Here is a 51,139-nt window from a genome sequence, read left to right as displayed (position 1 = left end):
GTACCCCCCCCCCCCCCCCCCCCCCCCCCCCCCCCCCCCCCCCCCCCCCCCCCCCCCCGGGGCCCCCCCCCCCCCCCCCCCCCCCCCCCCCCCCCCCCCGTCTCCACCGCCTGACTAGGCCTGCGGGAGGCCGTCCAGCTGCGTCTGGAGTCGGGTGATGTCGGCGTCCGCCTTGGTGAGACGGCCCCGGATCTTGTCGACCACGTTGTCCGGCGCCTTCGCGAGGAACGCTTCGTTGCCGAGCTTCGCCGTGGCCTGCGCCTTCTCCTTCTCGGCCGACGCGAGGTCCTTGGCGAGGCGCTTGCGCTCCGCCGCGACGTCGATCGTGCCGGAGAGGTCGAGCGCGACCGTGGCGCCCGAGACCGGCAGGGTCGCCGTGGCCGTGAAGGCGTCGCCCTCCGGCTGGAGGCGGAGCAGTTGGCGGATGGCCGCCTCGTGCGGGGCCAGCGCCGTGCCGTCCAGGGAGAGTCGGGCCGGGACCTTCTGGCCCGGCTGGAGGCCCTGGTCGGCGCGGAAGCGGCGGACCTCCGTGATGACCTGCTGGAGCGTCTCGATCTCCTGCTCGGCGGTGGCGTCGCGGAAGCCGCTGTCCTTCGGCCACTCGGCGATCACGAGGGACTCGCGGCCGGTGAGGGTCGTCCAGAGCGTCTCCGTGACGAACGGGACGATCGGGTGCAGGAGACGGAGGGTGACGTCCAGGACCTCGCCCAGGACGCGGCCCGAGACCTTCGCCGCGTCTCCGCCGCCCATGAACGTCGTCTTGGACAGCTCGACGTACCAGTCGAAGACCTCGTCCCACGCGAAGTGGAACAGCGCGTCCGACAGCTTGGCGAACTGGTAGTCGTCGTAGAGCGCGTCGACCTCGGCGACCGTCGCGTTCAGCCGGGACAGGATCCAGCGGTCCGTTGCCGACTGCTGTTCCACGGGCGGGAGTTCGCCCTCGATCGTGGCGCCGTTCATCAGCGCGAAGCGCGTGGCGTTCCAGATCTTGTTGGCGAAGTTCCGCGAGCCCTGGACCCAGTCCTCGCCGATCGGCACGTCCGTGCCGGGGTTGGCGCCGCGGGCGAGGGTGAAGCGGACGGCGTCCGAGCCGTACTTGTCCATCCAGTCGAGCGGGTTGACCGCGTTGCCGAAGGACTTGGACATCTTCTTGCCGAACTGGTCGCGGACCATGCCGTGCAGCACGATCGTGTGGAACGGCGGGGTGCCGTCCATCGCGTACAGGCCGAACATCATCATCCGGGCGACCCAGAAGAAGAGGATGTCGTAGCCGGTGACCAGGACTGAGTTCGGATAGAACTTCGCCAGGCTGTCGGTCTGTTCGGGCCAGCCGAGCGTGGAGAACGGCCACAGGCCGGACGAGAACCAGGTGTCCAGGACGTCGCTGTCCTGGGTCCAGCCCTCGCCCGTGGGTGCCTCGTCGTCAGGGCCGACGCAGACGACCTCGCCGTTCGGGCCGTACCAGACCGGGATGCGATGGCCCCACCACAGCTGACGCGAGATGCACCAGTCGTGGAGGTTGTCGACCCAGTCGAAGTAGCGCTTCTCCATCTCCTGGGGGTGGATCTTGACCTTGCCGTCGCGGACCGCGTCACCCGCGGCCTTCGCGAGCGGGCCGACCTTGACCCACCACTGCATCGAGAGGCGCGGCTCGATGGTGGTCTTGCAGCGTGAGCAGTGGCCGACCGAGTGGGAGTACGGACGCTTCTCGGCGACGATGCGGCCCTCGGCGCGCAGCGCGCCGACGATGGCGCTGCGGGCCTCCAGGCGGTCGAGGCCCTGGAAGGGGCCGGGGACCGTGATCACGGCGTGCTCGTCCATGACCGCGATGTTCGGCAGGTCATGGCGCTGGCCGATCTCGAAGTCGTTCGGGTCGTGCGCCGGGGTCACCTTGACGCAGCCCGTGCCGAACTCGGGGTCGACGTGCTCGTCCGCGACGACCGGGATGGAGCGGTCGGTCAGCGGCAGCTTGATCAGCTTGCCGATGAGGTGCTTGTAGCGCTCGTCATCAGGGTGGACCGCGATGGCGGTGTCACCGAGCATCGTCTCGGCGCGGGTGGTGGCGACGACGACGGTCTCGTCCCCGTCGCCGTACTTCAGGGAGACGAGCTCGCCGTCGTCGTCCTGGTACTCGACCTCGATGTCCGAGATCGCCGTCAGACAGCGCGGGCACCAGTTGATGATGCGCTCGGCGCGGTAGATCAGCTCGTCGTCGTACAGCTTCTTGAAGATGGTCTGGACGGACTGCGAGAGGCCCTCGTCCATCGTGAAGCGCTCGCGCTCCCAGTCGACGCCGTCGCCGAGGCGGCGCATCTGGCCGGAGATCTGGCCGCCGGACTCGCCCTTCCACTGCCAGACGCGCTCGATGAACTCCTCGCGCCCCAGGTCGTGGCGGGACTTGCCCTCCTTGGCGAGCTCGCGCTCCACGACGTTCTGCGTGGCGATGCCGGCGTGGTCCATGCCCGGCTGCCACAGCGTCTCGAAGCCCTGCATACGCTTGCGGCGCGTGAGGGCGTCGATGAGCGTGTGCTCGAAGGCGTGGCCCAGGTGCAGGGATCCCGTGACGTTCGGCGGCGGGATGACGACGGTGTACGGGGGCTTCTCGCTCGCCGCGTCGGCGGTGAAGTAGCCGCGTTCCACCCAGCGCTCGTACAGCGTCCCCTCTACCTCGGCCGGCGCGTACTGGGTCGGCAGTTCGGTGGTGGGCGCTGAATTCTGCTGCTGAGAGTTCTCGGTCACGGAGTCAGTTTAGAGGTGTCACAGACCCGTCCCGAAACCGGATTCTTCAGTAACGGTTGCGGCCCGGCACCCCATGGGGCCTCGCCTTCGGTCAGGATGTCGGCATCACATAAGCGTTCGGAGGGGAACCCACGCAATGAGCTACAACCAGCCTGGCCCGTACGGCGGGCAGCAGCCCCAGCAGCCCGGTCCTTACGGGCAGCAGCCGGGCCAGCCTGGCCCCTACGGCCAGCAGCCGCAGGCGCCCCAGCCCGGCTACGGCTACCCCCAGCAGCCTCCGCAGGGCGTTCCCCCGCAGCAGGGCGGCTACAGCCAGCCGCAGCAGCCCGGTCCGTACGACCAGGGCCAGCAGCAGAGCCCGTACGGGCAGGTTCCGCCGCCCCCGCCCGCCGGTGGCGGCAGCGGCAAGAAGACCGGGCTCATCATCGGCGCGGTCGTCGCACTCGTCGCGATCGGCGGCGGCATCTGGTGGTTCACGGCGGGCAAGGACGACAGCTCGTCGGCGGGCAACTCGGCGGTGGCGGACGACGGGCCGCACAAGCTGGTCACGCCCGAGACGGTCCTCTCCGAGTACAAGAAGCAGGCCTCGGCCGACGGCGGCTTCGACGACGAGGACATGAAGAAGGCCGAGAAGGACGGCGTCAAGAACGGCAAGCCCGTCGACGGCGAGTACCAGTCGGGCGACAAGAGCAACCCGCTGGCGCAGAAGATGATCAAGTTCATGGGCGTCTACGGCGAGATCGACGACCCGTCCAAGGTGGTCGACGGCATGTTCGCCAAGATGAAGGAGAACGCCGCGAAGGAGGAGTCCGACACGGGTTCACCGGTCGGCACCCCCAAGAGCTTCGACGCGGACGGCGCGGTCGTGAAGTGCCAGGAGATGAAGGTCAAGGGCGGCGGCTCCGGGCCCAAGTCGATCCGTATGCCGCTCTGCATCTGGGGCGACCACAGCACCGTCGGTGTCGTGATCCCGGTCGACATGGCGAGCGCCATGACCGGCAAGAGCCCCGACCTCGGGGGCGCCGCGGACACGACGACGAAGCTCCGCAAGGAAGTCCGCGTCAAGTCCTGACGCCGATGCCCTGATGCCGAAGCCCTGACGGCGTCACCCCGCACTCCACGCTCAGCAGCAGCCCCGGTCACTCCGACCGGGGCTGCTTCCGTCAGGATGTCTCGAACACATAAGCACGCTTAGGGGGAACCCACGTCATGAGCTACAACCAACCAGGCCCGTACGGCCAGCAGCCCCAGCAGCCGGGCCCCTACGGGCAGCAGCCCGGCCCGTACGGCCAGCAGCCGCAGGCACCCCAGCCCGGCTACGGCTACCCCCAGCAGGCCCCGCAGGGCGTACCGCCGCAGCAGCCGGGCCCGTACGGGCAGCCGCCGCAGGCTCCGTACGGCCAGCAGCAGCCCCCGTACGGGCAGGTCCCGCCGCCGCCCGCCGGTGGTGGTGGCAAGAAGACCGGGCTCATCATCGGCGCGGTCGTCGCACTCGTGGCCATCGCGGGCGGCGTCTGGTGGTTCACGGCGGGCAAGGACGGCGGCTCCTCGGTCGCGGACGACGGCCCGCACAAGCTGGTCACGCCCCAGACGGTCCTCTCCGACTACAAGAAGTCCGACAGCGACAGCGGCGGCATGACCGAGTCCGACCTCAAGGACGCCGCGAAGTGGGGTGTGACGAATCCCAAGGACGTCAGCGCCTCCTACGAGTCGGGTGACAAGAGCAACCCGCTGGCGCAGAAAATGATCCAGTTCGGCGGCGTCTACGGCAAGATCGAGGACCCGGAGAAGGTCGTCGACGCCATGTTCGCCAACATGAAGAAGGAGTCCGGCGAGGGCGGTTCGGACGAGAAGGTCTCACTCGTCGGCAGCCCCGAGGCGTACGAGCCCGATGGCCTCGACGGCGCGGTCCTGAAGTGCCAGCAGGCCAAGGTGGACAACTCCGGTGTCGGCGCGACCGGGCCGAAAGAGATGAACGTGACGTACTGCATCTGGGGCGACTACAGCACCCTCGGTCTCGTCATGCCCATGGACATCGCGAGCATGGCGACGGGCAAGGGGTCCTCCCCCGAGGACTCCGCCGACATAACCGCCAAGTTCCGCAAGGAAGTTCGCGTCAAGCTCTGACGGCACCCCGCAGCCCGTCCCTTCCCGCGTCCACACGAAAGGGGCGCCCGGCGATCGAATCGCCGGGCGCCCCTTTCGCGTATGCCAGGTGCTATGCGGACTTCTGCTCGCCCGGCCCCGGACCCCGCGCGTCACGCGGCACCAGCGTCGGGTTCACATTCGAGTGGACGACGTCCGCCGTGATGACCACGCGGGCCACGTCCTTGCGGGACGGGACCTCGTACATCACCGACTGGAGGACCTCCTCCATGATGGCGCGCAGGCCACGCGCGCCGGTCTGGCGCAGGATCGCCTGGTCGGCGATCGCTTCCAGGGCCTCGCGCTCGAACTCCAGCTCCACGCCGTCGAGTTCGAAGAGGCGTTGGTACTGCTTGACGAGTGCGTTGCGCGGCTCCACCAGGATCTGGAGCAGGGCCTCGCGGTCCAGGTTGTGGACCGAGGTGATCACCGGGAGACGGCCGATGAACTCCGGGATCATCCCGAACTTCACCAGGTCCTCCGGCATGATGTCCTCGAACCGGTCCTTCTCCTGAAGCTCGCGCTTGGAGTGGATCGTGGCGCCGAAGCCGATGCCCTTCGCGCCCGCACGGGATTCGATGATCTTCTCCAGGCCCGCGAAGGCGCCGCCCACGATGAACAGGACGTTCGTCGTGTCGATCTGGATGAACTCCTGGTGCGGGTGCTTGCGGCCGCCCTGCGGGGGCACCGAGGCCGTCGTGCCCTCCAGGATCTTGAGCAGGGCCTGCTGGACGCCCTCGCCCGAGACGTCGCGCGTGATCGAGGGGTTCTCGCTCTTGCGAGCCACCTTGTCGATCTCGTCGATGTAGATGATGCCCGTCTCGGCCTTCTTGACGTCGTAGTCAGCGGCCTGGATGAGCTTCAGGAGGATGTTCTCGACGTCCTCGCCGACATAGCCCGCCTCCGTGAGCGCCGTCGCGTCCGCGATGGCGAACGGGACGTTCAACATGCGCGCGAGCGTCTGCGCGAGGAGGGTCTTCCCGGAGCCGGTCGGGCCGAGCAGCAGGATGTTGGACTTCGCGAGTTCGATCGCGTCGTCACGGCCCTGCGCGCTGCCCGTCTCACCGGCCTGCACTCGCTTGTAGTGGTTGTAGACCGCTACCGAGAGGGCCTTCTTCGCGGGCTCCTGGCCCACGACGTACCCCTCGAGGAATTCGTAGATCTCGCGAGGCTTGGGGAGTTCCTCCCAGCGCACCTCGCTCGTCTCCGCGAGCTCTTCCTCGATGATCTCGTTACAGAGGTCGATGCACTCATCGCAGATGTACACACCGGGACCTGCGATGAGCTTCTTGACCTGCTTCTGACTCTTCCCGCAGAACGAGCACTTGAGCAGATCGCCGCCGTCACCGATGCGTGCCACGAGGTGCTTCCCCTTCGCCTGGGAGACGCCACATTCAGCGACTCCTGGTGCCTCATATCCGACGGTACCTTGCCGAGCCCCCCGTTCGGGCCCCCCTTGGCACGGTTCACTTTGACGTGGACCGTGCCAAGGAACGGCAGATGCTACAGGCCTGCGTCAGACGACCGAGCCGTTGTTCATCTTCCGGGTGGAGATGATCTGGTCGATCAGGCCGTACGCCAGCGCGTCCTCGGCAGTGAGGATCTTGTCGCGCTCGATGTCGTCGCGGATCTTCTCGATCGGCGTCGTGGAGTGCTTGGCCAGCATCTCCTCCAGCTGCGCACGCATCCGGAGGATCTCGTTGGCGGCGATCTCCAGGTCGGAGACCTGACCGCGGCCCGTCTCGCTGTAGGGCTGGTGGATCAGGACGCGCGCGTTCGGAAGCGCCATGCGCTTGCCCGGCGTACCCGCCGAGAGGAGCACGGCGGCGGCCGAGGCGGCCTGGCCCATGCAGACGGTCGAGACGTCCGGCTTCACGAACTGCATCGTGTCGTAGATGGCCGTGAGCGCCGTGAAGGAGCCGCCGGGGCTGTTGATGTAGACCGAGATGTCACGGTCCGGGTCCATCGACTCCAGGCACAGGAGCTGCGCCATGACGTCGTTGGCGGACGCGTCGTCGATCTGCACGCCGAGGAAGATCACGCGCTCCTCGAAGAGCTTCGCGTACGGGTCGTACTCACGCACGCCCTGCGAGGTGCGCTCGACGAAGCGCGGGATGACGTAGCGGGATTCGGCGGTGGGGCCGGTGTACTCGGCCTGAGCGGCCTGGGTGCGCTCGTAGAGGCCGCTGCCGGGGTAGTTCTTCATCTCTGTAGGTCTCCTGAGGAGCGTGGGCTGAGGTCGGCTTCGAAAGGGCTGAGCGGTGAGGCTCAGGCTCCGGTGCCGCCGCCGCCCGGCATGCTGGCCGCGTTGGGCATGATGTCGTCGATGAGGCCGTACTCCTTGGCCTCCAGCGGGTCGAACCAGCGGTCGCGGTCCGAGTCGCGGGTGACCTGCTCGACGGTCTGGCCCGTGTGGAACGCGGTGAGGTCCGCCATCTTCTTCTTGGTGAGAAGCAGCCGCTCGGCGTGGATCTTGATGTCCGACGCGGAGCCCGCGAGTCCGGCGGAAGGCTGGTGGATCAGGATCTCGGCGTTCGGCAGCGCGAAGCGCTTGCCGGGCGTACCGGCGCTGAGCAGGAACTGGCCCATAGAGGCCGCCATGCCCATCGCGATCGTCACCACGTCGTTCTGGATGTACTGCATGGTGTCGTAGATCGCCATGCCGGCCGTGATGGATCCACCAGGGCTGTTGATGTAGAGGAAAATGTCCTTGTCCGGCTCTGCGGCAAGGAGAAGGAGCTGCGCGGTGATCTTGTTGGCGATGTCGTCGTCCACGGCCTGGCCGAGGAAGATGATCCGCTCGCCGAGCAGCCGGTTGTAGACCTGGTCGCCAAGGCCACCACCGATGGAGGGGTCGCCGGCGGCGGAGGGCATCAGATTCGTCACGTATCCACCTGCTCGTCTTACGACGGCGCCGGGCCGTCTCACGTCTTCTTCTGAGGCTAGGGACCCCGCGTGCGGGCCGCTCCGGGGCGGCTTTCGGGGACTCCCCTGCCCTCGTATTCATGGACCCTAACGCTCAGCCCCGTCCGGGGAATCCCGCAAAGGTGACTGTTCGCTGTGAGCGCAGGTTCTGGCGGGGCGCCTATTCAGCCGCTGGGGGCGCCCCGTCAGGGGCGCGGGGAACTGCGCGGCCAGCCCCCTCCGGGGCCGCAGTCGCGTCTGCCGTCGCAGGCCCCACGGCGGGTGCGGGTCGTCTCGGGTTGCTCGCGCGGTTCCCCGCGCCCCTAAGGGCGCGACAGGCCCCCGGGATCGAGATCCCGGGGGCCTGTCGTACGAGCGTCAGAGCAAGGCTGCTCAGGCCTCGGTCTTCTCTTCGGCGGCGGCCTCTGCCGGGGCCTCGGACTCGGTGGCGTCGGCGGCGACCTCCGCGGCCGTCTCCGTCTCGTCCTCGTCGTCCAGGTCGACAACTTCGCCGTTCGTGTCCTTGACCGACGCCGCCTCGACGACGACCGCGAGCGCCTTGCCGCGGGCGACCTCGCCGACCAGCATCGGGACCTGGCCGCCTTCGACGACCGCCTGGGCGAACTGGTCGGGGCTCATGTTGGAGGACTGCGCGCGACGCATGAGGTGCTCGGTGAGCTCCTCCTGGTTCACGTTCAGCTTCTCCTTGTTGACGAGCTCGTCGAGGACGAACTGCGTCTTGATGCCCTTCTCGGCCTGCTCCTTGGTCTCGGCGTCGAACTCTTCCTCGGTCTTGCCCTGGATCTCCAGGTACTTCTCGAGGTCGAGGCCCATCTGGCCGAGCTGGTGGTTCACCAGGTTGTGCTTGCGGGTCTCGATCTCGTCCGCGAGGAGCTTCTCGGGGACGGGGACCTCGACCAGCTCGAGCAGCTTCTCCAGGACACGCTCCTGGGCCTGCGTCGCCTGGTCGTACTGCTTCATGTTCTCGAGGCGCTTGCGGCTGTCCGCCTTGAGCTCGTCCAGGGTGTCGAACTCCGACGCGAGCTGCGCGAAGTCGTCGTCCAGGGACGGCAGTTCACGGGCGGCGACCTGGGTGACCTTGACGGTCACCTCGGACTCCTTGCCGGCCGCCGAGCCGCCCTTGAGCTCGGAGGTGAAGGTGGCTTCGCCACCGGCCTCCACGCCCGTCACGGCCTCGTCGATGCCCTCGAGGAGCTCGCCGGAGCCGATCGTGTAGGAGACGCCGGACGCGACGCCGTCCTCCAGGACCTCTCCGTCGACCTTGGCCTCCAGGTCGAGCGTCACGACGTCGCCGTCCTCGGCGGCACGCTCGACCGGCGAGGTGGACGCGAAGCGCTCACGGAGCTCCTCGACGGCCTTCTCGACGTCCTCATCGCTGACCTCGACCGCGTCGACCTCGACCTCGATGCCGGAGTAGTCCGGGATCTCGATCGCGGGACGGATGTCGACCTCAGCGGTGAAGTTGAGGGTCTCGTTGTCCTTCAGCTCGGTGATGTCCACCTCGGGCTGGCCCAGGACGTTGAGCTCGGCCTCGTTCACGGCCTCGGTGTAGAACTTCGGGAGCGCGTCGTTGACGGCCTCTTCGAGGACGGCGCCGCGGCCGAACCGCTGGTCGATGACTCGGGCCGGGATCTTGCCCTTGCGGAAGCCCTTCACCGTGACCTGCTGGTTGATCTTCTTGTAGGCCGCGTCGAGGCTTTCCTTGAGCTCCTCGAAGGGCACCTCAACAGTGAGCCGAACCCGAGTCGGGTTCAGGGTCTCCACGGCGCTCTTCACGGTTCGGTCTCCTTGGGGCTGACTTCTGGGGATTTTGCCCGGCCTCAGAGACACACGGGCACACAGCTTGCATAGTAACGGCAAGCGGGAGCCGACCCACAATGCGATCTTACGAAGCCGTTCGTGAGGGTGATCGCCTGGCTGATCTGGAGAGATGCTGCCGGCTGATCTGTAGGGATCCTGCTGGTCGGGGTGGCGGGATTTGAACCCACGGCCTTCCGCTCCCAAAGCGGACGCGCTACCAAGCTGCGCCACACCCCGTCGGTGCGACACGTAGGGTACATGCCCGCAGGCAGTGCGGCCCCCGCTTAATCGCGAGTGCGTACGGGGTGTGCGGCGAGGCGCTCCGACCCGCTACGATGCTTGCCGTGCCGCGGTCGCTGACCAGCACAGTGCCTTCGATGCCCTCGATGGCCTGGCGGCGCGAGCTGTGCGGGTGTAGCTCAATGGTAGAGCCCTAGTCTTCCAAACTAGCTACGCGGGTTCGATTCCCGTCACCCGCTCTGTGGCCTCCGGCCCGGTTCTTCGGAACCGGGCCGGAGGCATTTCTGCGTTTGCTGGGTCTCACTGGGCTTATGGGTTCCGTACGTCGACGGAGTACACCGAGCGGACTCCGTACGGGACGTAGAGGGCGTCGCCCACGAGGATGGGGGAGGCGCCGCCCTCCATGCCGGAGAACCGGACCGGCTCGGAGGCCCGGCCCGCTCGCGTCCAGCTCACCTCACCGGTCTCGCGGTCGAGCGCGGCCACACGGCCGCTCGGGGATGCCAGGTAGAGGTGGGTGGCGGAGGCGAGGGGCGGGCCCGGCAACTCCACCGTGGAGTTGCGGTCCCAACTCAGGCGGCCCGAGCGGGGGTCGACGGCGCGGACGCTGCCGTTGGGGAGGACGAAGTAGAGCGTGCCCCGGCTGAGCGTGACCTTCGCGATGCCGTCCTGGGAGTGGGCGAGACGGACCGTACGCCGGTCGTGCCGCTGCGCGCCCAGCGTGATGATCCGGCGGTGCGTGGTCCCGTCGGCCGCGGCGAGGAGGAGACGGCCGTCGCTCTGGCCGACGAGGGAGAGCGCACCGTTCTCCGTGACGCTCCAGCGCGGCTTGCCGGTGGCCGGGTCGAGCCGGGCGATGCGGGTGGCGTCGGAGTCGGAGTCGAGCATGGAGCAGACCAGATAGCCGTGCCCGGCCGCCTCCCGCACCTGGCAGTCCTGGCCCTCCGGGACCGGGCGCTGCCACAGTCGCTCGCCGTCGTCGGCGTCGATCAGGGCATAGGACCGCCCTCTGGGTCCGGTGAGGGTGAGGATGCCGTCGTCCGTGGCCGCCGCGGCGCCGGCCTCCAGGTCGGGGTCGGGGGCGTTGACCTCAGGGCCCTTCCCTGTCGGTGCGGTCCAGAACACGCGGCCCGTCGTGCCGTCGACGGCCTGGATCGCGTAGTCGGCGACGGCCTCGTCATCGTGGCCCCGCACGATCTCGTTGTTGCGGTAGACGAAGACGCGGCGCCCCGCGGAGCCGATGACGTCGCCCTCCTCGCTCGACTGCCCGTCCGGCGTGGGGTCGATGGGTTTGCTCCAGGCGACGTCTCCCGTGGCGAGGGAGAAGCGCGCGGCCTTCACGTCGCTGCCCGCGCAGACGAGTCCCCGCGAGACGGCGGCGCAGCTCGCGAAGGGGCCGACCGCGTCCTGGGCGTTCCCCTTGTCCTTCGCCTGCCAGGCCCGCCAGCCGTCGGGCACATCGCTGCGTCCGGCCTCGTCCGACGTCGCGAGCCGTACGACGGTTCCCGCGCCGAGGACCGCGAGCAGCACCCCGCCGACGGCCGCGCCGATCAGCAGGCGCCTGCGGCGGCGGTGTGGTGCGGGGGCCTCAGATTCCGGCTCCGTCTTCGGTTCCGGTTCCGGTTCCGTCTTCGGTTCCGGTTCCGGTTCCGGCTCCGGTTCCGGAGAAGGCGGTGGCAGGGGCTCGCCCCTCAGGAGGGCGAGGAGGTCGTCCGGGGTGGGGCGGGACTTGGGGTGCTTGGCGAGGCACTGCTCGACGAAGGGGAGCAACTCCTCGGGGACGCGGTCGAGTTCGGGGTCGCCCTCGACGACGCGGGTCGCTGTCTCGTACGGGCTCGCGCTGTCGAAGGGGCCGCGTCCCGTCGCCGCGTGCACCAGGACCGCGCCGAGCGAGAAGACGTCGGAGGGGGGTCCCACCTCGCGGGGCCTGGTGAGCTGCTCCGGGGACATGTAGGGCGGGGTGCCCATGACGCGTCCGGTCTGGGTGAGGGCGTCGCCCGCGAGGGCCTCCGCGGCGCGGGAGACGCCGAAGTCGATGACGCGGGGTCCGTCGTCCGCGAGCATCACGTTGGCCGGTTTCAGATCGCGGTGGACCATGCCGACCCGGTGGATGTCGCGCAGCGCCTCGGTCAGGCCCGCGGCGAGTTCGAGCAGCCTGTCCAGGGGCAGCGGGCCTTCGCGGCGTACGTGGGTGCCGAGGTTCTCGCCCGGTATGTAGAGGGTGGCCATCCAGGGCCGCGGGGCGCCCGCGTCGGCGTCCACGACCGGGGCGGTGAAGGCGCCGCTGACCTGGCGGGCCGCGTCGACCTCGCGGCGGAAGCGGGTGCGGAACTCGGGGTCGTCGGCGTACTGCCCGTGCACGACCTTGATCGCGAGGCGGCGTCCGGAAGCGGAGCGGGCGAGGAAGACGACGCCCATGCCGCCGGAGCCGAGCCGGTCGTCGATCGGATAGCCGCCGATCTCCGACGGATCCGATTCGCGCAGCACCATCCTCGTGGACCCCCGTCCCCGCCGACCTCATCCCCGAACGCCGGGCAGAGGAGGCAGCGTACGCAATGGAGGTCGCGTACGCCGCTCAGAAGCTGATCGAGTTGATGGTCTCGGCCACCTCATTGAGGAAGCGGTTTATGGAGGGCGCCATTCCAGTTGAGGCGAGGAAGAACCCGAAGAGCACCGCGACGATCGCGGGCCCCGTCTTGATCGATCCCCCGCGGATCAGCACCACAAGGATGATCGCCAACAGCAACACAACTGACAGCGAAATGGCCACACTGATCACACCCTAGGTCGGTCTCTCCCCGGCCCGGGGGGTACGACCCCGCACACCCCCGCCAGGACCATCGTGCCACCAACACGCCATCCATATGCGGCCGGTGACACATCGTCGGCCAACGCCGCACCTGCCCGGCGCGGACCCGGCGCGCGGGGGCGCCCTTGGGGCGTATGAACTCCGCGCCCCCGCACGGCAATTCGAGGCCCGCGCGCAGCCACTAATTCGGCTTGATCGTTTCCATTGCCACACAACTCGTTCGCCAGAAATTCGAATTGTTGCCGGACGCACATCACCGGCTCCACAAAGGCCCAATCAATCGGACATTTCGCCAGAGTCGCCTGCGGGCGTTATGCGATGTTTAAGGGGGATGAGTTGTGACGTACTGGACATATCATCCGGTGTTTTGGAGTGGAATCACCAGGTGGCTCCTGCGATTCCCCGGGTACTCGGACCCCTAATAGCCGACCACCGTCCGTGAGGGAGATGACGACTGGCTTGAGGGTTTTACGAAAACACTGGGGCGACGCTAGGGTGCCTCAGATGTTCCACGCTGCCACCATCCCCGCAGGCGCAGTGCGGTCCCGGGTCGTCTCACCTAGTTCTTGGTGGGAGGGCCTGTGACGAACTCGGTTCACCCGCACGGCCGCCACCGGGCGCCGCTCCCCCCGGCACAAGTGCCGGCGGACGGAGTACCTGGCCCCCGCGCCCCCCAGTCCACCATGGCCGCGACCGTTCCCCACGCCCCGGTCGGCACCACCGCTCGAACCGGCTCCACGGGCCATCCCGCACCCACGGGCAGACCCGCATCGACGAGCCAACCCGCCAAGCAGCGCGACGCGTTCTTCGACAACGCCAAGTATCTGGCGATCGTCCTGGTCGCGATGGCGCACGCCTGGGAACCTCTGACGGATCACAGCCGCGTCGCCGAAGCGCTGTACATGACCGTCTACACGTTCCACATGCCGGCGTTCATCCTCATCTCCGGCTACTTCTCACGCAGCTTCGACATGCGGTCCGACCGCCTCAAGCGCCTGGTGACCGGCGTCGCTGTGCCGTATGTCATCTTCGAAGTCGCGTACACCTTCTTCAAGCGCTACGCGGACGACGATCCGACGCAGCCGATCAGCCTGCTCGACCCCTGGTACCTCACCTGGTTCCTGGTCGCGCTCTTCGTCTGGCGGCTCACCACCCCGCTGTGGAAGCTGGTCCGCTGGCCGATTCCGCTCGCGCTCGCCATCGCCGTGCTTGCCACGATCTCGCCGGACATCGGTGACGATCTCGATCTGCAGCGCGTGCTGCAGTTCCTGCCCTTCTTCGTGCTCGGCCTGTTCATGAAGCCCGAGTACTTCCAGCTGGTGCGGCGGCGCGAGGTGCGGCTCCTCTCCATCCCCATCTGCGCGAGCGCACTGCTCCTCGCGTACTGGGCAGGACCGCGGATGACCTCGGCCTGGTTCTACCGCCGGGACAGCGCGCAGGAGTTGGGTGCGCCGTGGTGGGCCGGTGTCGTGATGACGCTGGCGCTGTTCGGTTGCTCCGCCATCATGACCGCGTGCTTCTTCGCGTGGGTGCCGCGCAGGAAGATGTGGTTCACGGTGCTCGGCGCGGGCACGCTGTACGGCTACCTGCTGCACGGCTTCCTCGCCAAGGGCTCGCGCTTCTGGGGCTGGTTCGACGATTACGCGTGGCTGCACAAGCCTGCGGGCGAGGTGTTCGTGTCACTGGTGGCCGCGTCGGTGATCACGCTGTTGTGTACGCCTCCGGTGCAGCGGATGTTCCGCTTCGCGATGGAGCCGAAGATGGAGTGGGCGTTCAAGCGGGACGCCGCCGCGGTGGCCCGGGAGCGGGCCAAGACCTCTCCCTAGGCCGGTGGCTCGACGCCCAGCAGGGCGCGCATGTTGGCGTACTTCGCTGTGAGGCGGGTGCGGGTCGGCCCGTCTAGCGCTGCTAGGCGGGCCGGGTTCGCGTTGTGGGCCAGGTCCGCCTCCTTCACCAAGCGGGCGCCGGGGGTTTCCAGGATGCGGGTGGCGTAGGCCGCCGGTGATCAGCGCGCGCCCCGCAACGCCGCCCTCGCGGGCAGCGCCGTCGCCGCGAGGCCGAGGGCCAGCGTCGCCGCCACGAAGGATCCGTACGTCAGCGGCGGGATGTACGGCCCCTCCCCCGTCAGGCCGTTCATCATGGGGGTCAGCGTCGCGAGCGCGATGCCGGAGCCGATCACGATGCCCGCGCAGGCGACGAGCAGCGCCTCCCAGCGCACCATCCGCATCACCTGACTCCGCGTGGAGCCGATCAGGCGCAGTGTGCTGAGCTCCTGGCGGCGGTCCAGGACCGTCATCACCAGGGTGTTGACGGCGGCGACCGCCGCGAAGCCGCCGAGTACGGCCGCCATCACCGTGTTCGCCCAGGCGTTGACCGCACGGTCCGTGGACTGGGCGGTGGCGTAGCCGTCCCGGTCCTGGAGCGTGCCGAGGGAGGTGAGGGCGCTGGGGGCCGCCCCCTTCGTCCAGATCTCCGAGGAGAAGGACGAGGTGACGTGCCGCTTCAAGTCGGCTGCGGGGATGGTGACTTGGGAGAGGCCGAGGCCTCGGCCGTACGTGGCCACCACCTTCGGGGACGCCTTCGTACCGTCGGGCAGCCGCAGGGCAAGGCGCTCGCCCGTCTGCACGTGCGCGGACTCCGCCAGCTTCGCGTCGACGGCGATCTCGCCCTTGCCGAGTGACGCCGTCGTGCCCGTCCTGACGTCCAGGTCCTGCACCTTGGCGAGGTTGCGGGACGAGCCCGTCACGCCCTGGGTCGATGCCGACTCGAGCCAGGCGTCGCCGCCCGAGCCCTGGGCCACCAGGACGGAGGTCTTGAGCAGGCCCACGGCCGAGGTGACGCCCGGCGCCCGAGCCGCCTTCGTGACGCCCGCGGCGGTCACGCCCGCCCCCGAGGCCGTCACGATGTGGTCCGCGGTGATGCCGTCGCGCTGCTGGTCGGCGGCGACCCGGTCCTCGCTGGTGTGCATGAAGACGAGGGTCGAGGAGAAGGCCATCGCGAGGACGATCGGAGTGATCGCCGAGGCGAGGCGGCGGGCGTTCGTACGGGAGTTGGCGGCGGCGAGCGAGGCCGATGCTCCCGCGCCGCGCAGCGGAAGTCCGAACAGGGCCGCACAGCCACGGGCGACCAGCGGGCCGAGCAGGGCCACGGCGAGCATGAACAGCATGACGATGCCGAGCGCCGTATTGGCCGCGTCGTCGCCCGTCATGGAGGAGGCGACCCCGGCGAGCACGCAGCCGCCGACGGCCGCCGCGATGCCAAGGGGCGTACGGATCCAGCCGGGGCGGAGCCGCTCCACCGAGGACTCGCTCAAGGCCTGGCCCGGCCTGATCCGGGAGGGTCGGCGGGCCGCCAGGTATCCGGAGACCAGCGCGGTGAGCACGGCGCCGCCGATCGCCGCGACGAGCGGGATGAACGAGATGGAGAGGTCCAGGGCCTCCGGGATCGCGCCCTTCTCCTTCAGCTGCCCGAACCACCAGCCGGCCAGGGCCATTCCGGGCAGTACGCCGACCGCTCCGGCGAGGGGTGCGACGAGCAGGGCCTCGGTGGCGATGGTGCGGCGGATCTGCCGGGGTGTCGTGCCGATGGCCCGCAGCAGCGCGTACTCGCGGGCCCGCTGGCCGACGGAGAGCGCCACGGTGCCCGCGGCGGTGAACATGGCCACCATGGTGGCGATCCCGCCGAAGGAGCCGCCGAGCCCGGTGAGCATCTCCTTGGCGTAGGCGAGCTCGGAGCCCTCGGCCTCGCTGCGGTCGTCGCCGGTGTGGACGGCGGCCTTCTTACCGAGGGCGTGCGCCACCCGGGCCTTGAGGGCGTCGTCCGTGACGCCGTCCTTGGGCAGGACGGCGATGGCGTCGATGCGGTCGGGGTGGCCGGAGACTCGTACGGCATCGGAGTCGGCGAACCACGCGGTGGGTTCGCCCTGTTGGGCCCGGACCGTGCCGGAGACCCGGAAGTCGCGCGGCCCGTCCGCCGTGGTGAGCGTGGTGTGCTCGCCGACGGACGCGCCGGGTGCGGCGAGGACGACCTCGCCGGGCTGCGGGGCGCGGCCCGCGGTCAGCTTCTCGCCGGTGAAGGACGTGGAGCCCCAGCCGTGCGCGGTGACACTCTTGCCGCCGGACTGCACGGGGAAGGTGACGTCCGCGACGGCGGTGCGCGCGCCGGGCACCGAACCCGCCTTCGCCACCAGGGAGTTGTCGATGCGGGCCTGGTCGGGCAGTGGCGTGTTCGACTCGGAGCGGTTCTCGCCGCTGCCCGAGACGAAGTGGACCTGCTGTTCGGCGGCGGCCACCACGGGCGCGGCGGCGTACCGGGTGGGCGGCACCGATGCGCGCACCCCCGTCTCCAGGAGGATGCCGCAGGCGGACACGATCATCGCGGCCATCATCAGCGCGACGAACGTGCCGGCGAAGGCGGCGGGTTTGAAGCGGATCGCTGCGCGGGCGAGGCCGTTGGGCATCAGGGTTCTCCGGAAGTTGGAGCGCCCCAAAGGGGCGCGGGGCTGTGACATGTGCGGCTCCGCCGCGTGGGCGCGGCCAGCCACATCCGGCCCGCAGGTGTACTCAGGCCGCGGCAGTTGCGTGGATGGGAGCCGTCAGGGTCGCCATACGCCGTGCGATGAGCGCCGCGGAGGCCCGCTCCAGGCGGTCCACGATCGCGCCGTCGGCAAGGAAGAGGACCCGGTCCGCGTAAGCCGCGGCGGCCGGATCGTGGGTGACCATGACGACGGTGGCGCCCATACCATCGACAGCGGAGCGCAACAGGCCGAGGATCTCGGCGGCCGTGGTGGTGTCCAGGGCGCCGGTCGGCTCGTCGGCGAAGATCACGTCCGGGTTCGTGACCAGGGCGCGGGCGATCGCGACGCGCTGCTGCTGGCCGCCGGAGAGCTCGCCGGGGCGGCGCTTGTGCTTGTCGGCGCCGAGGCCGACGCGGGCCAGGATGTCGGACGCCTTGCGGCGGTCGGGGCGGTGGCCCGCGAGGCGCATCGGCAGGACGACGTTCTGCTCGACGGTCAGCGAGGGCAGCAGGTTGAAGGCCTGGAAGACGAAGCCGAGGCGGGTGCGGCGCAGGGCGGTCAGCTTGTTCTCGCTCATGGAGGTGATCTCCGTGCCGCCGAGGCGCACCGTGCCCGCGGTCGGCCGGTCGAGCCCGGCGGCGCACTGCAGGAACGTGGACTTGCCGGAGCCGGACGGGCCCATGACGGCGGTGAAACTGCCGCGTTCCAGGGCGAGGTCGATGCCGCTGAGGGCATGGACGGCGCCGGAGCCCTTGCCGTACCTGCGGCGTACGCCGTGCAGTTCGACGGCCCAGTCGGCGCCACGGGGCACCTCAGTGGGCATCGGGGGCACCGCCCCCTCGCGCTCGACGCCCGCTTCGGATCGCTTCTTGCGCCGCAGCCCCATGGCCTTCTCCGCCTTCCGTAGGTGATGCCTCGAACGTACGGATTCGGGGGCTCTGTGGACCATGAGGTCCCCCGGCGAATCGGGGGTGGGGATAGCCCCCGCAGAAGGCGGATGTACGCCCTACATAGTTGCTGTCTAAATCATTTGGTAAGCTAACTATTGACGAGTTCTTGACGCTCCCTTTGCCATTCGTGTGCGCTTCACGCGTGTGGGGGCGTCGCCGACTACCAGGAGGAACGGGCCCATCGGACACGCAGACACCCTGATAGCCATGGGCGGCGCCTTTCTCGCCGCCGCCGTACTCGCCCGCGTGGGCGGCCGTATCGGACTCCCCACCATCCCCCTCTTCATCCTGGCCGGGATCCTCCTCGGCCCGCACACTCCCGGCGTGGTCCTGCTCTCCGACCCCCACGACCTGGAGATGCTCTCGGCGCTCGGCCTGGTCCTGCTGCTCTTCTACCTGGGCCTCGAGTTCCACATGGACGACCTCAAGACGGGTGGCCGCAAGATGGCCCTCGCCGGAGGCACGTATCTCGCGCTGAACGTCGGCGCGGGCCTCGGCTTCGGATTCGCCCTCGGCTGGGGCACCTCCGAAGCGCTGGTCCTCGCCGGAGTGCTCGGCATCTCCTCGTCGGCGATCGTCACCAAGGTCCTGGTCGACACCGGCAGGCTCGGCAATCCGGAGACGAAGCCGATCCTCGGCATCATCGTCGTCGAGGACATCTTCCTCGCGCTCTACCTGGCCGCGCTCCAGCCGATCCTGTCCGGCTCGGACAGCCTCGCCTCGGCCGTCATGGACGGCGGCAAGGCCTTCGGCTTCCTGCTGCTCCTCGCGCTCGCGGCTCGCTTCGGCACCAAGGTCGTCGGGCGGCTCATGGACACCCGCGACGACGAGCTGCTCGTCATCTCCTTCCTCGGAGCCGCGGTCTTCGTCGCCGGAGTCTCGGAGTGGTTCGGGGTCGCGGACGCGATCGGCGCGTTCATGGTGGGTCTGATGCTGGGCAGTACGACGTCCGGCGAACGCATCCGCAAGCTGGTGCACCCCCTGCGGGACGCGTTCGGGGCGATCTTCTTCTTCGCCTTCGGGCTCTCGATCGACCCGGGCGACCTGCCCGTCGTGCTCTGGCCGGTGCTCGCCGCCGTGGCGGTCACGCTGCTGATGAACGTCCTCGCGGGAATCGGCGCGGCACGTGTGTACGGCTTCGGGCCGGGCCCCGCGGCGAACATCTCCACCACGCTGCTCGCGCGCGGCGAGTTCGCCCTGATCCTGGCGACCATGGCGGCGACCGCGGGCCTCGACGAGCGCCTCTCCCCCTTCATCGCGGGGTACGTGCTGGTGCTCGCGGTACTCGGCCCGCTGGCCGCGGGACGCTCGCAGTGGCTTGCCCGGATCCTGCCGGGCAAGCGCGCGACCGCCCCCGATCCCGAGCCCGAACTGTCAGGCGCCCGCTGACGGCTCCCGGCAGATCAGGAGCAGCGCACGGTCGTCGTTGACGTCCCTGGCGACGGCCTCGATCAGATGCCACGCCGCGCCGTGGAAGCCGCCCGCCACATAGCGGTCGGCTTCCCCGGTGAGCCGGTCGATGCCCTCGCTGATGTCGCGGTCGGAGGTCTCGACGATGCCGTCCGTGAACAGCATCAGTACGTCACCGGGGCGCAGGGAGCCCTTCACCGGGTCGAACTGCGCCCCGTCGTAGACCCCCAGGAGCGGGCCCTCCGCTGTCTTCTCCTCCCAGCGGCCGCTGCCCGCGCTGAGCTGGAGGCCCGGCGGGTGGCCCGCCGAGAAGAGTTCGTAGTCGCCGGTCTCCAGATCCAGGACGAGATGGATGGAGGTCGCGAAGCCCTCGTCCCAGTCCTGGCGCAGGAGATAGCCGTTGGCGGCGGTCAGGAAGGCGTGCGGCGGCAGCGAGCCGAGCAGGCCGCCGAAGGCGCCCGACAGGAGCAGGGCGCGGGAGCCCGCGTCCATGCCCTTGCCCGAGACGTCCGTGAGGACGACCTCCAGGGTGCGGCCGCCGTTCGTGCGGGCCGCGACCACGAAGTCGCCCGAGAAGGACTGGCCGCCCGCGGGGCGCAGCGCCATCTCACGGTGCCAGCCCCGGGGCAGCGGGGGCAGCTTGCTCTGTACGCGGATACGTTCGCGCAGGTCGAAGAGCATCGTGCCGCCGCCGCGCCACGGCACCCCGACCCGGCTGCGGAACTGCGCGATGATCAGCCCGAAGAAGCCGCAGGCCGCGACGACGAGGACCACTCCGGGCGTGACCCGGGACGACCCTTGGGTGTACGGGCCGAGCTGGACGGACTCCACGATGAGCGCGGCAGCGGCAGCCGCGTACAGGCCGAGCAGGCTGGAGGGCCGCAGGAGCAGCCCGCCCGCCACGATGGGCAGGACGAGCGCGGACGGCGCGCACCACACGTGGTTGACGATGGTGCAGAAGGTGATCACCGGGATGGTGAGGAGCAGGCCCGCGAGCGCGATCCAGTCCGAGCCGTCGCCTCTGAAGTAGTCGACCCCGGATTTGCGCAGCCCTATCCGCACCCGGTGGATCCGCTTCTTCATCCGGGCTGTAAACGTCTCGGCTTCCGCTCGCCTGCCTGCCATTGCTCCCGGACCCTATCCACCGGGCCAGCCACTTCGCACGGGAGGTGCCCGTTGTCCCCCGTCAGGGGCATGGTGTCAGCGCGCGGAAATCCTGTCGCCCCGCCCGCTTCACCCTGGTAGGCATGGCATATGACGACGGAAATGCGGGAGTTGCGCCAGGAAGACTGGGACGAGTACTACGGCACGCTGGAGACCGCCTTCGGTGGCGTCGCCGAGTCGAAGGAGGAGCACGAGCTCTGGAACGCGCTGACCGAGTTCGACCGATTCTTCGGCACCTGGGAGGGCGAGACCTGCGTCGGCACGACGGGAGCGTTCAGCTTCCGCTTGTCCGTGCCTGGCGGCTCCTTGGTTGACGCGGCCGGCGTGACGATGGTCGGCGTCGCGGCGACGCACCGGCGGCGGGGCATCCTGACGTCGATGATGCGGCGCCAGCTCGACGACGTACGCGCGAGGGGTGAGGCCCTGGCCGTCCTGACCGCATCCGAGCCCGTCATCTACGGACGGTTCGGGTACGGCGCGGCGACGCAGCAGCTGAAGGCCGAGATCGACACGTCGCGGGTCCGGCTCTCCGTCCCGGCGGGCACCGATGATGTGCGCCTTCGGTACGCCAAGCCCGCCGACGTCCACGAGGCCTGCGAGGCGCTGTACGCGCGGCGGGTGACCGAGCGCCCGGGGATGCTGGCCCGGCAGCCCGGCTGGGAGCGGCTCGGACTGCTCGACCCGGAGAGCGATCGGCACGGCGCGTCGCCGTTGCAGTGCGTGGTCGCTGAGCGGGACGGGGAGCTCGTCGGATACACGCGCTTTCGCGTGAAGCCGGACTGGGACGTGGCGGGCCCCAAGGGCACGGTCAAGCTGAGCGATCTGGAAGCGCTCGACCCCGCGGCCTACGCGTCGCTGTGGCGGTTCCTCTTCGACATCGACCTGACCTCGCAGGTCGAGGCGCACAGCCGCCCGATGGACGACGCGATGCTTCAGCTCGTCTCGGACGTGCGGCGGTGCAGGATCCAGGTGCGGGACTCGCTCCACGTACGTCTGGTCGAGGTGGGCGCCGCTCTCGAAGCCCGCACCTACCGGGCGCCGTTGAACCTGGTGCTGGAAGTCGACGACGCCTTCTGCCCCTGGAACGCGGGGCGTTGGCGACTCAAGGGCGACCTGAAGGGCGCGACCTGCGAGCGCACCGAGGACGAAGCCGATCTCGCCCTGTCCGTACGGGAGTTGGGCTCGGCCTACCTCGGCGGCGTGACCCTGACGTCACTCGCGGCCGCGGGCCGGGTGCGGGAACTGCGGCCCGGCGCCCTCGCGGAGGCGACGCTGGCCTTCGGGTCGGATGTCGCGCCGTGGCTGCCGCACGGGTTCTAGGCGTTCTGCTGGCAGCCGGAGCACCAGAAGAGGTTGCGGGCGGCGAGATCGGCGGTGCGGATCTCGCCGCCACAGATGTGGCAGGGCATGGTGGCCCTGCGGTACACGTAGACCTCGCCGCCGTGGTCGTCCACGCGTGGCGGGCGGCCCATCGCCTCCGGCGTGTGCTCGGGCCTGACGGTGTCGATGCGGTTGAGGCGTACGCCCTCGCGCATCAGGGCGGCCAGGTCGTCCCAGATCGCCGTCCACTGGGCGGTCGTGATGTCCCTGCCCAGGGTGTACGGATCGATGCCGTGCCGGAAGAGGACCTCGGCGCGGTAGACGTTGCCGACGCCCGCGATGACCTTCTGGTCCATGAGGAGCGCGGCGATGGTGGTGCGGCTGCGGGATACGCGGCGGTAGGCCTTCTCCGGGTCGTCCGCCTTCCGGAGCGGGTCCGGGCCGAGGCGGGCGTGTATCGCCTGCTTCTCCTCGTCCGTGATGAGGGCGCAGGTCGTGGGACCCCTCAGATCCACGTAGGCGCCCTTGGTCGCCAGGCGGAGGCGGACGGTGTCCGTGGGCGGGTTCGCTGCCGCCGTCCCGCCGAAGGTGACCTTGCCGAAGAGGCCGAGGTGGATATGGACCCAGCCGGTTTCGGCGAAGCCGAGGAAGAGGTGCTTGCCGTGGGCTTCGGCGGTGTCCATCTCCTGGCCGGTGAGGAGGGCGGCACTGTCGGAGAATTTGCCCTGGGGGCTGCTTACCCGGAGGGGTCCACGGTTCTCGAACCGGTCCCTGTGATCGGCTGCCAGCCGGTGGATGGTGTGCCCCTCCGGCACGGGTCCTCCTGGGGTCGGGTGAGGGCGGGTTCTTCTTTCCCCAACCCCGCCCCTACCCGATTCCTTCCGGCTGCGCCGGCCTCGAGGTGACCGGAAAATCACCGGCTCCGCCGAGTTCGCCCTCAAACGCCGGACGGGCTGAAAAGGGTGGGTGGGGAAGATCCGCCGCGAAACGGCGTTGGAGGGGCTGCGCAACAGCCCCTCCGGGGGCGCTACTGCTGCGGGTGGCCCGCCGGGATGGGGGGCAGGTCGCCCGTCGTCTCGTAGGCGGAGAGCATCTCGATGCGGCGAGTGTGGCGGGCCTCGCCCGAGTAGGGGGTCGCGAGGAAGATCTCGACGAACTTCGTCGCCTCTTCCCGGGTATGCATCCGCCCGCCGATCGACACCACGTTCGCATCGTTGTGCTCACGCCCGAGCGCAGCGGTCTGCTCGCTCCACGCGAGAGCGGCCCGTACGCCCTTCACCTTGTTCGCGGCGATCTGCTCCCCGTTGCCGGAGCCCCCGATCACGATGCCGAGCGACTCAGGGTCCGCCGCCGTCTTCTCCGCGGCGCGGAGGCAGAAGGGGGGGTAGTCGTCCTGGGCGTCATAGATGTGGGGCCCGCAGTCGACGGGCTCGTGGCCGTGGCTCTTGAGCCAGTCGACCAGGTGGTTCTTCAGTTCGTAGCCGGCATGATCCGAGCCGAGGTACACGCGCATGTGAATGAGTGTGGCACGTCACGGGGCGGGGATCGGCGACCGGGGGCAGAGGGCCGGGGGCAAGGGGGCCGGGAGGCAGGGGCAGGGGGCCGGAATACAACGATCCGGAGTCGGGACTTCCGTCACGTGCACCCCTGAGTTTGAATGCGGGAGCTCGTGACCCGAGAACTTAAGGATTCGTCCATGACCTCGCAACCCTCCCTTGCGAAGGCAGACCGCAGCCCCAACGAACCTGGGGATCCGCAGTCTGGAGACACCGGTGACGGCCTCAAGGCCGGGCTGAAGAACCGCCACCTCTCCATGATCGCCATCGGTGGCGTCATCGGAGCGGGCCTCTTCGTCGGCTCAAGCTCCGGTATCGCCGCCGCAGGGCCCGCCATCCTCGTCTCGTACGCCCTCGTCGGCACGATGGTCGTCCTCGTGATGCGGATGCTCGGCGAGATGGCCGCCGCACGGCCCACCTCCGGCTCCTTCTCCACCTACGCGGACCAGGCACTCGGCCGCTGGGCCGGTTTCTCGATCGGCTGGCTGTACTGGTTCTTCTGGGTCGTGGTGCTCGCGGTGGAGGCCACCGCCGGCGCCGTCATCCTCAACGGATGGATACCGGCCGTACCGCAGTGGGGCTGGGCACTCATCGTGATGGTGGTGCTCACCGCGACGAACCTCGTCTCGGTCGGCTCCTACGGCGAGTTCGAGTTCTGGTTCGCCGGGATCAAGGTCGTCGCCATCGGCGGGTTCGTGATCATCGGTCTGCTCGCCGTCTTCGGCGTGCTGCCCGGTTCGGACAACCCCGGCGCCGGATTCGCGCACCTCACCGACGCGGGCGGATTCATGCCCAACGGTGCGGGCGCCATCCTCACCGGTGTGCTCATGGTCGTCTTCTCGTTCATGGGCTCGGAGATCGTCACGCTGGCCGCCGGTGAGTCCGAGGACCCGCAGCGCGCCGTCACCAAGGCGACGAACAGCGTCATCTGGCGTATCGGCGTCTTCTACCTGGGCTCGATCTTCGTCGTCATCACGCTGCTTCCGTGGAACGACAAGACGATCATGAAGGACGGTTCGTACGTCGCCGCGCTCAACTCGATCGGCATTCCGCACGCCGGTCAGGTCATGAACGTCATCGTCCTCACCGCCGTCCTCTCCTGTCTCAACTCCGGCCTCTACACCGCATCCCGCATGGCCTTCTCGCTCGGCCAGCGCGGTGACGCGCCCAAGGCCTTCGCGCGCACCAACTCGCGCGGTGTGCCGCAGACCGCCATCCTCGGCTCCGTCGTGTTCGGCTTCGTCGCCGTCTGGTTCAACTACCAGTGGCAGGACACCGTCTTCGACTTCCTGCTCAACTCGTCGGGCGCGGTGGCTCTCTTCGTCTGGCTGATGATCGCGTTCACGCAGCTGCGGATGCGCGGCATCATCCTGCGCGAGGAGCCGGAGAAGCTCGTCGTGAAGATGTGGCTCTTCCCGTACCTGACCTGGGTCACGATCGCGATGATCTCGTTCGTGCTCGTCTACATGCTGACCGACGAGGCCGGGCGCAAGCAGGTGCTGCTCTCGCTCCTCGCCGCCGCGTTCGTGGTGGTCTTCTCCGTCGTACGGGACAAGGTGCGGCCCCGCGCCGACACCGACGCGAGTGTCGATATCGACACGGACACCGACACGGTCGACACCGGCGTCGACGCCTAGCCGGTGCGTACACGCGATCCGGGCGGCTTCGTGCCGCCCGGATCGCGTGCGTCGTGCGGCGTGCGTCGTGCGGGACACCGACAAAAGCTGACGGCGGATGTCAGGTTTTCAAGGGAAGCTCTGTCCACAAGACAGCGCGCACCTTGGAGGATCACCGTGGACTTCACCGCTCAGCGACTCGTGTTCCGGCCCGGCGACGACGGGTACGACGAGGAGACCGCCGGGTTCCAGCTGGGTTTCGCGCAGCGGCCCGCGATCGTGTTCGCCGCCGAGAGCGCCGATGACGTCGTCGCCGCCGTCTCGTACGCCGCTGAATCGGGACTGCCCGTGGGCGTCCAGGCCACCGGGCACGGACAGCCGGACGCCGCCGAGGGCGGCGTACTGATCAGCACCCGGCGGATGGACTCCGTCCGGGTCGACGCCGACGCGCGCACGGTCACCGTGGGCGCGGGCGTCCGCTGGGGCCAGGTCGTCGAGGCCGCGGCGGCGCACGGACTCGCGCCGCTGAACGGTTCGGCGCCGAGCGTGGGCGCCGTCTCGTACACGCTGGGCGGCGGACTCGGCCTCCTGGCAAGGGAGTTCGGGTACGCGGCCGACCACGTCCGGTGGCTCGACGTCGTCACCGCCGACGGCACGCTGCGACACGTCACGGCGGAGACCGAGCCCGAGCTCTTCTGGGGGCTGCTCGGCGCGGGCGCGAACCTCGGTGTGGTGACGGCCCTCGAGATCGGCCTGGTGCCGGTGGCGCGCCTGTACGGCGGGGCGATCGAGTTCGACGGGCGGGAAGTCGATCCGGCGGGCGTGCTGCGGGCGTACGAGGCGTGGACGCGGACGGTGCCGGACGAGGTGACCTCGTCGGTGGCGGCGCTCGTCTATCCCGACATGCCGCAGCTGCCGCCGCATCTGCGGGGCCGCTATCTCGTCACGGTCCGGGTCGCCTATACGGGCTCTGAGGCTGCCGGTGAGCGTCTTGTGGCGCCGCTGCGCGAGATCGGGCCCGCGGTGTCCGACTCGCTGCGGGAGATGCCGTACAGCGAGAACCACACGATTCACAACGACCCGGACTTCGCACACGCCTACTACGGGGACAGCGTGATGCTGAGCGAGCTCGATGTCGCGGCGGCGGGTGAGCTGCTCTCGCTCACGGGACCGGGCGCCGACTTCATGCACATCGTCCAGTTCAACCACCTGGGCGGCGCGTTGGCGAAGCCCGCGGGGAACGCGGTGCCGCATCGGGACGCGAAGTGGCTGGCCCGGATGCTCTCGCCGCTGGACGAGACCACGGACCGCGCCGCGGTACGGGCCGTGCACGCGGAGGGCTTCGGGCTGCTCGCCCCGCGGACCGTCGGGCGGTCGCTCAACTTCGCCTTCGCGGGCGGGGATCGGGGCGAGGGTCTGTACGACTCACGGACGCAGAAGAGGCTCGCCGGGGTGAAGGCCACTTATGACCCGGCGAACCTCTTCAGGCGGAACTACGGCGTGGCTGCTACCGGTTGAGGAACTTCCACGCCGTGGGCAGCGCGCCCATCGCGAGCGCGGCCTTCACGGCGTCGCCGATCAGGAAGGGCGTGAGCCCGGCGGCGACGGCCTGGGTCAGCGACATGCCGGTCGCGGCGGCGAGGTACGGGACGCCGACCGCGTAGATGATCGCGGAACCGAGCACCATCGTGCCCGCGGTGCGCAGGACGGAACGGTCGCCGCCGCGGCGGGCGAGGGCGCCGACCACCGTGGCGGCGAGCAACATGCCGAGGACGTAGCCGAGGGACGGCGCCGCGACGCCCGAGCCCGCCTGGGCGAACCAGGGCATGCCCGCCATGCCCACGAGGGCGTACACAGCGAGGGAGAGGAAGCCGCGGCGGGCGCCGAGCGCGGTGCCGACGAGGAGGGCGGCGAAGGTCTGCCCCGTCACCGGCACGGGGGAGCCCGGCACGGGCACGGCGATCTGGGCCGCTATGCCGGTGAGGGCGGCGCCACCGATGACGAAGGCCGCGTCCCTCGCGCGGGACGCGGGGAGCAGGTCCGCGAGGACCTGGCCGGGACGGGAAGAGACGGCGGCGATGCTCATCGGGACTCCGCGGGTTCTGGGACGGGCAGCTGGGACTCCGCGACGCTATCTCAGGCGGGGGCGCCTTTCACCGGGGGTGGGTGACAAGGAGCCGGGGGCTCCGGTGGTGGGTTCCGCACAAAGTGCGGGGGGTACCCCTGCGGGGGGCGTGATGCTCGTCACTGAGGTGGGGCGTGACTGGGGCCCGTTTTGCGCACGGGGATGCCGTCCAGGGAGACTGTAGGTTCCCGCCAATTTCCCTTGTGAGCCCGAGAGCAGCCTGAGCACCATGCACGACGCACCACTGCCCACAACGGCAACGGAACCCGAGCCCCTCGGCGGCGGTCTGAAGCAGCGGCACCTCACCATGCTCGGGCTCGGGGGTGTCATCGGGGCCGGGCTCTTCGTCGGCTCTGGAGCCGGTATCGCTGTTGCCGGGCCCGGCATCGTCGTCTCGTATCTCATCGCCGGTGCGCTCGCCATGTGCGTGATGCGGATGCTCGGTGAGATGTCGGCCGCGATGCCCGCTTCCGGGTCCTTCTCCGTGCACGCCGAGCGCGCCCTCGGGCGCTGGGCGGGGTTCAGCGTCGGGTGGCTCTACTGGTTCCTGCTGGTCGTCGTGCTCGCCGTGGAGGCGACCGGTGCCGCGCAGATCGCCAACAGCTGGGCGCCGGGGGTTCCGCAGTGGGCCTGGGTGCTGATCTTCATGCTGGTGTTCACGGGGGCCAACCTCGCCGCCGTGAAGAACTTCGGCGAGTTCGAGTTCTGGTTCGCCGCGCTGAAGATCTTCGCGATCGTCGCGTTCCTGGTCCTCGGGCTGCTCGCGGTCTTCGGGGTGCTGCCCGACACCAACCCCGTAGGCCTCACCAACCTCACCGGGCACGGCGGTTTCCTGCCCCACGGCTGGGAGGGCGTGACGTCCGGCGTGCTCGCCGTCGTCTTCGCCTTCGGTGGCCTCGAGGTCGTGACGATCGCCGCCGCCGAGTCCGACGACCCGGTGCGCTCGGTCGCCCGCGCCGTACGCAGCGCCGTCTACCGCATCCTCTTCTTCTACGTCGGTTCGATGCTGGTCATCGTGACGGTCCTGCCGTGGACCGCGGAAAAGGCGGGCATCAGTCCGTATGTGACGGTCCTCGACTCGATCGGGGTGCCGTCCGCCGGCACGATCATGAACATCGTGGTGTTCGTGGCGCTGCTCTCCGCGCTGAACGCCAACCTCTACGGCTCGTCCCGGATGGTCTTCTCGCTGGCCGAGCGCGGCGAGGCCCCGAAGGCCTTGCTGAAGGTGTCGGGCGGCGGGGTCCCGCGCCGGGCGGTCCTCGCGTCCGTGGCCTTCGGGTTCGTATCCGTCGTACTCAATCTGAAGTGGCCCGACTCGGTCTTCCTCTACATGCTCAACTCGGTCGGCGCGGTGCTCCTTTTCGTGTGGGCGCTGATCGCGGTCTCGCAGCTGCGCCTGCGCCGCCGTATCGAGCGCGAGGCGCCGGAGCGGCTCGTCCTGCGTATGTGGGCGTTCCCGTATCTGACGTGGGCGGCCCTCGCCGCGATGGCGGCCGTGCTCGGGCTGATGCTGACCGATGACACGGCGCGTCCGCAGCTGTTGTGGTCGGCGGGTGCGACCGCGCTCGTGCTTGCCGTCGCGGGGCTGCGGGAATGGCGCGAGGCGCTCGGGCGCGCATGAAACGGGTGTGAACATTTCGTGCCCGATGCTTCACAACGTGTGAGCGTCGTGTCCGTATAGCGGTCAGGTGTTCCCTGTCAGCGGTACCGGACTTCAGACTGTGGGCCGCTCCGCCTCGCTCCACTCCCCGTCTCAGCTACTGAACAGGGCACGCCCATGTCTCGGACGTCCACTCCCCAGGACGACGCAGCACCCGACGCGGCTCCCGACACGGCCCACAAGGTCGATTCGCCGCTCGTCCATGGTCTCAAGCAGCGCCATCTCTCCATGATCGCCCTCGGTGGCGTGATCGGAGCGGGCCTCTTCGTGGGCTCCGGAGCGGGCATCGCCGCGGCCGGCCCCTCGATCGTCCTCGCCTACGCGATATCGGGCGCGCTCGTCATGCTCGTGATGCGGATGCTCGGCGAGATGTCGGCGGCGAACCCGGCCTCCGGCTCCTTCTCGGTCCACGCCGAGCGGGCGATCGGCCCCTGGGCGGGCTTCACCGCGGGCTGGGGCTTCTGGTTCCTGCTCTGCGTCGCCGTCGGCCTCGAAGGCATCGGCGCGGCGAAGATCATGGTGGGCTGGTTCCCCGACAGCCCCGAGTGGGCGTGGGTCGCCCTCTTCATGCTGGTGTTCTGCGGGGCCAACCTGACGGCAGTGAAGAACTTCGGCGAATTCGAGTTCTGGTTCGCCGCCCTCAAGGTCGGCGCGATCGCACTCTTCCTGGGCATCGGCGTCCTGGCGATCCTCGGCATCCTGCCCGGCTCCGACGTCTCCGCCCCCGGCACGGACAACCTCACCGGCGTGGGCGGCTTCATGCCGAACGGCACGGACGGCCTGATCATCGGCCTCCTCGCATCCGTCTTCGCGTACGGCGGTCTGGAGACCGTCACCATCGCGGCCGCGGAGTCCGAGAACCCGGTCAAGAGCATCGCGAAGGCCGTACGCACGGCGATGTGGCGCATCGCCCTCTTCTACATCGGCTCGATGCTCGTCGTCGTCACGCTGCTCCCGTGGGACAACAAGGAGGTCGTGGCGAAGGGCCCGTACGTCGCCACGCTCGACCACCTGGGCATCCCCGCCGCCGGCCAGATCATGAACGTCATCGTCCTGATCGCCCTGCTCTCCGCGATGAACGCCAACATCTACGGCGCCTCGCGCATGTCGTACTCCCTGATCGCGCGCGGCCAGGGTCCCAAGGCGCTCGGCCGCGTCTACAGCGGCGTCCCGCGCCTCGCGGTCCTCGCCTCCTCGGTCTTCGGCTTCGTCTGCGTGCTGCTCAGCTACTGGCGCCCGGACGATGTCTTCCCGTGGCTCCTGAACATGATCGGCGCGATGATCCTCGTCGTCTGGATCTTCATCGCCGCGTCGCAGCTGATCCTGCGCCGCAGGACGGAGCGCGAGGAGCCGGAGAAGCTGGTCGTGAAGATGTGGGGCTACCCGTTCCTGACGTGGATCGCCCTGGCCGCGATGGCGTACATCTTCTACCTGATGACGGATCAGCCGGACACCCGCAAGCAGCTCATGGCCACGGGCACGCTGACGCTGATCCTGGCCGCGATCGGATACGCGCGGCAGAAGATCGCGGAGCGTGCGGCGGTCGCCGCCGAGTAGGCATCGCATACGTACGAGAGGGCCTCGAGTCGATGGACTCGGGGCCCTTTCGCGTTGCCCGCACCCCTACCTCGACCCCGGTCCTAGGACGAAGGGCTGATCAACTCCGACCTACTCCTGCTGCTAGCCTGCACTTGCATATACATTGCAATAAGGGTTGCACTACAGCAGAGCAGCAGTCGGAGGGCTCGGACATGGCCATTTACACGCTTCCAGAACTTCCGTACGACTACGCGGCGCTCGAGCCGGTCATCAATCCCCAGATCGTCGAGCTGCACCACGACAAGCACCACGCGGCGTACGTGAAGGGTGCGAACGACACCCTCGAGCAGTTGGAGGAGGCGCGCGACAAGGAGACGTGGGGCGCCATCAACGGCCTGGAGAAGAACCTGGCCTTCCACCTCTCCGGCCACATCCTGCACAGCATCTACTGGCACAACATGAACAGCCCGAAGGACGGCGGCGGCGGTGAGCCGCTGGCCGCGGACGGTGTCGGCGACCTCGCGGACGCGATCACCGAGTCCTTCGGCTCCTTCGCCAAGTTCAAGGCCCAGCTGACCAAGGCCTCGGCGACGACGCAGGGTTCGGGCTGGGGCGTACTCGCCTACGAGCCGCTCAGCAACCGCCTCATCGTCGAGCAGGTCTACGACCACCAGGGCAATGTCGGCCAGGGCTCGACGCCGATCCTGGTCTTCGACGCCTGGGAGCACGCCTTCTACTTGCAGTACAAGAACCAGAAGGTGGACTTCATCGAGGCCATGTGGCAGGTCGTCAACTGGCAGGACGTGGCCAGGCGCTACGCGGCGGCGAAGCAGCGCGTGAACAGCCTGCTGCTGTCCCCCTGAACCCCTGAACCCCCCTTTAAGCGTCCTGCCTCGTGATCGTCTTCTCAACCTTCGCTGAGGCAGGCGGATGAAGGAAAGGCCCCCGTGAGGACATGACTCACGGGGGCCTTTCGGTATGCGGGGTTCCGGTGAACCGTGTAAGCCATGGCGATGGCTTCCAAGCACTGCCCCAAATGCGGCGGAAATCCACAGGACTTCCGGCAGGTCAACCAAGAGGAGGAGGACCACCTGGCCACAGACATGACCCGGGCCGAGGCCCAGGGCCACTGGCGCTGCCCGACATCGGGGTGCCGTTGGGTTCAGCCCTTCTGGTACCAGAGCAAGGGCCGGCTGCTCCCCCCGTCCTTCGGCTAGCTCAGTCGAAAATCGGACCCTGCGTCCGCGTCCGCTTGATCTCGTAGAAACCCGGCGTGGACGCCACAAGCAGTGTGCCGTCCCACAGCTTCGCCGCTGCCTCGCCCTTGGGCGCGGGCGTCACGACGGGGCCGAAGAAGGCGACCTGCTCGCCGTCCGCGCCGGGGACGGCGATGACGGGGGTGCCCACTTCCTGGCCCACCTTGTCGATGCCCTCCTTGTGGGAGGCCCGCAGCTCGGTGTCGTACGTGTCCTTCTTGGCGTAGTCGATCAGGTCGGCCGGCAGGCCCACATCGGCGAGGGCTCCCGCGATGCTCTCGTCGCTCACGCCCTGGCCCTTGTTGTGGATACGCGTGCCGAGCGCGGTGTACAGCTTCCCGAGAACCTCCTCGCCATGCAGCTCGCGCGCGGCGATCGCCACGCGGACCGGGCCCCAGGACTTGCCGCCGGGGCGCATGTTCTCGCTGTACTCCTCGGGCAGCTCGTCGAGCCTGTTCTCGTTCAGTACGGCAAGGCTCATGACATGCCAGCGGACCTCGACATCACGGACCTTCTCCACCTCGAGCATCCAGCGCGAGGTCATCCAGGCCCACGGGCACAGCGGGTCGAACCAGAAATCAACAGGGGTCTTGCCGTTGCCGGGCTTGGCGTTCTCGGACATGTCTCTCCCTAGGGAATGCGTTCGCGCTTGGCCAGGGGAACGTCAGTGATCTACCCGGGCATTCCCGGATACCGCGCGCCGAGGGCACATGCGAGGATCGTAGACATTCGTACAGGTCGTGCGATCCACGACTTCCACCTGCGAGTACAAGGGAGTACCGCCCGTGCCCGGTGAGAATCTTTCCCGCGACGAGGCCCAGGAGAGGGCCGCGCTGTTGTCCGTCGACGGGTACGAGGTCTTTCTCGACCTGCGCTCCGCGATCGGCGGGAGCGACCAGGAGCCGCGCACGTTCCGCTCCGTCACCACCCTCCGCTTCCGCTCCGCCGAACCCGGCGCCGCGAGCTTCGCCGACCTGATCGCCCCGAGCGTCACGGCGGTGTCCCTCAACGGCAAGGATCTGGACCCCGCCGAGGTCTTCGACGGCACCCGGATCACCCTGGAGGACCTGGCCGCGGAGAACGAACTGGTGGTGGACGCCCAGTGCGCCTACAGCCGCACCGGCGAGGGGATGCACCGCTTCGTCGACCCGGAGGACGGCGAGGTCTATCTCTACACGCAGTACGAGCCCGCCGACTCGCGCCGCGTCTTCGCCAACTTCGAGCAGCCCGACCTGAAGGCGCCTTTCCGCTTCGAGGTGCAGGCGCCCGAGGGATGGACCGCCTGGTCGAACGGCGCGGGTGAACTGGTCGACGGCGTATGGAAGTTCGCCGAGACGAAGCCGATCTCGACGTACATCACGGCGGTCGTCGCCGGTCCGTATCACTACGTGACGGACTCCTACAGCCGCACCTTCGACGACGGCACGACGCTCGACATCCCGCTCGGCGCGCTGTGCAGGAAGGGCCTCGCCAAGCACTTCGACGCGGACGACGTCTTCCTGGTCACGAAGCAGGGGCTCGACTTCTTCCACGACAACTTCGACTATCCGTACCCCTTCGGGAAGTACGACCAGGCCTTCGTCCCGGAGTACAACCTGGGCGCGATGGAGAACCCCGGCTGTGTCACGTTCCGCGAGGAGTTCATCTTCCGCGGCAAGGTGACACAGGCGTCGTACGAACGCCGGGCCAACGTCATCCTGCACGAGATGGCGCACATGTGGTTCGGCGACCTCGTCACCATGCGCTGGTGGGACGACCTGTGGCTCAAGGAGTCCTTCGCCGACTTCATGGGCACCTTCTCGATGGTCGAGGCGACACGCTTCACCAACGGCTGGATCACCTTCGCCAACAACCGCAAGGCGTGGGCCTACCGCGCCGACCAGCTCCCCTCCACGCACCCGGTCACGGCCGACATCCGCGACCTGGAGGACGCCAAGCTCAACTTCGACGGGATCACGTACGCGAAGGGCGCGAGCGTCCTGAAGCAGCTCGTCGCCTACGTCGGGCGCGACGCGTTCCTCGAAGGCGCGCGGCGCTACTTCAAGCGGCACGCGTACGGGAACACCCGGCTCGGTGACCTTCTGTCGGTCCTGGAGGAGACATCCGGACGTGACATGGCGTCCTGGTCGCAGGCCTGGCTGCAGACGGCGGGCGTCAACTCCCTCACCCCGCTCGTCACCTTGAACGCGGAGGGCCGGATCACCGAGCTCGCCGTCATCCAGGAAGCCGCTGCCTCCCACCCCGACCTGCGTCCGCACCGCGTGGCGGTGGGCCTGTACCGCCGCACCGCCGACGGCGAGCTCGAGCGGTACGCACGCGCCGAGGTGGACGTCGAAGGACCGCGCACGGCCGTCGCCGATCTTGCCGGGGCAGAAGCCCCCGAGCTCGTCCTGGTCAACGACGACGACCTCACGTACTGCAAGATCCGCTTCGACGAGAACTCCCTGGCCACGCTGCGGGAACACCTCGGCGACATCACGGATCCCCTCGCCCGTGCCCTGTGCTGGTCCGCCCTGTGGAACCTCACGCGGGACGCACTCATGCCCGCGCGGGACTTCATCGGGCTCGTGCTGCGGTTCGCGGGGCGCGAGAGCGACATCGGCGTCCTTCAGATGCTGCATATGTGGGCGGACTCGGCCCTCACGCACTACGCGGCACCCGAGTGGCGCGAGGAGGGCGGGCGCACGCTCGCCGAGGGCGCGCTGCGGGAGCTGCGGATCGCCGAGCCCGGCAGCCAGCACCAGCTGACATGGGCGAGGTTCTTCGCCGCGGTGGCCTCGTCGGAGGCCGATCTGCAGCTGCTGCAAGGCCTGTTGGGCGGCACGGCGAAGATCGATGGCCTGGACGTCGACCAGGAGCTGCGCTGGTCCTTCCTCAACCCGCTCGCCGCGCACGGCGTCGCCGACGAGCAGGTCCTCGCCGCCGAGCTGGCCCGCGACGACACGGCTTCGGGCAAGCGGCACCAGGTGCGGTGCCTGGCAGCGCGGCCGTCCGAGGCGGTCAAGGCCCAAGCGTGGGCCGCCGTGGTGGAGTCGGACGCGCTGTCGAACGCACTGGTCGGGGCGACGATTTCGGGCTTCGCCCAGTCGTCGCAGCGGGCGCTGACCGCGCCTTACGCTCCGAAGTACTTCGCGGCGATCGAGCGGTTGTGGGCCGAGCGGTCCATCCAGATCGGGATGGACGTGGTGAAGGGTCTTTTCCCGCATCTCCAGGACGATCAGGGGACGCTGGACGCGGCGGATGTGTGGCTCGCCTCGCATGAGGCGGCTGCGCCTGCCTTGCGGCGGCTCGTGCTTGAAGCCCGGGACGACTTGGCTCGCTCCCTGCGGGCACAGGTCTGCGACGCGGCGGCCTCTTAGCGGTCCGGGTGGGCGCCTCGTCCGTCGCTGCTCGGCAGCTTCGGCGTCGCGCCCGCCCCAACCGTTCGTAAACGGACCTTTTCGGCAGTCGAACGTCTGGACTTTAGTGCTGAGTTGTCTGGTTATGTCGACGGGGCTGTAACAGCGGTTAGGGGGCGCGGTGGCAGCGGGAATGGCCCGGTCATGAACCACAACACCCCGCTCTCCTCCCCCCTCCCCCTCCGTCACCTCGCCGACGTCCAGCGCCGCGTCATGAGCACCGCCCAGCTCCGCGCCCACGGCGTCTCCGCCGCCGACGCCTCCGCCCACTGCCGCCCGGAAGGGCCGTGGCAGCAGTTGCTCCCGGGGGTGTGCCTGCTGCATCCGGGGCCGCCGACCAGCGAAGAGCGGCTGCACGGCGCCCTGTTGTACGCGGGGCGGCCACCGGCCAGGCAGGCGAAGACCGTGCCCGCACAGCCCCGTGCGGGCGAGCCCCACGCTCCGTACGCCGACGCCCTCATCACGGGCCTCGCCGCACTCGCCCTGCACCGCTTCTCGTCCGCTCCCCCACTGCTCTCCCTGGATCGCATCGACGTCCTGGTCCCCCGCACCCGGCGGCTGCGGTCCGTCGGATTCGCGCGGCTCGTGCGGACCCAGGCGCTGCCGACCGCCGTACAGATCGCCGGAGTTCCGGTGGCGCCGGTGCCGCGCGCGCTCGCCGATGCCGTGGCGGGGCTCACCGACGCGGGCGCGGTGCGCAGGCTGCTCACCGAGGCGGTGCGCGGCGGACACTGCGAACCGGCCGCCATCGTCCGGGAGTTGAACCAGGCGCGGCTGCTCACCCGGCCGCATGTCGTGGACGCGGTCGACTCGCTGCTCGCCGAGGGGCGGGCCATCGCCGAGGACCGGCTCTATCAGATGGTCGCGGAGCACGGCCTGCCCGATCCGCTGTGGAACGTCGACCTGCGATTGCCCGGCGGGCCGCACCTCGGTGGCGTGGACGCCTACTGGCCCGACCTGGCCGTCGCGGTCGAGCTGGACACCCGGGCACCCCGCCATGGCCTCCGGCAGGACGACGACGCGCAGTGGTCCGAATACGCCCGCAAGCGGGAGAACTTGGAGCGGCTCGGCATCACCGTCGTCCATCTGACGCCCAGGAAACTGCGCGAGGCGCTCGAACAGCAGGCGACCGTCATGCGGACCGCGCTGATGGCCTCGGCCGACCGTGATCCGGCGGCGTATGTCGTCGTACTGCCCAAGTAGGTGAAGAGGGTGGGGCGGGACCCGCACGACGGGCCCCGCCCCACCCTCTTCCCCCGCACAACTCCTTTGTCCCCTACGTCACTTCGAGCAGAACTCCGCATCCAGGAGCGCGAACAGGTCCCCGTGCAGGGTGTTGAAGTTCGCGGCGAGCGCGTGGCCGCCGTTCTCGGTCGCCAGCGTCATCGAGAGCGAACCCTGGATCTCGCCGCCGTTCCCCCAGACGACCCTGCCGCACGAGGTCTCGCGGCTCACCAGGCCGAGACCGTACCGCTCGGCAGGGTTGTCCTCCCCCTCCGAGACGGTCTTCTTCATCTCGGCGAGCTGCTTCTTCGGCAGGAGCTTGCCGCGCAGCAGGGCCGTGTAGAAACGGTTCAGATCCGCCGAGTCGGAGATCATCCCGCCTGACGCGCCGGCCAGGGACGGATTGAGCTCCGTCACGTCGTGGAACGTGGCGCCCGGGGCCTTGGACAGCTTCATGTACGCCCGTGAACTCGGCTCCGGCATCGAGGAGTCCGTCGCCGGGGCGCTGGTGGCAGTCAGGCCGAGCGGCTTGATGATGCGCCGATCGATCTCGTCCGCGTACGACTTCCCCGTCACCTTCTTGATGATCATGCCCGCGAGGAGGTAATTGGTGTTGGAGTAGTTCCAGCCGTCGCCGGGATCGAAGTCCGGCTTGTGACGCATGGCGATGGCGGTCAACTGCTCGGGAGTCCAGGTGTCGTAGCGGTGCTCGAGGAACTTCTCGGTGTACATCAGTTCCTGGAACCCGGGGTCGTTCAGCACGTTGTAGATGCCGCTCGTGTGGTTGAGGAGCTGGCGCACCGTGATGCGGTCGCCGTCGTGGCCGTGCCCCTCGACGACGCCCGGCAGCCACCGCCCCACCTTGTCGTCGAGGCTCAGCTTTCCTTCGGCCACCAACTGGAGGATCACCGTCGAGACGAAGGTCTTGGTGATGCTGCCGACGCGGAAGCGGTCATGGGCGCCGCGCGGGCTCTGCCGTTCGACGTCGCCGATGCCCGCGGCCGAGTTCCAGGTCCCGTGCTTGTCCTTGGCCTGGACACTCACGCCGGGGGCGTTCTCGTTGACGGCGGCCTCCATCGCCTTCCGCGTCGCCCGGTGCCGGTCCCCGTGGCCGGACCCTGCCGCCAGGGCGGGCCCGGCGAACGCCCCCGCCGTCACCGCCATGGCCACCGCTGCGGCCACGCCCATCAGGCCTCTTGTGCGTACTGAGATGTCTCCCATGTCTCCCCCTCTGTTCACGACGCGCTGTTCACGACGCGCTGTTCACGACGCGCTGTTCACGACGCTGTTCACGACGTCGGCCGGAGGGACTCACGAGTTCGGTGAGGAGGTTGAGCGCTTCGCGCGAGTTGAGCCGGTTTCAGCCCTTCTTGAGGATCAGTTCCGTGTTCCGGTCGCCCGGCTCGCCGCCGAGCGCGGGCTTGGCACCAGGGGCGTTGAAGGACAGCTCGCGGTAGAGCGCGGCGAGACCGGTCTGGGAGAGATCGGCGTAATCCGTGCGGTGCGGGGCCGACGATTCGATGAGGGTGGTGAAGAGGGAGACCGTGCCGTCGTGGTTGTCGGCGAGCTCCACCACGCGGGCCAGCTGCGGGAAGTCGATGTGCGAGGCCGTGGAGACCTCCCAGAAGGAGCCGCGCGGGGTCTGGTGCGCGGTGATGTCGTTCTTGTGGCTGTGGCCGTTGACCCAGGCGAGTACGGAAGGGTGGCGGCCGAGGAGGGAGACGATCTCGTCGCCTCCGTGCCGGGCCTCACGCGGCCGGTCCGGGTCCTGGCGCAGATTCCGCATCGTCTTGCTGGTGTGGTGGCTGAAGACGACGACGTACGAACCGCCGCCGAGCTGCTTCTCGTTCGCCTTCAACTCCCGCTCGAGCCAGTCCAGCTGGGCCGTGCCGAGCGAGCCCTCGTAGTGGCCGCCGGGGTCCGTCGTGTCCAGGCTGATGCCGAGTACGTGGTCGCTGACGCGGAAGGAGTAGTACTGAGTCCCGGAGTCGAGGTTCTCCTGCGTATAGCCGTGCCCGGCCGGGCCGTGGCCCTTGTAGGCCGGGTCCAGGTGCGCCTTGACGTACTCGGCGGGGGTGAAGGGCGCGCGGCTCTCGTCCGGGGTGACCGAGCGCATCCGCCGCGCCTCGCTCTTCAGGAGCTCCTTGAAGTGGGCGCCCTTGGGGTCGCGGCCCTTCTTGACGGCCTTCCACAGGGCGGCGCCGCGCGACTCGTCCAGGGACATCAACTTCCGCCCGCCGACGGCGAATTCGGAGAAGTACGAGTCTCCGGGCCCCCAGCAGCCGCCGGGCAGCGCGTCGTGGTTGCCGACGGTCGAGTACCAGGGGAGCCCCAGGCCGGGGCTGTTGACCTCGCGGAGGGCGGCGTCCAGGAAGCCGTCGACCTTCGGGAAGCCGAGGGCCTTGTCGGAGTCGCGGAGGTTGTCGTCCGGGTGCCAGTACAGCTTGAGGCCGCTGTCCTGGACGCCTTCGTAGCGGCGCGGGTCACCGGAGTTGGGGGTGATGCGCCCGCCGCTCATGGTCTTGAGGAACCAGTCGAGCTCGGAGCGGGAGTTGTTGTCCGTGTTGTCGCCCGTCGTCACCACGCAGTGCAGCGGCGATGCGGTGACGGGCGCGCCGCGCAGGGCGTTGACGCGCTCGACGAGCGCGACCGCACCGGCCACCGAGAGGGCCTCCTGCGGGCGCCAGGCGCTCGCGGTCTGGGCGCGCAGATACTCGTACCGCAGCGGATGCTGCACGTCGACCAGGTGCAGATCGGTGAACTGGACGAACGCGGCGAGCGCCGTGCGCCGCTCCTCGCGGCCGTTCTTGGCTGCGGCCAGGTCACCCCGGACCACCCGGTCCCAGGCCGGCCCGTCACCGAGCCTCCGATAGCCGGATGTGCCGCGCGGGGCGGCGACGGAAGCCAGCGTGGTGCCGCTCCGGTAGGGCATCAGGGGCGCGGCGGGGGCCTGCCGGGAGAGGGCGACGGGGGTGGGCCCGCCGGCGGCGGCATGGCTGGTGGCGGGCCGCAGGGCGTAGCCGATGCCCGCGGAGACGGAGACCGCTCCGGTGGCCGCGAGGAAAGCCCGGCGGTCCACCGATGAGGCGACGGAGGCGGCGGCGTGGGTGGCGGTCTGGGTGGCGGTCTGGGCGGCGGTGGCGACAGAGCGTATGCGCGACATGGCGCGGTCTCCCCGAGTGCGAACGCGTCGACAGTGGTCGCGGGCAGCTCCGCAGTGGGCGAATTTCCCGCTCGTACTGGATCGTTGACATCCGGGATGACCTGCACGTTAACGAGACCGCAACGGCCAACGCCGATCACCGTACGTGGATCACCAGGCACCCTGTGCGGTCACGCACCTCTCTCCGGACGGAGAGGAGGCCGTCACTCCACGTTCATCTTCCGGGGAAGGGGAGGGGCACGGAGGGCAGCGAAGGGTCAGGAGGGCGCCGCCATGTGCCCGTCGTCGGGGCGGTCGCGCCACAGGCCGAGCCCGATGTCGACGAGCCCGACGCGGTCGAGATCGGCGACGGCCTCCAGCCGGTGCCAGGCCGCGAGATCGGTGGAACCGTCCCTCTCGTGGCGCAGCTCGCCGCCGGTGATCAGCGCCTCGTAGATGATCCGCAGGCCATGGAAGTCGGCGACGGCACCGAGCTTGCGCGGATACCGGCGGCGAAGGGAGTCGATGCCGAGCAGCACGCGGGGCTCGATGACGTACCCCGTCTCCTCGTCGGCCTCGCGGATCACCGTGTCGTACGGGTCCTCCCCGTGGTCCATCCCGCCGCCGGGCAGCGTCCAGCGCTTGCTGCCGTCGCCCGCCACCCAGCGGGCGAGCAGCAGCTGCCCGTCCTGTACGCATACGGCGTAGGCCGCCACCCGCAGCTCTTTGTTCACAGAGTGACGCTAGTCCCCTTACGTGGGATTAGCAGGGGAGTACTCCGGCGCGGTCCAACTCCAGGGGCTCGCGCCGAGGGTCTGGACGGCCTCGGTGAGGGTGAAACGGACCGTACGGGAGCCGTCGTCGCCGTATTCGGTACGGGCCGTGCCGGTGAGCTGGAGGGTGACGCCGGTCACCCAGTCGAGGAAGAGGAGCCCGGCGCGGGGGTCGGCGGCGAGGTTGCCCAGGGACAGGAACATGGAGTTTCCGGGGTAGTCCCGCCAGGCGAGTTCGTAGGGGGAAGGGACCTGGACGAAACCGGGGTTGCCGCCCCGGTGGCTGGCGTCGGCGCCTTCCGCGTGGACGGTGGCGAGGAAGAAGGTGTCCGCCTCGGCGATGAACACGCGCTGGTCGCCGGTGAGCTTCACTCCGTGCCGGGGCGCGGCCGGGCGGCCCGGCTGGGCACCCGGCGGGAGCTGCCGCTTCTGGATGTACTTCGGGCAGTTGGAGAAGACCTGATCGGCCTCGATCGCCAGGCCCCGGGGGGTCGGCCGTGCCCGGCCGTTCAGGCGTATGCGGCGGCGGGTGCGGGGGTCGAGGGCGATGGTGCCCACAGGGGTGCCCTCCCGGGCGAGGGCCTGCGCGAGGGGGTCGGCGCGGCGCGGGCCGCCCGCGATCGATATCTGGTGCGGCCCCGTGGCCCGTACGAACCCGGGTTTCCCGGTGAGCAGCGAGGCCCAGGCGGCGCCTGCCGGGTCGGCGCCGCCGATCACCAGCATGGGCTGCAGCTCGAGGAAGGCGGCGACGACGGGCCGGATACCGTCACCCATGGACCGGCCCACGTGGTCGGCCAGCTCCCGCACACCGACGAGGTCCTGAACGGCGCGGGAGCCGTGGTGGTACGGGGCGTGCGGGGTCATGACTCTCCCCTTGTCAGCGGTGGGCCACGGTGGCCCACGGTGGGCCACCCAACGCAGGCTAACTGGTTACAGTAACTTTAGAGGTTATAAACGGAGAGCGTCAACCAGTCACGTACTCTTTGCCGGTTAGTCTTGCGCCTCGAAGGGAGCCCCTCATGTCCGCCGCCCCCCGCGACCCCCGTCCGCTCGTCGGTGAGCCGCTCTCCCTCGATCTGCTCAACACCCGGTGGACGGCGGACGGCGTACGCCAGGATCTGCTGACCGATGTCGAGGGGCTCGCCATCTGGCTTGCCGCCCATGGGCTCGACGGCCGTTTCGAGGCGGACGAGGCGACACTGAACCATGCGCTGCGGGCACGCGACGCGCTCGCCTCCGCCGTGGAGAACCCCGGCGACCCCGCCGCCACCGCCCGCGTCGACAAGGTCCTCGGGCATGGACGCATCCGGGCGACCCTGACCGCGCAAGGGCCGGGCGAGGAACCCGAGTTCAAGGATGCCACGTGGGGCGCCGCGTGGCTGGCGGCGCGGGACTATCTGACCCTCCTCGGCACCGCGCCGGACCGGATCCGCCCCTGCGCGCACGAGGCGTGCACCCTGCACTTCTTCGACACCTCGCGGAACGGCACGCGACGGTGGTGCTCCATGGCCGCGTGCGGCAACCGGGCCAAGGCGTCGCGGCATTACGCGCGGGCACGCGAGGCGTAGGCCTACAGCGCGAGGCGTAGACCTACAGCGCGAGGCGTAGACCTACAGCGCGAGGCGTAGAGGCAAGAACCCCCACGCCCTCCCCCGCCACCTCCAGTCACCCCCAGCCACCCCCCAGCCATCCCAATCATCCGCTATGTCCCGGATGGCGCATGGCGGAATTACGCCACGCTCTGATCGTGTCCGGACAACTCTCCCCAAACAGCAGTCACTTACGTAAAGCTAAGCGGTCATCCGGCTCCGGATTCCGGACCTTTTCGACCTTTACGTACAGGGATGCTGATGCACAGATCCAGTGCTAGACGCACGGCCCGTCTCGCGATAGCCGTCGGCCTGACCGCCGCGCTCTCCGCCGTCGGGCCCATACCCATGGCCCTCGCGGCCGATGGTGACAACCCGGGGGCCCAGACCCCCAAGTCCGCCGACGACAAGCTCGGTTCCGCCGACGCCGACCTCCTCGCCGACGCGAAGGCGGACGGCGAGAAGACCGTCACGATGATGGTCGCCACCGCCCCCGGCGCCACCGAGCAGGTCGCCGACCGGCTCGACGCCGTCAAGGGCGGTTCGGTCGGCCGGACGTACGACAAGCTGGGCTACGTACGCGCCACCGTGCCCACCGCGAAGGCCGAAGCCGCCATCGAGGCCGCGGGGAAGCTGCCGTCCGTGCACGGCATAGACCTGCGGCACGAGATCAAGCTGGACGACCCGACGCCCGCCGCCGACCGGGCCAAGGGCGCGAAGACCGCGGCCGAGGGGTCGTACGCCGGACCCGGCAAGAACACCCCGGCGAAGAACCCGTACAACCCGTCCTTCGAGACGGGCGCGGTCGACTTCGTGAAGAAGAACCCGAAGGCGGACGGCCGAGGCACCACCATCGGCATCCTCGACTCCGGTATCGACCTGGGTCACCCCGCGCTCCAGAAGACCTCCACGGGCGAGCGGAAGATCACCGACTGGGTGACCGCGACCGACCCGATCGTGGACGCGGACGGCACTTGGCGGCGGATGACCAACCCCGTCACCGGACCCGTCTTCACCTGGGACAGCGAGACGTGGAAGGCCCCGGCGGGCTCCTTCCAGGTCAACCGCTTCCGCGAGTCGGCCACCACCGGCGGCGACGCCAAGGGCGACATCAACCGGGACGGCGACACCACCGACAGCTGGGGCGTCCTCTACGACCCGGCGGCCGGAACGGTCCGTGTCGACCTGAACAACAACAAGGACTTCACCGACGACGAGACGCTGAAGCCCTACAAGGACGACCACCAGGTCGCCTACTTCGGCAAGGACGACCCGGCGACCGACGTCGCCGAGCGCGTGCCGTTCGTCGTCGAGATCCGCAAGGACGTGCCGACCGATCCGTACGGCGGCGACTGGGTCGGCAAGAAGGCCGACTTCGTCAACATCGGCGTCATCGAGTCCGAGCACGGCACGCACGTCGCGGGCATCACCGCGGCCAACGGCCTGTTCGGCGGCAAGATGAACGGCGCGGCGCCCGGCGCCAAGCTGGTTTCGTCGCGCGCCTGCACCTGGTCGGGTGGCTGCACGAACGTCGCGCTCACCGAGGGCATGATCGACCTCGTGACGAAGCGCGGCGTCGACATCGTGAACATGTCGATCGGCGGCCTCCCGGCGCTGAACGACGGCAACAACGCGCGCGCCCTGCTCTATAAGCGCCTCATCGACGAGTACGGCGTGCAGCTGGTGATCTCCGCGGGCAACAGCGGCCCCGGCGCGAACACCATCGGCGACCCCGGCCTCGCCGACAAGGTCATCTCGGTCGGCGCCGCCATCTCCAAGGAGACATGGGCCGCCAACTACGGCTCGGCCGTGGAGAAGTCGTACGCGATGATGAACTTCTCCTCGCGCGGTCCGCGTGAGGACGGCGGCTTCGCGCCGATCATCTCCGCACCGGGCTCGGCCATCAACACCACGCAGACCTGGCTGCCGGGCTCCCCGGTAGCCGAGGCGGGCTACAAGCTCCCGGCCGGTTACTCGATGCTGCAGGGCACGTCGATGGCGTCCCCGCAGGCGGCAGGCGCCTCGGCGCTGCTCATCTCCGCCGCCAAGCAGAAGCACATCGACCTCACCCCCGCGAAGCTGCGCACCGCGCTCACGTCGACCGCGGACCACATCCGCGGCGAGCAGGCGTACGCGCAGGGCACGGGCCTGATCGACATCGTCGGCGCCTGGGGTGCCATCAAGTCGGGTGCGAGCGCGCACAGTTACTCAGTGAAGGCGCCGGTCGACACCGCGCTCGAGCAGGAGCTGAAGAATCCCGGGACCGGCATCTACGACCGCGAGGGCGGCCTGAAGACCGGCCAGAAGCGGACGTACGAGGTCACCGTCACGCGTACGTCGGGTCCCGACCGGGCCGTGCGCCACGAGCTCGGCCTGAAGAACAACCACGACGGCACCTTCCGTCTGCTGGGCGACGACGAGATCTCGCTGGGCCTGAACAAGCCGGTGACGGTCAAGGTGCAGGCGAAGGCCGGCTCGGCCGGTCTGCACAGCGCGATCCTCACGGTGGACGACGAGCGCACCGAGGGCATCGACCAGCAGATCATGTCGACGGTCGTCGTCTCGACGCCGCTCGCCAAGCCCGCGTACACGTTCTCGGCGACCGGTTCGGTGCAGCGCAACAGCACCAAGTCGTACTTCGTGACGGTCCCGGAGGGCGCCAAGTCGCTCGAGGTGGCGCTCGGGGGCCTGAAGGGCAAGAGCCAGACGCGGTTCATCGCGGTGCACCCGTACGGCGTGCCCCTCGACGAGACGTCGTCGCTCGTCTGCTACCCGAACTACGACAACCCCGCCAACACCTGCCGCCCCGACCTGCGTTCGTACGCGGACCCGCAGCCGGGCGTCTGGGAGGTCGAGGTCGAGTCGCGCAGGACGTCACCGCTCCTGGACAACCCGTACAAGCTGGATGTCTCCACTCTGGGTGTCGCCTTCGACCCCGCGGTGCAGAAGGTCCCGGAGGCGAAGGTCGGCACTCCGGCTCCCGTCTCCTGGAAGGTCACGAACAACTTCGCCGCGGTGGACGGCAAGTTGAAGGGCGGCTCGCTCGGCTCGGCGAAGGCGGCACGACCGTCGATCAAGCAGGGCGAGACGCAGACGACGACCGTGGTCGTGCCGGCGGGTGCGGAGCGACTCGACGTCGCGATCGGTTCGACGTCGGACGTAGCGGCCGACCTGGATCTGTCGGTCCTGAAGGACGGGGCGGTCGTGGGGTCGTCGGCGGAGGGTGACTCGGAGGAGTCGGTCAGCCTCACGAAGCCTGCGGCGGGGACGTACGAGATCGAGGTGGCGGGCTACTCCGTGCCTGCCGGCTCGACCGAGTACGACTACCGCGACGTCTTCTTCTCCGGCGCCCTCGGCTCGGTGAAGGTCGACGAATCGGCACCGGTGAAGCTGGCCAACGGGGCGTCGGCCCAGGTCTCCGCCGAAGTCGCGGCTGACGCGGCTGCGGCTGACGGGCGTCAGCTGTTCGGTGAGGTGTCCCTGCTGAACGGGCGGGGCACGGTTGCCGGGGCCGGCAGTGTGATCATCGAGAAGGTGACGGGGCCGTAGGGCTCCGCTGGGTTCGTCCTCGAACGCCGGCCGGGCTGATCTTTCAGCCCGGCCGGCGTTCGAGGCCATCTTGTTCGGGGGGGAGGGCTGGGGGGGGCCTCTCACGGCCTGCCCTCAGCCCTTCATCACCACTTCCTCCTCAGCACTTCATCCCCACTTCCTCCTCAGCACTTCATCCCCTTCCCCCGGCGCAGCTCCCCTTCGACCCACGCACGGTCCCTGGCCAGGCTCTTCTCGCCCCTGGACCAGACATCCGGCGACACCTCCCCCTTCGGGATACCGATCAGGGTCCGGTCGCCGGGGCGGAGCCGCGGGTCCACGTCCACGGCCATCACGAACGTGACCTGCTTCGCCCCCTGGCCCGGTTTGTAGTTCGGTTTGTAGTAGCGGCTCACGTCCAGGACGATCCGGTCCTGGACGCCGCCGGGGACCGGCTCGACCCGGTTCACCGTGCCTTCGACGATGAGCCGGGCGCAGGCCCCGTACGCCCCGGGCAGCTGGTCCGCACCGGCCCCGGCATCCGGCGCCGCCCCCTTCGCCGCATCGGAGTCGGCGCTGCTCCGGGTGACCCCGCCCCCGCTCTCCATCGCGAGCCAGGCGACCCCGCCCACCAGCGAGGCGGCCACGGTGGCCGCGGCCACCCCGAGCGCCAGCGTGCGGCGCCGCCGCCGGACCCCGGCAGGGCGTACGGCGACCAGCCGTTCCGGCTCCGGCTCCGGAGCCGTGAGCGCGCGGCCCACCACCCCGAGGTGCTCCTGAAGAAGCGCGACATCCGCCACCGCCCGCGCGTGCTCGGCCAGGAGCTCCGGGTCCCGCCGGGCGGCCTCCGGCACAGGCTCATCCGTGAGCGCGAGCATCAAGGCGTCGTACTGATCCTTGGCCCCCTCGCCCTTGGCTCCTTCGCCCTTGGCCCCTTCGCCCTTGGCCCCCTCGTCCTTGCTCACCGTCACACCACCTCGCCCTCGTGCAGCCGCGTCCGCAGCACCCGTACCGCCGTATGCAGCCTGCTCTTGACCGTGCCCTCCGGGATGCCCAGCTCGTCGGCGATCGCCCGGACCGGCAGATCGGCGTAGAAGCGCAGGACGACGACCTGCCGCTGGGTGTCGGGCAGCGCGTCGAGGCCCTGGGTCACGGCCATCGAGAGCGCCCGCGACTCCGCCCCGTCCTCGTCCGTCGCCTCCCGCCACAGCACGGCGAGCCGCTCCCCGAGCCGCTCCTGTCTGCGGCGCGCCCGGTGCCAGTCCATGGCGAGGTTGGAGGCGACGACCGCCGCCCACGCGGACACGTCACGTGGCGCATCGCGCCCGTCAGCCGCCCGCTCCAGAAGCTTGAGCCTGACCTGCTGGACGCCGTCGGGCAGATCGGCGTGCGGCACTCCGCCGAGCGCGAGCACGGCCCGCACCCGGTCCTCCTGGGCCGCGTCGAGCGGATCGGCCTTCTCCGGCCGGCCCCGTCGCGTCATTCCGCGCAGCAAGACACCCCTCCCGTCCCCACGTTTCCCCTAGGACGCGGGGACGGCCCGAAACGTTCGGCTCAGGGCCACGGGAATGTGACATCCCGAACTTCGGACAATGGATTGGACAAGGCGCCGGTGGACAGACGCATCATGGAACCGGCGCAGGCCAAAGCCTGTGCCCTTGCACATACGGAGGAAGAACCTGTGAAGGTCGGAATCGTCGGAGCCACCGGTCAGGTCGGCAAGGTCATGCGCAAGATCCTCGTCGAGCGGGCCTTCCCCATCGACGAGCTGCGCCTGTTCGCATCGGCCCGCTCGGCCGGCACGGTCGTCGACGGCGTGACGGTCGAGGAGGCCGCCACGGCCGACTACACCGGCCTTGACATCGTCCTGTTCTCGGCGGGCGGCTCGACCTCGAAGGCGCTGGCCGAGAAGGTCGCGTCGCAGGGCGCCGTAGTGATCGACAACTCCTCGGCCTGGCGCATGGACCCCGAGGTCCCCCTGGTCGTCTCCGAGGTCAACCCGCACGCGATCGCGGACCGCCCCAAGGGCATCATCGCCAACCCGAACTGCACGACGATGGCCGCGATGCCGGTCCTGAAGCCGCTGCACCTGGAGGCCGGGCTCACCGCGCTCGTCGTGGCGACGTACCAGGCCGTGTCCGGCTCGGGCCTCGCCGGTGTCGACGAGCTGTTCGAGCAGGTCAAGAAGGTCGGCGACGACGCGCCGCAGCTGACGCACGACGGCTCGGCCACCGAGTTCCCGGCGCCGAACAAGTACGTCGCGCCGATCGCGTACAACGTCCTGCCGATGGCCGGTTCCATCGTCGACGACGGTCTGAACGAGACCGACGAGGAGCAGAAGCTCCGCAACGAATCGCGCAAGATCCTGGAGATCCCTGCGCTCAAGGTATCCGGCACCTGCGTGCGCGTGCCGGTCTTCACCGGGCACTCGCTCCAGGTCAACGCCCGCTTCGAGCGTCCGCTGAGCGCCGAGCGCGCCACCGAGATCCTCGCGTCGGCCGAGGGCGTCGTCCTCACGGACGTCCCGACCCCGCTGGTCGCCGCGGGCAAGGACGACGCCTTCGTGGGCCGCATCCGCACCGACGAGACGGCGGAGAACGCCCTGGCCTTCTTCATCTCCGACGACAACCTCCGCAAGGGTGCCGCCCTGAACGCGGTGCAGATCGCGGAGCTGGTGGCGGCCGAGCTCAAGGGCTGAGGTCGCGGCCCTTTCGCGTATGTACGTCGATGGGGGCGGGCACCGTTGTTCGGTGGCCGCCCCCATCGCTATGCGGTGGCCGCCCCCTTCGCGTACCCCACGACGGGCAGGGCTAGCGCCGCGAGCCCGCCCCCCAGCCACAGCACATCCGTCGTCCCGAAGCCGTCAGCGACCAGACCACCGGTCAGCGCGCCCAGGGCGATCGCCGCGTTGAACACTCCGGCGAAGAGCGCCGACGCCGCCTCGCGGGCGTGGGGCGCGGCGGCGAGTATCCAGTGCTGGGTGGAGACGGAGACCCCGCCGTAGGCCAGGCCCCACGCGATGAGCAGCGCCACGGACGCGAGGAGTGAGCCGCCCGCGGGTCCGAGCAGCAGGACCACGACGGCAAGACCGGCGGCGATGACGAGCAGCGCCCTGCGCGGGTCGCGGGCCGCGTAAGCGCCGCCCGCGAAATTGCCGACGATGCCCGCGATCCCGTAGGCGAGAAGCAGCCCGCTGACAAGACCGGCGCCGAGGTCGGGCACCCGCTCCAGGACGGGGCGTACGTAGGTGTACGCGGCGAAGTGCCCGGTCACCAGGAGCAGCACCACCAGGAGCCCCGCCCGCAGCCGCGCGTTCCGCAGCAGCCCCGGGAACGTGCCGAGCCGTATCGCCGCAGGCGCGGGCAGCGCGGGAAGCACCGCGGCGAGGAGCCCGGCGACCGCCAGCGCGAACACCCCCATCACGGCGAACGCCCAGCGCCAGCCCGCGAGTTCGCCGAGGAACGTTCCTGCGGGGACGCCGAGCACGGAAGCCACCGCGATCCCGCTGAAGATCACCGTGGTGGCCCGCCCCGCGGACTCCTCGCGCACCAGGCGCACGCCGAGTCCGGCCGCGATCGCCCACACGCCCCCGATGCAGACCCCCACCAGAACCCGCGCGGCGAGCAGTACGCCGAAGGCGGGCGCGAGCGCGGAGAGGAGGTTGGCGGCCGCGAGCAGGGTCATGAGCGCCGCAAGGACCGCCCGCCGGTCGGCACGGCGCACGGCCACCGGAAGCAGCAGGGCGGCGAGCGCCGCGACCACGCCGGGGAGCGTGACGGCCAGGCCCGCGGTCCCGTCGGAGACGCCGAGTCCTGAGGAGAGGGAGGTGAGGAGGCCGACCGGCAGCATCTCCGTGGTGACGACGGAGAAGGTGGCGGCGGCGACGGCTAGGACGGACGGGGGCAGATGGAGGGGCAGGGAACGCTGCGGCCCGGTCGGTTCGGTGACGGCGTCCTGAGTGGCTTTCATGAGGTCAAGCCTTCGTCGGACGCCCTGCCGGGAACAACGGCGAAGATCTCATCCTTGAATGAGCGAGGCTCATGGATGAGGGGGTTGCCGGTGCTCGAGATACGGGAGCTCGAGTGCTTCATCGCACTCGCCGACGAGCTGCACTTCGGCCGTGCGGGCGAGCGGCTCTACGTCTCGCAGAGCCGCGTCAGTCAGCTCCTTCGGGACCTGGAGCGGCGGATCGGTACGCGGCTCGTGGAGCGGTCGAGCCGACGGGTGCGGCTGACTCCGGCGGGTGAGCGGTTCCTCGCTGAACTGCGCCCGGCGTACGTGACGTTGAGTGCCACGGTGGACACGGCGCGGGAGTCTGCGCGCGGTGTCACGGGGCGGCTGCGGATCGGCTTCCAGGGGACGGCGGACGCGCGTCTGATGGGCGCGATCGCCGACTTCCAGGAGCGGCATCCGGCCTGTGTGACGGAGATCGTGGAGGTGCCCTTCTCGGATCCCTTCGGGGCGGTGCGGCACGGGGACGTGGACACGGCGATCGTGCTGCTGCCGGTCGATGAACCGGATCTGGTGCTCGGCCCGGTCTTCTCCCGAGAGAAGCAGACGGTCGCGGTGTCGGTACGCCATCCCTTCGCGAGCCGCGCCACCCTGCACGCGACGGAGCTGACGCGGACGCCGCTGATCTCGGCGACGGCTCCGGCACCCGCCTACTGGCGCACCGCACACGCTCCGCCGGGCGTGCCCGCGCCCGAGGTGCGGACCCTCCAGGAAGGGCTGACGCTGGTCGCGGCCGAGCGGGGGGCGATGCTGCTGTGCCGTCCCACGGCGGAGTATCACGGGCGGCGCGATGTCACGTTCGTACCGGTGGAGGGATTGCCCGACTCGGTGCTCGGGATGGTGTGGCGCGAGCACGGGGAGACGGAGCGGGTACGGGAGTTCGCGCGGGCGGTGGCCGCTGAGCGCTGAGCGCTTCAGGGACGGCGGACCTCGAAGTGGAAGCAGCCGTACTCGACGGCCCTGACGTGCACGAGGGCGACCTCCGGATCGGCGAAGGCCTCCGCGAAGGCGGCGTCGAAGCCTTCGCTTGGCGCGTCCGGGATCTCGAACAGACGGCCGCCGACGATGTGCCCGTCGGCGTTGTAGCGGCGGAGCGTGCGCAGGGCGCCGGGTCGGGCGAAGGGGTACTCACCGTCGCTCGGCGCCGTGCCCTCGCAGTCCTCGGCGTGGATGAAGACGGGCCCCTGCTCGTCGTAGGCACCGGGGGTGGCACCGGTCTGAGCGGCCCAGCGGCGGAGGGGGGCGTACGAGACGAGGGCGACGTGTTCGCCGGGGGCGATGGGGCGGAGGCAGCAGCGGAGGGGGTCGCCGCCTGCCGTGTCCACGTAGGGCGCGCAGGGGCGGGCCGCGTCGTCGGTGATGCGGAGTTGGTTGAGGGCGGTGGGGTGGATGGGGCGGGGCGCGTAGGTCGTGGTTGTGGTGGTGGTTGCGTTCATGTGCCGAGCCTCGCGCATGCGGGTGGGTGGGGGCTGGCGGGTTTCAGACGTTGCTTTTCCCCGATCCCGCCCCTTCCCGATGTTCGTAAGTAGGTGTTCTGTCCCACCCGGCATCTGACCGGGCGGGACGTCTTCTTTGCTGTGACTGTGACTACGGGGTGGGGATCTCGTCGTCGGGGGTTGGTCCGGCTCCGAGCTTAGGGGCGCAGTTAGGGCAGGCGTACAGGGTGGTTCCGGGGCCGCTCGTGCTCTGTATCCAGCGGACTGC

Annotated in this window: 39 protein-coding genes, 2 tRNA genes and 1 pseudogene; 18 read left to right on the top strand and 24 right to left on the bottom strand. The window is 69.6% G+C overall.

Features of this window, described 5'->3' with window-relative positions; genetic code table 11:
* Positions 1-114 precede the first annotated feature (114 nt).
* Positions 115-2,739 (bottom strand): valine--tRNA ligase, encoded by a 2,625-nt coding sequence (locus ACGFSB_RS01980; RefSeq protein ID WP_393392614.1) that lies wholly within the window; start codon positions 2,737-2,739, stop codon positions 115-117.
* A gap of 136 nt (positions 2,740-2,875) precedes the next feature.
* On the opposite strand from ACGFSB_RS01980, the gene ACGFSB_RS01975 reads away from it, so the two are divergent.
* Positions 2,876-3,811: a hypothetical protein gene (locus tag ACGFSB_RS01975; RefSeq protein WP_393392612.1), complete on the top strand. Its 936-nt coding sequence runs from the start codon at positions 2,876-2,878 to the stop codon at positions 3,809-3,811.
* A gap of 137 nt (positions 3,812-3,948) precedes the next feature.
* Positions 3,949-4,866 carry a hypothetical protein gene (locus ACGFSB_RS01970; RefSeq protein ID WP_393392609.1) on the top strand — a complete coding sequence of 306 codons (918 nt, stop codon included), beginning with the start codon at positions 3,949-3,951 and terminating at the stop codon, positions 4,864-4,866.
* Between the two features lie 91 nt (positions 4,867-4,957).
* Here the strand turns inward: ACGFSB_RS01970 and clpX are convergent, their stop codons facing one another.
* The 5 genes from clpX to ACGFSB_RS01945 form a co-directional block, all read right to left on the bottom strand.
* The gene (gene clpX, locus ACGFSB_RS01965) at positions 4,958-6,244 is read right to left on the bottom strand and encodes an ATP-dependent Clp protease ATP-binding subunit ClpX (RefSeq protein ID WP_393392607.1); all 1,287 of its coding nucleotides are present in this window, start codon (positions 6,242-6,244) and stop codon (positions 4,958-4,960) included.
* Between the two features lie 156 nt (positions 6,245-6,400).
* Complete coding sequence (locus tag ACGFSB_RS01960) at positions 6,401-7,090, bottom strand: ATP-dependent Clp protease proteolytic subunit (RefSeq protein WP_393392605.1); 690 nt, start codon at positions 7,088-7,090, stop codon at positions 6,401-6,403.
* A gap of 62 nt (positions 7,091-7,152) precedes the next feature.
* Entirely contained in the window at positions 7,153-7,758 is a 606-nt protein-coding gene (locus tag ACGFSB_RS01955) for an ATP-dependent Clp protease proteolytic subunit (protein ID WP_249593023.1), read from the bottom strand.
* Positions 7,759-8,181: 423 nt separating this feature from the next.
* Positions 8,182-9,585 carry a trigger factor gene (tig, locus tag ACGFSB_RS01950; protein ID WP_393392602.1) on the bottom strand — a complete coding sequence of 468 codons (1,404 nt, stop codon included), beginning with the start codon at positions 9,583-9,585 and terminating at the stop codon, positions 8,182-8,184.
* A gap of 184 nt (positions 9,586-9,769) precedes the next feature.
* Positions 9,770-9,846, bottom strand: a tRNA-Pro gene (locus tag ACGFSB_RS01945).
* Between the two features lie 171 nt (positions 9,847-10,017).
* On the opposite strand from ACGFSB_RS01945, the gene ACGFSB_RS01940 reads away from it, so the two are divergent.
* Positions 10,018-10,088: transfer RNA gene (locus ACGFSB_RS01940), tRNA-Gly, on the top strand.
* A gap of 70 nt (positions 10,089-10,158) precedes the next feature.
* On the opposite strand, the gene ACGFSB_RS01935 is transcribed toward ACGFSB_RS01940, so the two are convergent.
* Entirely contained in the window at positions 10,159-12,339 is a 2,181-nt protein-coding gene (locus tag ACGFSB_RS01935) for a serine/threonine-protein kinase (RefSeq protein ID WP_393392599.1), read from the bottom strand.
* Between the two features lie 85 nt (positions 12,340-12,424).
* Complete coding sequence (locus tag ACGFSB_RS01930) at positions 12,425-12,619, bottom strand: hypothetical protein (RefSeq protein ID WP_393392597.1); 195 nt, start codon at positions 12,617-12,619, stop codon at positions 12,425-12,427.
* Positions 12,620-13,239: 620 nt separating this feature from the next.
* On the opposite strand from ACGFSB_RS01930, the gene ACGFSB_RS01925 reads away from it, so the two are divergent.
* Positions 13,240-14,484, top strand: coding sequence for an acyltransferase family protein (locus tag ACGFSB_RS01925; RefSeq protein ID WP_393392595.1), 1,245 nt, complete (start codon positions 13,240-13,242; stop codon positions 14,482-14,484).
* Here ACGFSB_RS01925 and ACGFSB_RS01920 read toward each other — a convergent pair.
* The 3 genes and pseudogenes from ACGFSB_RS01920 to ACGFSB_RS01910 all read right to left on the bottom strand — a co-directional run.
* Positions 14,481-14,660: pseudogene (locus ACGFSB_RS01920) on the bottom strand (phosphohydrolase); the annotation flags it as partial. The gene ACGFSB_RS01925 and the pseudogene ACGFSB_RS01920 overlap by 4 nt on opposite strands.
* A 3-nt stretch (positions 14,661-14,663) precedes the next feature.
* Positions 14,664-17,168, bottom strand: coding sequence for an ABC transporter permease (locus ACGFSB_RS01915; protein ID WP_393392592.1), 2,505 nt, complete (start codon positions 17,166-17,168; stop codon positions 14,664-14,666).
* A gap of 52 nt (positions 17,169-17,220) precedes the next feature.
* Positions 17,221-18,060, bottom strand: a complete 840-nt coding sequence (locus ACGFSB_RS01910) for an ABC transporter ATP-binding protein (RefSeq protein ID WP_393392589.1) — start codon at positions 18,058-18,060, stop codon at positions 17,221-17,223.
* 271 nt (positions 18,061-18,331) lie between these two features.
* Here ACGFSB_RS01910 and ACGFSB_RS01905 point away from each other — a divergent pair, with 271 nt between their 5' ends.
* Positions 18,332-19,513, top strand: a complete 1,182-nt coding sequence (locus ACGFSB_RS01905; RefSeq protein WP_393392586.1) for a cation:proton antiporter — start codon at positions 18,332-18,334, stop codon at positions 19,511-19,513.
* On the opposite strand, the gene ACGFSB_RS01900 is transcribed toward ACGFSB_RS01905, so the two are convergent.
* A complete protein-coding gene (locus ACGFSB_RS01900; protein ID WP_393392583.1) occupies positions 19,499-20,659 on the bottom strand; it encodes a PP2C family protein-serine/threonine phosphatase in 1,161 nt (386 codons plus the stop codon). The genes ACGFSB_RS01905 and ACGFSB_RS01900 overlap by 15 nt on opposite strands.
* A 129-nt stretch (positions 20,660-20,788) precedes the next feature.
* Here ACGFSB_RS01900 and ACGFSB_RS01895 point away from each other — a divergent pair, with 129 nt between their 5' ends.
* On the top strand, positions 20,789-22,018 hold the full coding sequence (locus ACGFSB_RS01895; protein ID WP_393392580.1) for a GNAT family N-acetyltransferase: 1,230 nt from the start codon (positions 20,789-20,791) through the stop codon (positions 22,016-22,018).
* Here ACGFSB_RS01895 and ACGFSB_RS01890 read toward each other — a convergent pair.
* Both ACGFSB_RS01890 and ACGFSB_RS01885 read right to left on the bottom strand, forming a co-directional pair.
* Positions 22,015-22,833 (bottom strand): Fpg/Nei family DNA glycosylase, encoded by an 819-nt coding sequence (locus ACGFSB_RS01890; protein WP_393392577.1) that lies wholly within the window; start codon positions 22,831-22,833, stop codon positions 22,015-22,017. The genes ACGFSB_RS01895 and ACGFSB_RS01890 overlap by 4 nt on opposite strands.
* A 212-nt stretch (positions 22,834-23,045) precedes the next feature.
* Positions 23,046-23,531, bottom strand: coding sequence for a ribose-5-phosphate isomerase (locus tag ACGFSB_RS01885; RefSeq protein ID WP_393392574.1), 486 nt, complete (start codon positions 23,529-23,531; stop codon positions 23,046-23,048).
* A gap of 183 nt (positions 23,532-23,714) precedes the next feature.
* Here ACGFSB_RS01885 and ACGFSB_RS01880 point away from each other — a divergent pair, with 183 nt between their 5' ends.
* Both ACGFSB_RS01880 and ACGFSB_RS01875 read left to right on the top strand, forming a co-directional pair.
* Positions 23,715-25,211 (top strand): amino acid permease, encoded by a 1,497-nt coding sequence (locus tag ACGFSB_RS01880; protein WP_393392572.1) that lies wholly within the window; start codon positions 23,715-23,717, stop codon positions 25,209-25,211.
* A gap of 156 nt (positions 25,212-25,367) precedes the next feature.
* Positions 25,368-26,708 (top strand): FAD-binding oxidoreductase, encoded by a 1,341-nt coding sequence (locus tag ACGFSB_RS01875; protein WP_393392569.1) that lies wholly within the window; start codon positions 25,368-25,370, stop codon positions 26,706-26,708.
* On the opposite strand, the gene ACGFSB_RS01870 is transcribed toward ACGFSB_RS01875, so the two are convergent.
* Complete coding sequence (locus ACGFSB_RS01870; RefSeq protein ID WP_393392566.1) at positions 26,698-27,276, bottom strand: biotin transporter BioY; 579 nt, start codon at positions 27,274-27,276, stop codon at positions 26,698-26,700. The two genes, ACGFSB_RS01875 and ACGFSB_RS01870, sit on opposite strands and share 11 nt — an antisense overlap.
* 268 nt (positions 27,277-27,544) lie before the next feature.
* On the opposite strand from ACGFSB_RS01870, the gene ACGFSB_RS01865 reads away from it, so the two are divergent.
* From ACGFSB_RS01865 to ACGFSB_RS01850, 4 genes are all read left to right on the top strand, one after another.
* Positions 27,545-28,936, top strand: a complete 1,392-nt coding sequence (locus ACGFSB_RS01865; protein WP_393392563.1) for an amino acid permease — start codon at positions 27,545-27,547, stop codon at positions 28,934-28,936.
* A gap of 156 nt (positions 28,937-29,092) precedes the next feature.
* Positions 29,093-30,532: an amino acid permease gene (locus tag ACGFSB_RS01860; protein ID WP_393392560.1), complete on the top strand. Its 1,440-nt coding sequence runs from the start codon at positions 29,093-29,095 to the stop codon at positions 30,530-30,532.
* A 194-nt stretch (positions 30,533-30,726) separates the two neighbouring features.
* Positions 30,727-31,377, top strand: coding sequence for a superoxide dismutase (locus ACGFSB_RS01855; RefSeq protein WP_393392557.1), 651 nt, complete (start codon positions 30,727-30,729; stop codon positions 31,375-31,377).
* A 144-nt stretch (positions 31,378-31,521) separates the two neighbouring features.
* Positions 31,522-31,731, top strand: coding sequence for a hypothetical protein (locus tag ACGFSB_RS01850; RefSeq protein WP_393392555.1), 210 nt, complete (start codon positions 31,522-31,524; stop codon positions 31,729-31,731).
* A 1-nt stretch (position 31,732) separates the two neighbouring features.
* Here the strand turns inward: ACGFSB_RS01850 and ACGFSB_RS01845 are convergent, their stop codons facing one another.
* Positions 31,733-32,392, bottom strand: a complete 660-nt coding sequence (locus tag ACGFSB_RS01845; RefSeq protein ID WP_393392553.1) for a DsbA family protein — start codon at positions 32,390-32,392, stop codon at positions 31,733-31,735.
* Between the two features lie 163 nt (positions 32,393-32,555).
* Here ACGFSB_RS01845 and pepN point away from each other — a divergent pair, with 163 nt between their 5' ends.
* Positions 32,556-35,129, top strand: coding sequence for an aminopeptidase N (gene pepN, locus ACGFSB_RS01840; RefSeq protein ID WP_393392550.1), 2,574 nt, complete (start codon positions 32,556-32,558; stop codon positions 35,127-35,129).
* Positions 35,130-35,312: 183 nt separating this feature from the next.
* On the top strand, positions 35,313-36,371 hold the full coding sequence (locus ACGFSB_RS01835) for a hypothetical protein (RefSeq protein WP_393392548.1): 1,059 nt from the start codon (positions 35,313-35,315) through the stop codon (positions 36,369-36,371).
* Between the two features lie 78 nt (positions 36,372-36,449).
* Here the strand turns inward: ACGFSB_RS01835 and ACGFSB_RS01830 are convergent, their stop codons facing one another.
* From ACGFSB_RS01830 to ACGFSB_RS01815, 4 genes are all read right to left on the bottom strand, one after another.
* On the bottom strand, positions 36,450-37,613 hold the full coding sequence (locus tag ACGFSB_RS01830; RefSeq protein ID WP_393392545.1) for a serine hydrolase domain-containing protein: 1,164 nt from the start codon (positions 37,611-37,613) through the stop codon (positions 36,450-36,452).
* Between the two features lie 139 nt (positions 37,614-37,752).
* Positions 37,753-39,555, bottom strand: a complete 1,803-nt coding sequence (locus ACGFSB_RS01825; protein WP_393392543.1) for a TIGR03767 family metallophosphoesterase — start codon at positions 39,553-39,555, stop codon at positions 37,753-37,755.
* Positions 39,556-39,812: 257 nt separating this feature from the next.
* Positions 39,813-40,268, bottom strand: coding sequence for an NUDIX hydrolase (locus ACGFSB_RS01820; RefSeq protein ID WP_393392541.1), 456 nt, complete (start codon positions 40,266-40,268; stop codon positions 39,813-39,815).
* Positions 40,269-40,286: 18 nt separating this feature from the next.
* Positions 40,287-41,171 carry a pyridoxamine 5'-phosphate oxidase family protein gene (locus ACGFSB_RS01815; protein ID WP_393392538.1) on the bottom strand — a complete coding sequence of 295 codons (885 nt, stop codon included), beginning with the start codon at positions 41,169-41,171 and terminating at the stop codon, positions 40,287-40,289.
* Between the two features lie 155 nt (positions 41,172-41,326).
* On the opposite strand from ACGFSB_RS01815, the gene ACGFSB_RS01810 reads away from it, so the two are divergent.
* Positions 41,327-41,875 (top strand): CGNR zinc finger domain-containing protein, encoded by a 549-nt coding sequence (locus ACGFSB_RS01810; protein ID WP_393392535.1) that lies wholly within the window; start codon positions 41,327-41,329, stop codon positions 41,873-41,875.
* 282 nt (positions 41,876-42,157) lie between these two features.
* Positions 42,158-45,445, top strand: coding sequence for a S8 family serine peptidase (locus tag ACGFSB_RS01805; RefSeq protein ID WP_393392532.1), 3,288 nt, complete (start codon positions 42,158-42,160; stop codon positions 45,443-45,445).
* A gap of 164 nt (positions 45,446-45,609) precedes the next feature.
* On the opposite strand, the gene ACGFSB_RS01800 is transcribed toward ACGFSB_RS01805, so the two are convergent.
* Together ACGFSB_RS01800 and ACGFSB_RS01795 are read right to left on the bottom strand one after the other, a co-directional pair.
* Positions 45,610-46,389 carry a hypothetical protein gene (locus ACGFSB_RS01800; RefSeq protein ID WP_393392529.1) on the bottom strand — a complete coding sequence of 260 codons (780 nt, stop codon included), beginning with the start codon at positions 46,387-46,389 and terminating at the stop codon, positions 45,610-45,612.
* Between the two features lie 2 nt (positions 46,390-46,391).
* A complete protein-coding gene (locus tag ACGFSB_RS01795; RefSeq protein WP_393392526.1) occupies positions 46,392-46,907 on the bottom strand; it encodes a sigma-70 family RNA polymerase sigma factor in 516 nt (171 codons plus the stop codon).
* A gap of 198 nt (positions 46,908-47,105) precedes the next feature.
* Here ACGFSB_RS01795 and ACGFSB_RS01790 point away from each other — a divergent pair, with 198 nt between their 5' ends.
* Complete coding sequence (locus ACGFSB_RS01790) at positions 47,106-48,122, top strand: aspartate-semialdehyde dehydrogenase (protein ID WP_393392524.1); 1,017 nt, start codon at positions 47,106-47,108, stop codon at positions 48,120-48,122.
* A 68-nt stretch (positions 48,123-48,190) separates the two neighbouring features.
* Here ACGFSB_RS01790 and ACGFSB_RS01785 read toward each other — a convergent pair whose 3' ends face one another.
* Positions 48,191-49,393 (bottom strand): MFS transporter, encoded by a 1,203-nt coding sequence (locus ACGFSB_RS01785; RefSeq protein WP_393392521.1) that lies wholly within the window; start codon positions 49,391-49,393, stop codon positions 48,191-48,193.
* A gap of 84 nt (positions 49,394-49,477) precedes the next feature.
* On the opposite strand from ACGFSB_RS01785, the gene ACGFSB_RS01780 reads away from it, so the two are divergent.
* The gene (locus tag ACGFSB_RS01780; RefSeq protein ID WP_393393773.1) at positions 49,478-50,344 is read left to right on the top strand and encodes a LysR family transcriptional regulator; all 867 of its coding nucleotides are present in this window, start codon (positions 49,478-49,480) and stop codon (positions 50,342-50,344) included.
* 5 nt (positions 50,345-50,349) lie between these two features.
* Here ACGFSB_RS01780 and ACGFSB_RS01775 read toward each other — a convergent pair whose 3' ends face one another.
* The gene (locus tag ACGFSB_RS01775) at positions 50,350-50,871 is read right to left on the bottom strand and encodes a DUF1203 domain-containing protein (protein ID WP_393392518.1); all 522 of its coding nucleotides are present in this window, start codon (positions 50,869-50,871) and stop codon (positions 50,350-50,352) included.
* Positions 50,872-51,139 lie beyond the last annotated feature (268 nt).

This window comes from Streptomyces sp. NPDC048441 (assembly GCF_043200235.1).
In the GTDB taxonomy this organism is placed as follows: domain Bacteria; phylum Actinomycetota; class Actinomycetes; order Streptomycetales; family Streptomycetaceae; genus Streptomyces.
Note: the sequence above shows the minus strand (reverse complement) of the source record. Positions and strands in the feature narration are given on the sequence as shown.

Excerpts from the sequence above, each read along its gene's own strand:
- ACGFSB_RS01975 (WP_393392612.1), top strand. The coding sequence starts at position 2,876 with ATGAGCTACAACCAGCCTGGCCCGTACGGCGGGCAGCAGCCCCAGCAG.
- ACGFSB_RS01970 (WP_393392609.1), top strand. The coding sequence starts at position 3,949 with ATGAGCTACAACCAACCAGGCCCGTACGGCCAGCAGCCCCAGCAGCCG.
- ACGFSB_RS01960 (WP_393392605.1), bottom strand. The coding sequence starts at position 7,090 with ATGAAGAACTACCCCGGCAGCGGCCTCTACGAGCGCACCCAGGCCGCT.
- ACGFSB_RS01955 (WP_249593023.1), bottom strand. The coding sequence starts at position 7,758 with ATGCCCTCCGCCGCCGGCGACCCCTCCATCGGTGGTGGCCTTGGCGAC.
- ACGFSB_RS01935 (WP_393392599.1), bottom strand. The coding sequence starts at position 12,339 with ATGGTGCTGCGCGAATCGGATCCGTCGGAGATCGGCGGCTATCCGATC.
- ACGFSB_RS01915 (WP_393392592.1), bottom strand. The coding sequence starts at position 17,168 with ATGTCACAGCCCCGCGCCCCTTTGGGGCGCTCCAACTTCCGGAGAACC.
- ACGFSB_RS01910 (WP_393392589.1), bottom strand. The coding sequence starts at position 18,060 with ATGGGGCTGCGGCGCAAGAAGCGATCCGAAGCGGGCGTCGAGCGCGAG.
- ACGFSB_RS01905 (WP_393392586.1), top strand. The coding sequence starts at position 18,332 with ATGGGCGGCGCCTTTCTCGCCGCCGCCGTACTCGCCCGCGTGGGCGGC.
- ACGFSB_RS01900 (WP_393392583.1), bottom strand. The coding sequence starts at position 20,659 with ATGGCAGGCAGGCGAGCGGAAGCCGAGACGTTTACAGCCCGGATGAAG.
- ACGFSB_RS01895 (WP_393392580.1), top strand. The coding sequence starts at position 20,789 with ATGACGACGGAAATGCGGGAGTTGCGCCAGGAAGACTGGGACGAGTAC.
- ACGFSB_RS01885 (WP_393392574.1), bottom strand. The coding sequence starts at position 23,531 with ATGCGCGTGTACCTCGGCTCGGATCATGCCGGCTACGAACTGAAGAAC.
- ACGFSB_RS01880 (WP_393392572.1), top strand. The coding sequence starts at position 23,715 with ATGACCTCGCAACCCTCCCTTGCGAAGGCAGACCGCAGCCCCAACGAA.
- ACGFSB_RS01870 (WP_393392566.1), bottom strand. The coding sequence starts at position 27,276 with ATGAGCATCGCCGCCGTCTCTTCCCGTCCCGGCCAGGTCCTCGCGGAC.
- ACGFSB_RS01865 (WP_393392563.1), top strand. The coding sequence starts at position 27,545 with ATGCACGACGCACCACTGCCCACAACGGCAACGGAACCCGAGCCCCTC.
- ACGFSB_RS01860 (WP_393392560.1), top strand. The coding sequence starts at position 29,093 with ATGTCTCGGACGTCCACTCCCCAGGACGACGCAGCACCCGACGCGGCT.
- ACGFSB_RS01855 (WP_393392557.1), top strand. The coding sequence starts at position 30,727 with ATGGCCATTTACACGCTTCCAGAACTTCCGTACGACTACGCGGCGCTC.
- ACGFSB_RS01850 (WP_393392555.1), top strand. The coding sequence starts at position 31,522 with ATGGCGATGGCTTCCAAGCACTGCCCCAAATGCGGCGGAAATCCACAG.
- ACGFSB_RS01845 (WP_393392553.1), bottom strand. The coding sequence starts at position 32,392 with ATGTCCGAGAACGCCAAGCCCGGCAACGGCAAGACCCCTGTTGATTTC.
- ACGFSB_RS01835 (WP_393392548.1), top strand. The coding sequence starts at position 35,313 with ATGAACCACAACACCCCGCTCTCCTCCCCCCTCCCCCTCCGTCACCTC.
- ACGFSB_RS01830 (WP_393392545.1), bottom strand. The coding sequence starts at position 37,613 with ATGGGAGACATCTCAGTACGCACAAGAGGCCTGATGGGCGTGGCCGCA.
- ACGFSB_RS01825 (WP_393392543.1), bottom strand. The coding sequence starts at position 39,555 with ATGTCGCGCATACGCTCTGTCGCCACCGCCGCCCAGACCGCCACCCAG.
- ACGFSB_RS01815 (WP_393392538.1), bottom strand. The coding sequence starts at position 41,171 with ATGACCCCGCACGCCCCGTACCACCACGGCTCCCGCGCCGTTCAGGAC.
- ACGFSB_RS01810 (WP_393392535.1), top strand. The coding sequence starts at position 41,327 with ATGTCCGCCGCCCCCCGCGACCCCCGTCCGCTCGTCGGTGAGCCGCTC.
- ACGFSB_RS01805 (WP_393392532.1), top strand. The coding sequence starts at position 42,158 with ATGCACAGATCCAGTGCTAGACGCACGGCCCGTCTCGCGATAGCCGTC.
- ACGFSB_RS01795 (WP_393392526.1), bottom strand. The coding sequence starts at position 46,907 with ATGACGCGACGGGGCCGGCCGGAGAAGGCCGATCCGCTCGACGCGGCC.
- ACGFSB_RS01785 (WP_393392521.1), bottom strand. The coding sequence starts at position 49,393 with ATGAAAGCCACTCAGGACGCCGTCACCGAACCGACCGGGCCGCAGCGT.
- ACGFSB_RS01775 (WP_393392518.1), bottom strand. The coding sequence starts at position 50,871 with ATGAACGCAACCACCACCACAACCACGACCTACGCGCCCCGCCCCATC.